56 protein-coding genes (2 of these 56 only partly in view) are annotated in these 56,921 nt (G+C 53.9%); 26 read left to right on the top strand and 30 right to left on the bottom strand.

Features of this window, described 5'->3' with window-relative positions; all coding sequences use genetic code 11:
* The 4 genes from cydD to infA form a co-directional block, all read left to right on the top strand.
* Window positions 1–448 carry the 3' end of a heme ABC transporter permease/ATP-binding protein CydD gene (cydD, locus tag ACPUC7_RS16405; RefSeq protein WP_494923711.1) on the top strand. 1,322 nt of this gene lie to the left of the window's left edge, so the window shows 448 of its 1,770 coding nt (coding positions 1,323–1,770); its start codon lies beyond the left edge, outside the window; the stop codon is at window positions 446–448.
* A complete protein-coding gene (gene cydC / locus ACPUC7_RS16410) occupies window positions 448–2,178 on the top strand; it encodes a heme ABC transporter ATP-binding protein/permease CydC (RefSeq protein ID WP_494923761.1) in 1,731 nt (576 codons plus the stop codon). Before cydD ends, cydC begins: the two co-directional genes overlap by 1 nt.
* Before the next feature lie 33 nt (window positions 2,179–2,211).
* Window positions 2,212–2,904, top strand: coding sequence for a leucyl/phenylalanyl-tRNA--protein transferase (aat, locus tag ACPUC7_RS16415; RefSeq protein ID WP_343554832.1), 693 nt, complete (start codon window positions 2,212–2,214; stop codon window positions 2,902–2,904).
* 346 nt (window positions 2,905–3,250) lie between these two features.
* Window positions 3,251–3,469, top strand: coding sequence for a translation initiation factor IF-1 (gene infA, locus ACPUC7_RS16420; RefSeq protein WP_002211347.1), 219 nt, complete (start codon window positions 3,251–3,253; stop codon window positions 3,467–3,469).
* Between the two features lie 91 nt (window positions 3,470–3,560).
* On the opposite strand, the gene clpA is transcribed toward infA, so the two are convergent.
* Together clpA and clpS are read right to left on the bottom strand one after the other, a co-directional pair.
* On the bottom strand, window positions 3,561–5,840 hold the full coding sequence (gene clpA / locus ACPUC7_RS16425) for an ATP-dependent Clp protease ATP-binding subunit ClpA (RefSeq protein WP_343554879.1): 2,280 nt from the start codon (window positions 5,838–5,840) through the stop codon (window positions 3,561–3,563).
* Window positions 5,841–5,895: 55 nt separating this feature from the next.
* Complete coding sequence (clpS, locus tag ACPUC7_RS16430; RefSeq protein ID WP_007887621.1) at window positions 5,896–6,216, bottom strand: ATP-dependent Clp protease adapter ClpS; 321 nt, start codon at window positions 6,214–6,216, stop codon at window positions 5,896–5,898.
* A gap of 324 nt (window positions 6,217–6,540) precedes the next feature.
* On the opposite strand from clpS, the gene cspD reads away from it, so the two are divergent.
* On the top strand, window positions 6,541–6,762 hold the full coding sequence (cspD, locus tag ACPUC7_RS16435; RefSeq protein WP_343551402.1) for a cold shock-like protein CspD: 222 nt from the start codon (window positions 6,541–6,543) through the stop codon (window positions 6,760–6,762).
* Between the two features lie 92 nt (window positions 6,763–6,854).
* On the opposite strand, the gene ACPUC7_RS16440 is transcribed toward cspD, so the two are convergent.
* Window positions 6,855–8,495 carry a DUF2813 domain-containing protein gene (locus tag ACPUC7_RS16440; protein ID WP_494923762.1) on the bottom strand — a complete coding sequence of 547 codons (1,641 nt, stop codon included), beginning with the start codon at window positions 8,493–8,495 and terminating at the stop codon, window positions 6,855–6,857.
* A gap of 137 nt (window positions 8,496–8,632) precedes the next feature.
* Here ACPUC7_RS16440 and ACPUC7_RS16445 point away from each other — a divergent pair, with 137 nt between their 5' ends.
* The 3 genes from ACPUC7_RS16445 (at window position 8,633) to ltaE (ending at window position 12,424) form a co-directional block, all read left to right on the top strand.
* The gene (locus ACPUC7_RS16445) at window positions 8,633–9,529 is read left to right on the top strand and encodes a LysO family transporter (protein WP_494923712.1); all 897 of its coding nucleotides are present in this window, start codon (window positions 8,633–8,635) and stop codon (window positions 9,527–9,529) included.
* 102 nt (window positions 9,530–9,631) lie between these two features.
* Window positions 9,632–11,353 (top strand): ubiquinone-dependent pyruvate dehydrogenase, encoded by a 1,722-nt coding sequence (gene poxB / locus ACPUC7_RS16450; protein WP_494923713.1) that lies wholly within the window; start codon window positions 9,632–9,634, stop codon window positions 11,351–11,353.
* Window positions 11,354–11,422: 69 nt separating this feature from the next.
* Window positions 11,423–12,424, top strand: a complete 1,002-nt coding sequence (ltaE, locus tag ACPUC7_RS16455; RefSeq protein ID WP_494923714.1) for a low-specificity L-threonine aldolase — start codon at window positions 11,423–11,425, stop codon at window positions 12,422–12,424.
* Between the two features lie 32 nt (window positions 12,425–12,456).
* On the opposite strand, the gene ACPUC7_RS16460 is transcribed toward ltaE, so the two are convergent.
* Window positions 12,457–13,281 (bottom strand): N-acetylmuramoyl-L-alanine amidase, encoded by an 825-nt coding sequence (locus ACPUC7_RS16460; RefSeq protein ID WP_494923715.1) that lies wholly within the window; start codon window positions 13,279–13,281, stop codon window positions 12,457–12,459.
* The gene (locus ACPUC7_RS16465; protein ID WP_494923763.1) at window positions 13,281–13,601 is read right to left on the bottom strand and encodes a heavy metal-binding domain-containing protein; all 321 of its coding nucleotides are present in this window, start codon (window positions 13,599–13,601) and stop codon (window positions 13,281–13,283) included. The genes ACPUC7_RS16460 and ACPUC7_RS16465 overlap by 1 nt, the downstream gene beginning before the upstream one ends.
* 108 nt (window positions 13,602–13,709) lie before the next feature.
* On the opposite strand from ACPUC7_RS16465, the gene ACPUC7_RS16470 reads away from it, so the two are divergent.
* The 6 genes from ACPUC7_RS16470 (at window position 13,710) to artJ (ACPUC7_RS16495) (ending at window position 18,219) form a co-directional block, all read left to right on the top strand.
* Complete coding sequence (locus tag ACPUC7_RS16470; protein ID WP_494923716.1) at window positions 13,710–14,249, top strand: lipoprotein; 540 nt, start codon at window positions 13,710–13,712, stop codon at window positions 14,247–14,249.
* Between the two features lie 239 nt (window positions 14,250–14,488).
* Window positions 14,489–15,217, top strand: a complete 729-nt coding sequence (artP, locus tag ACPUC7_RS16475) for an arginine ABC transporter ATP-binding protein ArtP (protein ID WP_494923717.1) — start codon at window positions 14,489–14,491, stop codon at window positions 15,215–15,217.
* 15 nt (window positions 15,218–15,232) lie between these two features.
* The gene (gene artJ, locus ACPUC7_RS16480; RefSeq protein WP_343551410.1) at window positions 15,233–15,964 is read left to right on the top strand and encodes an arginine ABC transporter substrate-binding protein; all 732 of its coding nucleotides are present in this window, start codon (window positions 15,233–15,235) and stop codon (window positions 15,962–15,964) included.
* Window positions 15,965–15,970: 6 nt separating this feature from the next.
* Window positions 15,971–16,684 carry an arginine ABC transporter permease ArtQ gene (gene artQ, locus ACPUC7_RS16485; RefSeq protein WP_343551411.1) on the top strand — a complete coding sequence of 238 codons (714 nt, stop codon included), beginning with the start codon at window positions 15,971–15,973 and terminating at the stop codon, window positions 16,682–16,684.
* A gap of 3 nt (window positions 16,685–16,687) precedes the next feature.
* Entirely contained in the window at window positions 16,688–17,356 is a 669-nt protein-coding gene (artM, locus tag ACPUC7_RS16490) for an arginine ABC transporter permease ArtM (RefSeq protein ID WP_494923718.1), read from the top strand.
* Between the two features lie 131 nt (window positions 17,357–17,487).
* A complete protein-coding gene (gene artJ / locus ACPUC7_RS16495; RefSeq protein WP_494923719.1) occupies window positions 17,488–18,219 on the top strand; it encodes an arginine ABC transporter substrate-binding protein in 732 nt (243 codons plus the stop codon).
* A 57-nt stretch (window positions 18,220–18,276) separates the two neighbouring features.
* On the opposite strand, the gene rlmC is transcribed toward artJ (ACPUC7_RS16495), so the two are convergent.
* From rlmC to ACPUC7_RS16545, 10 genes are all read right to left on the bottom strand, one after another.
* Window positions 18,277–19,419: a 23S rRNA (uracil(747)-C(5))-methyltransferase RlmC gene (gene rlmC, locus ACPUC7_RS16500; protein WP_494923720.1), complete on the bottom strand. Its 1,143-nt coding sequence runs from the start codon at window positions 19,417–19,419 to the stop codon at window positions 18,277–18,279.
* Window positions 19,420–19,467: 48 nt separating this feature from the next.
* The gene (locus tag ACPUC7_RS16505) at window positions 19,468–19,935 is read right to left on the bottom strand and encodes a YbjO family protein (RefSeq protein WP_494923721.1); all 468 of its coding nucleotides are present in this window, start codon (window positions 19,933–19,935) and stop codon (window positions 19,468–19,470) included.
* Between the two features lie 74 nt (window positions 19,936–20,009).
* Window positions 20,010–20,855: a putrescine ABC transporter permease PotI gene (potI, locus tag ACPUC7_RS16510; protein WP_343551416.1), complete on the bottom strand. Its 846-nt coding sequence runs from the start codon at window positions 20,853–20,855 to the stop codon at window positions 20,010–20,012.
* Entirely contained in the window at window positions 20,852–21,808 is a 957-nt protein-coding gene (gene potH / locus ACPUC7_RS16515; RefSeq protein ID WP_343551417.1) for a putrescine ABC transporter permease PotH, read from the bottom strand. Before potH ends, potI begins: the two co-directional genes overlap by 4 nt.
* 9 nt (window positions 21,809–21,817) lie before the next feature.
* Complete coding sequence (potG, locus tag ACPUC7_RS16520) at window positions 21,818–22,951, bottom strand: putrescine ABC transporter ATP-binding subunit PotG (RefSeq protein WP_343551572.1); 1,134 nt, start codon at window positions 22,949–22,951, stop codon at window positions 21,818–21,820.
* Between the two features lie 109 nt (window positions 22,952–23,060).
* Window positions 23,061–24,170: a spermidine/putrescine ABC transporter substrate-binding protein PotF gene (gene potF, locus ACPUC7_RS16525; RefSeq protein ID WP_343551418.1), complete on the bottom strand. Its 1,110-nt coding sequence runs from the start codon at window positions 24,168–24,170 to the stop codon at window positions 23,061–23,063.
* A gap of 371 nt (window positions 24,171–24,541) precedes the next feature.
* Entirely contained in the window at window positions 24,542–25,021 is a 480-nt protein-coding gene (locus tag ACPUC7_RS16530) for a YbjN domain-containing protein (protein ID WP_494923722.1), read from the bottom strand.
* An 86-nt stretch (window positions 25,022–25,107) separates the two neighbouring features.
* Window positions 25,108–26,010, bottom strand: a complete 903-nt coding sequence (gene rimK, locus ACPUC7_RS16535) for a 30S ribosomal protein S6--L-glutamate ligase (protein ID WP_343551420.1) — start codon at window positions 26,008–26,010, stop codon at window positions 25,108–25,110.
* 17 nt (window positions 26,011–26,027) lie between these two features.
* Window positions 26,028–26,750, bottom strand: a complete 723-nt coding sequence (gene nfsA / locus ACPUC7_RS16540; protein WP_494923723.1) for an oxygen-insensitive NADPH nitroreductase — start codon at window positions 26,748–26,750, stop codon at window positions 26,028–26,030.
* A 15-nt stretch (window positions 26,751–26,765) separates the two neighbouring features.
* Window positions 26,766–27,017, bottom strand: coding sequence for a DUF1418 family protein (locus ACPUC7_RS16545; RefSeq protein WP_494923724.1), 252 nt, complete (start codon window positions 27,015–27,017; stop codon window positions 26,766–26,768).
* A gap of 170 nt (window positions 27,018–27,187) precedes the next feature.
* On the opposite strand from ACPUC7_RS16545, the gene ACPUC7_RS16550 reads away from it, so the two are divergent.
* Entirely contained in the window at window positions 27,188–27,451 is a 264-nt protein-coding gene (locus ACPUC7_RS16550; RefSeq protein WP_494923725.1) for a GrxA family glutaredoxin, read from the top strand.
* A 33-nt stretch (window positions 27,452–27,484) separates the two neighbouring features.
* On the opposite strand, the gene ybjM is transcribed toward ACPUC7_RS16550, so the two are convergent.
* Window positions 27,485–27,856, bottom strand: a complete 372-nt coding sequence (ybjM, locus tag ACPUC7_RS16555; protein ID WP_494923726.1) for an inner membrane protein YbjM — start codon at window positions 27,854–27,856, stop codon at window positions 27,485–27,487.
* Window positions 27,857–28,108: 252 nt separating this feature from the next.
* Between ybjM and ACPUC7_RS16560 the strand changes: the two genes are divergently transcribed.
* Entirely contained in the window at window positions 28,109–29,797 is a 1,689-nt protein-coding gene (locus ACPUC7_RS16560; RefSeq protein ID WP_494923727.1) for an aspartate:alanine antiporter, read from the top strand.
* A gap of 328 nt (window positions 29,798–30,125) precedes the next feature.
* Window positions 30,126–30,731, top strand: coding sequence for an undecaprenyl-diphosphate phosphatase (gene ybjG, locus ACPUC7_RS16565; protein WP_343551428.1), 606 nt, complete (start codon window positions 30,126–30,128; stop codon window positions 30,729–30,731).
* Window positions 30,732–30,764: 33 nt separating this feature from the next.
* Here ybjG and ACPUC7_RS16570 read toward each other — a convergent pair whose 3' ends face one another.
* Window positions 30,765–31,970, bottom strand: coding sequence for a serine hydrolase (locus ACPUC7_RS16570; RefSeq protein WP_494923728.1), 1,206 nt, complete (start codon window positions 31,968–31,970; stop codon window positions 30,765–30,767).
* Between the two features lie 274 nt (window positions 31,971–32,244).
* On the opposite strand from ACPUC7_RS16570, the gene ACPUC7_RS16575 reads away from it, so the two are divergent.
* Window positions 32,245–32,901: an HAD family hydrolase gene (locus ACPUC7_RS16575; RefSeq protein ID WP_343551430.1), complete on the top strand. Its 657-nt coding sequence runs from the start codon at window positions 32,245–32,247 to the stop codon at window positions 32,899–32,901.
* Window position 32,902: 1 nt separating this feature from the next.
* Here the strand turns inward: ACPUC7_RS16575 and ACPUC7_RS16580 are convergent, their stop codons facing one another.
* From ACPUC7_RS16580 to ACPUC7_RS16590, 3 genes are all read right to left on the bottom strand, one after another.
* The gene (locus tag ACPUC7_RS16580) at window positions 32,903–34,036 is read right to left on the bottom strand and encodes a PQQ-dependent sugar dehydrogenase (protein WP_494923729.1); all 1,134 of its coding nucleotides are present in this window, start codon (window positions 34,034–34,036) and stop codon (window positions 32,903–32,905) included.
* Window positions 34,037–34,140: 104 nt separating this feature from the next.
* Window positions 34,141–34,797, bottom strand: a complete 657-nt coding sequence (locus ACPUC7_RS16585) for a DUF3313 domain-containing protein (protein ID WP_494923730.1) — start codon at window positions 34,795–34,797, stop codon at window positions 34,141–34,143.
* 118 nt (window positions 34,798–34,915) lie between these two features.
* Window positions 34,916–35,551 (bottom strand): carbonic anhydrase, encoded by a 636-nt coding sequence (locus tag ACPUC7_RS16590; RefSeq protein ID WP_343551433.1) that lies wholly within the window; start codon window positions 35,549–35,551, stop codon window positions 34,916–34,918.
* 329 nt (window positions 35,552–35,880) lie between these two features.
* Here ACPUC7_RS16590 and rimO point away from each other — a divergent pair, with 329 nt between their 5' ends.
* A complete protein-coding gene (gene rimO, locus ACPUC7_RS16595) occupies window positions 35,881–37,206 on the top strand; it encodes a 30S ribosomal protein S12 methylthiotransferase RimO (protein ID WP_494923731.1) in 1,326 nt (441 codons plus the stop codon).
* Here rimO and ACPUC7_RS16600 read toward each other — a convergent pair.
* Window positions 37,203–37,652: a DUF4385 domain-containing protein gene (locus ACPUC7_RS16600; protein WP_343551435.1), complete on the bottom strand. Its 450-nt coding sequence runs from the start codon at window positions 37,650–37,652 to the stop codon at window positions 37,203–37,205. The genes rimO and ACPUC7_RS16600 overlap by 4 nt on opposite strands.
* Before the next feature lie 114 nt (window positions 37,653–37,766).
* Here ACPUC7_RS16600 and ACPUC7_RS16605 point away from each other — a divergent pair, with 114 nt between their 5' ends.
* A complete protein-coding gene (locus ACPUC7_RS16605; RefSeq protein ID WP_494923732.1) occupies window positions 37,767–39,428 on the top strand; it encodes a methyl-accepting chemotaxis protein in 1,662 nt (553 codons plus the stop codon).
* Between the two features lie 131 nt (window positions 39,429–39,559).
* On the opposite strand, the gene gsiD is transcribed toward ACPUC7_RS16605, so the two are convergent.
* The 5 genes from gsiD to ACPUC7_RS16630 form a co-directional block, all read right to left on the bottom strand.
* A complete protein-coding gene (gsiD, locus tag ACPUC7_RS16610) occupies window positions 39,560–40,465 on the bottom strand; it encodes a glutathione ABC transporter permease GsiD (protein ID WP_343551437.1) in 906 nt (301 codons plus the stop codon).
* 10 nt (window positions 40,466–40,475) lie between these two features.
* A complete protein-coding gene (gene gsiC, locus ACPUC7_RS16615; RefSeq protein WP_343551438.1) occupies window positions 40,476–41,396 on the bottom strand; it encodes a glutathione ABC transporter permease GsiC in 921 nt (306 codons plus the stop codon).
* 49 nt (window positions 41,397–41,445) lie between these two features.
* Window positions 41,446–42,981, bottom strand: a complete 1,536-nt coding sequence (gene gsiB, locus ACPUC7_RS16620; RefSeq protein ID WP_494923733.1) for a glutathione ABC transporter substrate-binding protein GsiB — start codon at window positions 42,979–42,981, stop codon at window positions 41,446–41,448.
* A 63-nt stretch (window positions 42,982–43,044) separates the two neighbouring features.
* Window positions 43,045–44,901 carry a glutathione ABC transporter ATP-binding protein GsiA gene (gene gsiA / locus ACPUC7_RS16625; protein ID WP_494923734.1) on the bottom strand — a complete coding sequence of 619 codons (1,857 nt, stop codon included), beginning with the start codon at window positions 44,899–44,901 and terminating at the stop codon, window positions 43,045–43,047.
* Window positions 44,902–44,910: 9 nt separating this feature from the next.
* Window positions 44,911–45,876 carry an isoaspartyl peptidase/L-asparaginase family protein gene (locus tag ACPUC7_RS16630; protein ID WP_494923735.1) on the bottom strand — a complete coding sequence of 322 codons (966 nt, stop codon included), beginning with the start codon at window positions 45,874–45,876 and terminating at the stop codon, window positions 44,911–44,913.
* A gap of 493 nt (window positions 45,877–46,369) precedes the next feature.
* Here ACPUC7_RS16630 and moeA point away from each other — a divergent pair, with 493 nt between their 5' ends.
* Together moeA and moeB are read left to right on the top strand one after the other, a co-directional pair.
* Window positions 46,370–47,605 (top strand): molybdopterin molybdotransferase MoeA, encoded by a 1,236-nt coding sequence (moeA, locus tag ACPUC7_RS16635; protein WP_494923764.1) that lies wholly within the window; start codon window positions 46,370–46,372, stop codon window positions 47,603–47,605.
* The gene (gene moeB / locus ACPUC7_RS16640; RefSeq protein WP_494923736.1) at window positions 47,605–48,357 is read left to right on the top strand and encodes a molybdopterin-synthase adenylyltransferase MoeB; all 753 of its coding nucleotides are present in this window, start codon (window positions 47,605–47,607) and stop codon (window positions 48,355–48,357) included. The genes moeA and moeB overlap by 1 nt, the downstream gene beginning before the upstream one ends.
* Before the next feature lie 61 nt (window positions 48,358–48,418).
* Here the strand turns inward: moeB and ACPUC7_RS16645 are convergent, their stop codons facing one another.
* Both ACPUC7_RS16645 and ACPUC7_RS16650 read right to left on the bottom strand, forming a co-directional pair.
* On the bottom strand, window positions 48,419–49,870 hold the full coding sequence (locus tag ACPUC7_RS16645; protein ID WP_494923737.1) for an FAD-binding oxidoreductase: 1,452 nt from the start codon (window positions 49,868–49,870) through the stop codon (window positions 48,419–48,421).
* A 28-nt stretch (window positions 49,871–49,898) separates the two neighbouring features.
* On the bottom strand, window positions 49,899–50,684 hold the full coding sequence (locus ACPUC7_RS16650) for an SDR family oxidoreductase (protein WP_343551448.1): 786 nt from the start codon (window positions 50,682–50,684) through the stop codon (window positions 49,899–49,901).
* Between the two features lie 386 nt (window positions 50,685–51,070).
* Between ACPUC7_RS16650 and ACPUC7_RS16655 the strand changes: the two genes are divergently transcribed.
* Window positions 51,071–52,342, top strand: coding sequence for an MFS transporter (locus ACPUC7_RS16655; protein WP_494923738.1), 1,272 nt, complete (start codon window positions 51,071–51,073; stop codon window positions 52,340–52,342).
* Between the two features lies 1 nt (window position 52,343).
* The gene (locus ACPUC7_RS16660) at window positions 52,344–53,798 is read left to right on the top strand and encodes an FGGY-family carbohydrate kinase (protein ID WP_494923739.1); all 1,455 of its coding nucleotides are present in this window, start codon (window positions 52,344–52,346) and stop codon (window positions 53,796–53,798) included.
* Here the strand turns inward: ACPUC7_RS16660 and ACPUC7_RS16665 are convergent.
* Together ACPUC7_RS16665 and ACPUC7_RS16670 are read right to left on the bottom strand one after the other, a co-directional pair.
* Window positions 53,795–54,367: a glycerol-3-phosphate responsive antiterminator gene (locus ACPUC7_RS16665; RefSeq protein WP_494923740.1), complete on the bottom strand. Its 573-nt coding sequence runs from the start codon at window positions 54,365–54,367 to the stop codon at window positions 53,795–53,797. The two genes, ACPUC7_RS16660 and ACPUC7_RS16665, sit on opposite strands and share 4 nt — an antisense overlap.
* Window positions 54,368–54,385: 18 nt before the next feature.
* On the bottom strand, window positions 54,386–55,303 hold the full coding sequence (locus ACPUC7_RS16670; RefSeq protein ID WP_343551453.1) for a LysR substrate-binding domain-containing protein: 918 nt from the start codon (window positions 55,301–55,303) through the stop codon (window positions 54,386–54,388).
* Between the two features lie 224 nt (window positions 55,304–55,527).
* Between ACPUC7_RS16670 and ACPUC7_RS16675 the strand changes: the two genes are divergently transcribed.
* Window positions 55,528–56,898 carry an MFS transporter gene (locus ACPUC7_RS16675; protein ID WP_494923741.1) on the top strand — a complete coding sequence of 457 codons (1,371 nt, stop codon included), beginning with the start codon at window positions 55,528–55,530 and terminating at the stop codon, window positions 56,896–56,898.
* Between the two features lie 12 nt (window positions 56,899–56,910).
* Window positions 56,911–56,921: the 5' portion of a formaldehyde-activating enzyme gene (fae, locus tag ACPUC7_RS16680; RefSeq protein WP_343551455.1), read on the top strand. The gene runs 490 nt beyond the window's last position; only the first 11 of its 501 coding nucleotides appear in the window; it begins with the start codon at window positions 56,911–56,913; the stop codon falls past the right edge of the window.

Genomic DNA, 56,921 nt, shown 5'->3' on the forward strand with positions numbered 1-56,921 from the left:
AGAGAATTTACTGCTCAACAACGAGATTGATGACGCTGCGCTTGCCAGCGTATTGCAACGTGCTGGCGTCGACGAATTCTTAGATCATTTGCCACAAGGTTTGGATACGGTGTTAGGCGATGGCGGCATTGGCCTTTCTGTTGGTCAGGCTCAGCGAGTTGCTGTGGCGCGGGCGCTACTCAAGCCGGCAGATCTTTTACTGCTTGATGAGCCAGGTTCTGGCCTCGACAGTCAAAGCGAGCAGCACGTTACTCATGCTTTGCGACATGCCGCCACGCAACAAACCACCTTGATGATCACTCATCAACTTAATGATTTAGCCAACTGGGACGAAGTGTGGGTCATGCAGTCTGGGCAACTGGTACAGCAAGGTCATTGGCAACAGTTGATTGAGCAAGATGGGCCGCTGCGAGAAATGGCTCAGCACCGCCAGATGGAGATCGCATGATGAACAATTTACTGCCGTTCTTGCGTCTGTTTCGCCGTCATCCCTGGCGTTTGGGGCTTGGCGTCATTCTTGCCATTGTGACCTTACTGGCCAGCATCGGCTTATTAACCTTATCTGGCTGGTTCCTGGCTGCGTCGTCATTAGCGGGTGTTGCAGGATTGTACAGTTTTAACTATATGCTTCCCGCTGCGGGCGTACGCGGTGCGGCAATCACGCGCACCGCCGCACGCTATTTTGAGCGACTAGTGAGCCACGATGCCACTTTCCGCGTTTTGCAGCATTTGCGCGTTTTCACCTTCAGCAAACTCATCGCATTGGCACCTGAACAATTAGCACGATTCCGTCAGGGTGAATTGCTAAACCGTTTTGTCAGCGATGTCGATACGCTTGACCATCTCTATTTACGCGTGATTTCGCCGTTGATCGGTGCTGCGGTGGTGATCCTGTTCGTCACCTGTGGTTTAGCCTGGTTAGATGTGCCGCTGGCGCTGATCCTTGGCGGCATTATGCTGTTAACGCTGCTCATCATGCCGCCACTATTTTGGCGGCTCGGTGCTTCCGCAGGGCAACAGATTGCACAACATCAAGCCAGTTGGCGCTTGCAGTTTACGCAATGGATAATTGGATTATCAGAGCTGAAAATCTATGGCGCCGCGCAATTGTGGCGCAGCCAACTCGATCAAGAAGAAGTGAATTGGCAGCAGGCGCAGCGCCAACAGCATCGTTTACAAGCGCTGGCACAAAGTCTGTTGCTGATAATCAGCGGCGCGACAGTGACGCTATTACTGTGGTTATCGGCAACAGGTGTTGGCGATAACAGTGCGCCGGGTGCGTTTATCGCGCTGTTTGTCTTCTGTGCGTTAGCCGCATTTGAAGCGCTGGCTCCGGTTGCCGGTGCGTTTCTGCCGCTCTCACAAGTCACCAGTGCCGCCCAACGCGTGCAGGAGATTATCGAACAGCCGCCTTCTATACTCTTCCCCAGTGAAAAAGTTGTGAGCCCGTCGGGCATTAAGTTGCAAATCGAAAACGTCAGTTTCAGTTATCCACAACGCCCTGAACCGGTGCTGCGAAATTTCTCGCTAACACTCAACGCTGGCGAACATCTGGCGCTGCTCGGCCCCACCGGTTGTGGTAAATCCAGCTTACTGGCATTGATAACGCGCGGCTGGGAAGCGCAGCAAGGTTCCATCAGCTTGAATGGCATCGCCATTGAAGAGTGGGATGAAGCATCGCTGCGCCAGCGCATCAGTTTCGTTACCCAGCGCGTTCATCTGTTCAGCCAAACGCTGCGCGATAACTTACTGCTGGCGCAACCCGATGCCAATGATGAACAGTTGCAAGACGTGTTGCATCAGGTTGGGCTCTCGCATCTCGTTGAGCAGGATGAAGGATTAAATGCCTGGATGGGCGATGGCGGCCGACCGCTCTCTGGCGGCGAATTGCGTCGTCTGGCGATAGCGCGCGCGCTGTTACATGATGGGGATTTATGGCTGTTGGACGAACCGACTGAAGGTTTGGATGCCACCACGGAACAACAGATTTTAGCGTTGATACAACGCGTCAGTGTTGGAAAAACACTGATTATGGTTACGCATCGTCTGAGTGGTTTAGCGGCCATGGATCGCATCTGTGTGATGGATCAAGGGCAGATTATTGAATCCGGTACTCATGCCGAATTAATCTCAAAAACCGGTCGCTACTGGCGTTTCCATCAACGCTTTACGCTATAGTCTTAGCCAACAGCACTGAGTGTGATTAACGCAATGAGACTGATACAGCTTTCACGCGATTCGTTAAATTTTCCACCACCGGAAATGGCGCTGCGCGAGCCAAATGGATTATTGGCGATGGGCGGCGATCTTTCCCCTGCCCGCCTGATGAATGCTTATCAGCGCGGGATTTTTCCGTGGTTTTCTCCTGGCGATCCGATTTTATGGTGGTCGCCGGATCCGCGCGCCGTGATGCTGCCTGAATCCTTCCATCTCAGCCGCAGCATGGCGCGTTTTCATAAGCGGTCGCCATTCCGTGTCACCATGAATCATGCGTTTCCTCAGGTTTTGGAAGGTTGCGCCAGTGGCCGACAAGAAGGAACCTGGATCACCTTTGAAGTTAAGCGCGCATGGCTGCGTTTGTACGAATTGGGTCATGCGCATTCAATTGAAGTTTGGCGTGAACAGCAGCTAGTCGGTGGCATGTACGGGCTGGCGCTGGGACAAATTTTTTGCGGTGAATCGATGTTTAGTCGCCAGGAAAATGCGTCGAAAACTGCGCTGTGGGTATTCTCGCAGCATTTTCTTGCGCACCAGGGTCGGCTGATTGATTGCCAGGTATTAAACCCGCACACCGCCTCGCTCGGTGCAGTGGAAATTCCCCGCGTTGATTATTTACAGTACGTGCAAACGCTGGCGTGGCAACCGGTTTTAGACAATTGCTGGCAAACACAAACCCTTTTTTGATATTGCTCGCAGATGTTTTGCACACAATTCCCGACAAAAGTGATACAATAAGCGAGTTTGGTATGTCGTCCGCGCTTCGCTGTGGCGAGCCGGAATTGCCAGGTTGGGAATCTCACACATTTCCCGAAGCTGTTTTGATTGTGCAACTGATGCCGATTGCTACAGATTCTTAGCCCGCTAATCCCCCGCAGACGTCAAAAAACACCCTAATTTATCCGTACTGCACGCGCAACGGCGCGACGCACGGCGAAGCGTTGGCAAAATCATCAACGGTTCTTTACATAAATCATGGAATTCGGCATTATCTTGCCGGTTCAACAGTTTGGTAGTACACCCAGAGGATTCGATGGCCAAAGAAGACAATATTGAAATGCAAGGTACCGTATTGGATACGTTACCGAACACCATGTTCCGCGTAGAGCTTGAAAACGGGCACGTGGTTACCGCTCATATCTCCGGTAAAATGCGCAAAAACTACATCCGCATCCTGACGGGCGACAAAGTGACTGTCGAGTTGACCCCGTACGACCTGAGCAAAGGCCGCATTGTCTTCCGTAGTCGCTAAGTAAATATTCACATCTCGCGATGCTTGTATTTACCTAGCGCGAAAAAAAAGGCCGGATTCGCATCCGGCCTTTTTCATATTTGCAACACGCTTAGTGAACCGTGCCTTCCGTTTTACGTTTTTCCGCACTCAGGAAGTGGTAAGTCAGCTGGTTTTTATCTTTATCCAGCGCGACCGATACTGAACCACCATCCACCAATGAACCAAACAGCAGCTCATTCGCCAACGGTTTCTTCAGATTTTCCTGCACGGCACGTGCCATCGGACGCGCACCCATCGCTTTATCGTAGCCTTTGTCGGCCAGCCAATCGCGTGCGTCATCGCTCACTTCCAGTGAAACGCCCTTCGCATCCAGCTGTGCCTGCAACTCAACAATAAATTTGTCCACAACCTGATGAATCACTTCCTGCGACAGGTGGCGGAACCAAATAATGTTGTCGAGACGGTTACGGAATTCTGGCGTAAAGATCTTCTTGATCTCTTCCATGGCGTCGGTGCTGTTGTCCTGATGAATCAGGCCGATCGACTTACGTTCGGTTTCACGCACACCGGCATTGGTGGTCATCACCAATACCACGTTGCGGAAGTCAGCTTTGCGCCCGTTGTTATCGGTCAGCATACCGTTGTCCATTACTTGCAACAGCAAGTTAAAGACATCCGGGTGCGCTTTCTCGATTTCATCCAGCAGCACCACCGCGTGCGGATGCTTGATTACCGCATCGGTCAGCAAACCGCCCTGATCGAAGCCGACGTAGCCCGGAGGTGCACCAATTAAACGGCTGACGGTGTGACGCTCCATGTATTCGGACATATCGAAGCGCAGCAGTTCGATGCCCAACGCTTTCGCCAACTGCACCGTGACTTCGGTTTTACCGACGCCGGTTGGGCCAGCAAACAGGAATGAACCGACCGGTTTACGATCTTGTCCCAGACCCGCGCGGCTCATCTTGATAGCTTCTGTCAAGGCTTCAATCGCATTGTCCTGACCAAACACCAACATTTTCAGGCGGTCGCCAAGGTTCTTCAGCGTATCGCGATCGGTCGCTGAAACGCTCTGCTCTGGAATACGCGCAATGCGCGCCACCACCGTTTCGATATCCGATACGTTGACAGTTTTCTTACGCTTGCTGACCGGCACCAAACGCGCACGCGCACCGGCTTCGTCAATCACGTCAATGGCTTTATCAGGCAAATGACGATCGTTGATGTATTTCACCGCCAGCTCAACCGCTGCACGCACCGCTTTGGCGGTGTAACGCACATCATGGTGCGCTTCGTACTTAGGTTTCAGACCGTTAAGGATCTGCACTGTCTCTTCCACGGAAGGCTCGGTAATATCGATCTTCTGGAAACGGCGCGCCAGCGCACGATCTTTCTCAAAGATATTGCTGAATTCCTGATAGGTGGTGGAACCCATCACGCGGATTTTTCCGCTGGAGAGCAATGGCTTGATCAGGTTTGCCGCATCCACCTGGCCGCCTGATGCTGCACCAGCGCCGATGATGGTATGGATTTCATCAATGAACAGAATACTGTTGCTATCCTGCTCCAGCTGTTTTAGCAGCGCTTTGAAACGTTTTTCGAAATCGCCACGGTATTTGGTACCCGCCAGCAGCGAACCGATATCGAGAGAGTAAATGGTGCACTCTTTCATCACTTCCGGCACGTCGCCCTGCACAATGCGCCAGGCGAGACCTTCCGCAATCGCAGTTTTACCCACGCCGGATTCACCCACCAGCAGCGGGTTATTTTTACGACGACGGCATAATACCTGAACGGCACGCTCCAGCTCTTTATCGCGGCCGATCAGCGGATCGATTCCGCCGACTCGAGCAAGCTGATTAAGATTGGTGGTGAAGTTTTCCATACGATCCTCCCCGCCTGCTTGCTCTTCGTTAACCGGATTTTCCGCGTTGTTTTGCGGCTGGCCGGGTTCGTCTTTACGCGTACCATGGGAGATGAAGTTCACCACATCGAGGCGGCTTACTTCGTGTTTGCGCAGCAGGTAAGCCGCTTGCGACTCCTGCTCGCTGAAGATAGCGACCAGCACGTTCGCGCCCGCAACTTCGCTGCGACCGGAAGACTGGACATGGAATACGGCACGTTGCAGCACGCGCTGGAAGCTGAGCGTCGGTTGGGTATCGCGCTCCTCTTCGCTGGCTGGCAACACCGGCGTGGTTTGTTCGATGAAGGCTTCGAGTTCCTGACGCAGAGCCACGATATCCACCGAACAGGCTTCCAGTGCCTCTCTGGCCGACGGGTTACTGAGCAGTGCTAGCAACAGATGCTCGACGGTCATAAACTCATGACGGTGCTCGCGCGCTCTGGCGAAAGCCATGTTTAAACTGAGTTCCAGTTCTTGATTGAGCATTTGGCACCTCCCCCAATTATCGCTCTGACAACCTATCTCCTATATGGAGACGGCTTCAGGCTTTTTCTAGCGTACACAGCAAAGGATGTTCATTATCTCGAGCATAATTGTTCACTTGGGCTACTTTGGTTTCAGCCACTTCTGCAGTGAATACACCACAGATAGCTTTTCCATGGTAGTGAACTTTCAACATCAACTGCGTTGCACGTTCAATATCATAAGAAAAGAACTTTTGCAGAACGTCAATAACAAATTCCATAGGTGTATAATCGTCATTATTCAAAATGACTTTATACATTGAAGGCGGCTTTAACCCTTCGCGTACTTTATCTTCGGCTAGATGTTCGAAATTAAGCCAGTCGTTTGTGTTTGCCATAATGTTCCGTCGAAATTCTGCGTTACGGTTGTGCACATTTCTGCGCCCATTCCTAAAAGTTTAACATGCCTGTCAAGCGGGTTTTTCGTTGATAAAAACTGGCCCTAAAAGCACATGCGCGACCTGTATCACAAAATTTGCAATAGCGTTAACTGCCTCAAATTTTGATGAATTTCTCCCCGTCCGCCAGGGCCGTTTGCTTGACGATAAGGTCCGTTTCTCTACATTCTACTAACACAAGCTGATTGAGTTTTAAACAAACTCGACTCACAGCTTCAATGACCTCACCTACTTATCAAAATGTCTTGCGAGGGAAGTAAAAGCATGGAGACGGGTACAGTAAAATGGTTCAACAACGCCAAAGGCTTCGGGTTTATCTGTCCGATCAGCGGCGGCGACGATATCTTCGCACACTACTCCACGATTCAGATGGAGGGATACAGAACGCTGAAAGCTGGCCAGCAGGTTCAGTTCGATGTCCATGAAGGACCAAAAGGCAATCATGCGAGCTTGATCGTGCCTTGTGAAGCCACGCAAGTCGCGTGACGCGCCTGCCACTTCACTTATTCTGACCACTCCCGAAAAAAAATGCCAGCCGCAGACGCTGGCATTTTTATTTTGCGAATTTTACCTGCGTTTCAATCCGCCCGGCCCCGCGCCAGCCACATTACCCGCGCAAACAGTTCATCCAGCAATGGCGGAATCGCTTCCGGCCCACGCTCTGCCGCCGCCATCGCGATAGCAATCGCCAATTCAGGTTTCGAGCTGTGATGAATCGCTTGAGTAATAATACGCCGTGCATTCACAGGCGCGTTTAACGGCTGGTGCGCCACCTGATGATAAACCTCGCTAAAACCGTGTTTATAGAGGAAATGTTCGATGTCCGGTGCCGGGAATTGCGTAAGGTGGTCAGCTTCGTGTGCGTGTTCAGGCAATTGGCTACGCGCGGTGGCGGCATATTTGCTGCCCGCTTGATCGCCATCAGTCAGCACATGCCAGGCGATGCCCATGCGGCGAGCAAACTTCAGTAGCGGTTTTAGGCCAGATTGCGCAAACTCGATCACTTTCACGCCTTCCGCGGCAAAATGATAACCACGCTGGCGCGCCAGCTCATTGATAATCCACACCTCGGTTTCGCCTTCCACCAACAGCCAGCAGCGCGCGAACAATGCCGAAGGACGATTCACCCGGATGTGAAAACCGATACGCCGACTCTCTTCAGCACTCAATCCCTCTGGCCCGATGCGCCAGGCCGCCACACGTTCAGGTTCACGCACCAAACGGCAGATGTTTTCCAGCGGCACTTGCGAAAGCAGTTCCCCGGAATTGGTGGTGGCGATTTTTTGCAGCGGCATCAGTTCGAGTAAATTCCACGCCACTGACAACATAATCGGATGCAGGCGCGTTTCGGGATCTTCCACCAGCAGCAGCGGTTGCGCGCCCGCAGGCAACGGTTCATTGCCATGTGCCTGAATCAGTAATGAGAACATCCGTAGCAAGATTACCTGGCGACTACGCGATTCGGTGCCAGCAATCAAATGGTTGAGCTTATCCAGCGAACGCCAGCCCTCGCTGCTATCGCGCACTTGTGGCGCAACGCGCGCCGCACTACTGCCAGATTGCTGTACCAGAAAATAGTGTTCCAGCAATTGCTGCATGGTATGCAATCCCTGACGCAGCAAATCGTCACTCAAGGTTTGCGGTCGCACCACCAAATCGCGCGTCAACTTTTCCACTTCCTGCGCTAACGCGGTCAAGGTAGAGGCGCGACGATCGGCATCCTCTTCCGCATGGCGAGCACGTCGACCAAAACGCGCATCGCGCAATCGCAGCACCGGATAATAAGCACGCAAGTGCGCCAATGCCGCTTCAGTGCCCTCCATTGGCAGCACATCGCCTTGTGCATCAATAAAGCGCCAGCTGGTTTTAACGCCACGATCCTGACGTTTGGCACGCGTACTGAAACGGATGAAACGGCCATTCTCATCGTGCTGCCAGAACGGTTGAAACAACGCATGTTGCTCATCATTCTGTGCACGAAAGCAGAAGATGATTTGCAAATGGCGCATGCGTGCATCGACATCGCCGGGCGGGAAATGAAAGTCGTGTTCGGTAAATTGATAAGGTTCAGCGGCAGGCGCCAATAACAGCGTTAAGGCATCCAGCAAGCTTGATTTACCCCACGCATTTTCACCAATCAACAGATTAGTGGCGGTTAACGGCAATGACAGCCGATTGATGCCGCGGAAACCATGAATATCGATATGTTCCAGAATCATCATACAATCCATCCAGTGCTTTGCCTGAGCATGGTTCGCCGCGTTGCGTTGGTCAAGTCAGCAACAGGGGAAAAGGTTTACACTTCAACTGTTTTTCGCTAGCGTGGCTGCCCTTTTGCCACGGATGGAATGCCGCCATGTACGGATTGATCATCATCTTATTGCCGTTAATTCTGGGTTATCTGTTGCCATTACGCAGCGCGGGCCTGCTACGGCTGGTTGCACGCACACTCAGCGCGCTGGTGTATATCATTCTGTTCTTTATGGGCACCAGCCTGGCGTTTCTCGATAATCTCAGTAGCAATTTGCTCGCCATCTTCCATATCGCGCTGGTCAGCATGCTGTGCATTCTCGCCTGCTCGCTGCTGGCGTTTTGGCTGCTGGAGAAGCGCATGCCGTGGCACCACGCGCACAAAGCGCAAGCGTTGCCGTCGCGTCTGCACATGGCGCTGGAATCGCTCAAGCTGTGCGGTTCAGTGTTAGCGGGCTTTTTGCTGGGATTAAGCCAATGGGCGCCGCTGCGTCACGCTTCTACTATCAGCGAATACGCTTTGATGCTGATGCTGTTACTGGTCGGTATTCAGTTACGCAGCAGCGGCATGACGTTGCGTCAAATCACCATTAATCGCCGCGGCATGTTGGTGGCGCTGGTGTCGCTATGCAGCGCATTAATCGGCGGCGTATTAGCGGCGCTGTGGCTTGATCTGCCGATCAAAACCGGATTAGCCCTCGCCAGCGGTTTCGGCTGGTATTCGCTTTCGGGCATTTTAATGAGTGAATCGTTCGGCCCGGTGATTGGCAGCGCGGCATTCTTTAACGATCTGCTGCGTGAACTGATTACCATCATGCTGATCCCGCTGCTGATTACTCGCCAGCGCAGCATGACATTGGGCCTAAGCGGCGCAACGTCGATGGATTTCACCTTGCCGATTTTGCAGCGCACCGGCGGCATGGAGATCGTCCCGGCGGCGATTGTGCACGGTTTTATTATGAGCCTCTTGGCACCGATTCTTATCGCCCTGTTCTCGGCCTAGCGCATTTTTTCACGGCTGCCCGCCAGCGCTATCGTCTACGCTTTCTGACTGACACGTTTCCGCCATCGGCATGGATGGCTCGACACCAGAAAGGAGCAAACGATGAAGCAAACTGTGGCAGCGATGCTGGCTAAAACCCTTGAAAACGCCGGTGTAAAACGCATTTGGGGCGTCACCGGCGATTCTCTTAACGGATTGAGCGACAGCCTGAATCGCATGGGCACCATTGAATGGATGCCGACTCGACATGAAGAAGTGGCGGCCTTTGCGGCGGGCGCAGAAGCGCAAATCAGCGGTGAACTGGCGGTGTGCGCCGGTTCCTGCGGTCCGGGCAACCTGCATTTAATCAATGGCTTGTTTGATTGCCATCGCAACCACGTTCCGGTGCTGGCGATTGCCGCGCACATCCCTTCCAGTGAAATTGGCAGCGGCTACTTCCAGGAAACCCATCCGCAAGAGTTATTCCGCGAATGCAGCCACTATTGCGAGCTGGTCTCCAATCCCGAACAGCTGCCACAGGTGCTAGGCATTGCGATGCGCAAAGCGATTCTCAATCGCGGCGTGTCGGTGATTGTGATTCCTGGCGATGTGGCGCTGCAACCGGCACCGGAAACGGCACGCAGCGAGTGGTATCCGCCGCAATTGCCGCATGTGGTGCCTGCCGCGAATGAAGTGGCGCGATTAGCCGAAACGCTGAATGCAGCCGAAAACATTACGTTGCTGTGCGGCAGCGGTTGTGCCGGAGCGCACGCCGAAGTGGTCAAACTGGCGGAAACATTAAAAGCGCCAGTGGTGCATGCGATGCGCGGTAAAGAGCACATTGAATACGATAATCCTTATGACGTCGGCATGACGGGATTGATTGGCTTCTCATCCGGTTTCCACGCCATGATGAATGCCGACACCTTAGTGCTGCTCGGCACGCAATTTCCTTATCGCGCCTTTTATCCGGCCGATGCCAAAATCATTCAGATCGATATCAATCCGGGCAGTTTAGGTGCGCACAGCCACGTGGACATGGCGCTGGTGGGTGATATCAAAACGACTTTGCATGCGCTACAGCCACAGCTCACCAGCAAAACCGATCGTCAGCATCTGGACAAAGCGCTGGAACATTATGTTGATGCGCGCAAAGGGCTGGATGACTTAGCCACCGCCAACGATAAGCTGCCGATTCACCCGCAATATCTGGCGCAACAAATCAGCGCCTACGCCGCAGAAGATGCCATTTTCACCTGCGACGTCGGCACACCCACCGTGTGGGCGGCACGTTACCTGAAAATGAATGGCAAACGCCGTCTGATCGGTTCGTTTAATCACGGCTCGATGGCCAACGCCATGCCACAAGCATTGGGCGCGCAAGCGCTGGATAAGCAGCGTCAGGTGGTCGCGTTATGCGGCGATGGCGGCTTTAGCATGTTAATGGGTGATTTCATCTCAGTGGCGCAGCTGAAGCTGCCGGTGAAACTGGTGATTTTCAACAACAGCGTGCTGGGCTTTGTGGCGATGGAGATGAAAGCTGGCGGTTATCTGACGGACGGCACCGATCTGGAAAACCCGGATTTCGCCGCCATCGCCGCGGCCTGCGGTATCAAAGGCATTCGCGTAGAGAAAGCCTCTGAACTTAATGGCGCGTTACAGGAAGCCTTTGCCCACGATGGGCCGGTGCTGCTGGATGTGATCACCGCCAAAGAAGAGTTGTCGATGCCACCGCAAATCAAAGCCGAGCAGGCCAAAGGTTTCAGCCTGTACATGATGCGCGCGATTCTGAATGGTCGTGGTGACGAGATCGTAGAACTGGCGAAAACTAACTGGCTGAGGTAAAACAATTCTCAGGCCAAACATCATGATAACGCGGGCGCTTTGCCCGCTTTTTTATTTCAGGAGAGCGACGTGATCGATTTACGCAGTGATACCGTAACCCGCCCAAGTGCTGCCATGTTGGATGCCATGATGGCGGCGGAAACCGGCGATGATGTCTACCGCGATGACCCCACCGTCCACGCACTGGAAGTCGAAGCTGCCCGTTTAAGTGGCAAAGCCGCTGCCCTGTTCTTCCCTACTGGCACGCAAGCCAACCTGGTGGCGCTGCTGTGCCACTGCCAGCGCGGCGATGAATATATCGTTGGTCAGCAGGCGCACAACTACAAATACGAAGCCGGCGGCGCGGCGGTACTAGGCAGCATCCAGCCCCAACCGATTTTGCATGCCGAAGATGGTTCGCTGCCGCTGGCTGATATCGTCGCAGCGATTAAACCCGATGATTTCCACTTTGCGCGCACGCGATTGTTAAGTCTGGAAAATACCCATCACGGCAAAGTATTGCCGCTTAGTTATCTCGAACAAGCGTGGAAATTAACACGCGAGCGCAAGCTGGCACTGCACATTGATGGCGCACGCATCTTCAACGCGGTGGTGGCGCAGAATGTTGAGCTGGAAGCCATTGCGCGCTATTGCGATACCTTGACGATTTGTTTGTCAAAAGGTCTGGGTACGCCGATTGGTTCGCTGCTGTGTGGCGATGAAGCCTACATTGAACAGGCGCGTCGCTGGCGCAAAATGACCGGCGGCGGCATGCGCCAGTCGGGGATTCTCGCGGCAGCAGGTTTGTATGCCCTGAAGCACAACGTGGCGCGCCTGAAAGAAGATCATGACAACGCTGCGTGGTTGGGCGAACAGCTCAGCGCGATTGGCGTTGAAGTGCTTAATCAGCACACCAACATGCTGTTTGTGAAAGTACCTGAACAGCAAGTTGAAGCGCTGAAAAGCTGGATGCAATCCGGAGATGTGCTGATCAGCGTCGGCGCGGTAACGCGTATTGTCACGCATCTGGATGTGACGCGTCAGGATTTGCAACGTTTAGTGGCGCACTGGCAGGCATTTCTTCAGCAATAAGCCGTAGGTCACCATTTATGGTGACCTACGGCTTATTGCGCCGCACCGTATTTCGCTAACAACGCGCGCGCAATCGCCAGCGTTTCCGCATCGGCAATACCGCGATAATCGCGCGCACGGAAATGCATCTGAAACGCCGCGATCAGCTTACGCTGCATCTGCGGCGTGGTTGCCGCAGCCACGTCATAGCCATAGCGTTGCAGCGCATCCAGCAATTCCGTCTGATCCACCGCTTCATTCCGCGATCGCCCGGCAAGATAACGCTGTACCGTTGCTGCGTCTGGCCACGCACCTAAACCTTGTTCCGCCAATTGCTGCCATGGAAACAGCGGACCGGGATCCTGTTTGCGCTGCGGCGCAATATCGCTATGCCCTACCACATTTTCTGGCGTGATGGCGTAACGCTGAGTGATGTCTTTAACCAGCGCCACTAAGCTACTGATTTGCGCCGGGGTAAACGGCTGCCACTGCAATCCGGTTAAGGTACGGCGATAACCGCTATTGACGATTTCGATGCCAATTGACGTGTCATTGATGCGCGTGGCACCGCGCCAAAAACTCGGCCCCGCATGCCAGGCAAGCTGCTGTTCCGGCACCAGTTGCCAAATCACGCCCTGGCCGTTTTTCTGTGGCGGCTGCTGCGGAATTAAATAATGCGCACTGACTTCACGATCGGTGAGCGTGGCCAGTGAACTTGAAAAATCTTCGGCGGTGTAATGGATCACCACCACTTTAATGCGTGGCCGCGCACCTTGTGCCGGATGCGCGGTATCAACCCAATAACCGTGACGCGCTTCGATGGATGATTGGCAAGCGCTGAGCAGCAATGCCAGCGCCAGCATAACAATGACGCGCATTAACGAATGATCACCGCAGTGCCGGTGACGCTAACCATCAACATGCTGCTGTCCTTGCCCACGGTTTCGTAGTCGATATCAATACCAACTACCGCATTGGCACCCAGCGCTTTGGCCTGCTCTTCCAGCTCTTTAAAGGCGATTTGCCGTGCTTTACGCAGCTCTTTTTCATAGGCACCGGAACGACCACCGACGATATCGCGAATGCCAGCAAAGAAGTCACGAAAGATATTGGCACCGAGAATCGCTTCACCGGCAACCACGCCGCAATATTCACTGATGCTGTGTCCTTCCAGCGTTGGGGTAGTGGAAAATCTCATCATTGTCTCCTTTTCTGAATCAGCGCGTTATAGCTCTTACCGCGTAAAAGCAAGGCTATACTCTATGCTAAAAATGGCGCTTTGCCAGTGAACAATAAGGAAATCGAGATGAGAAACAATGCCTTTGCGCTGCTAATTCCCGCTGCGTTACTGCTAAGTGCTTGTACTACCGTTGAGCCAGTGATTAAGGATAATGGCCCGCGCACCGCTGCCTGTGTAGATGGCGGCCCGGATAGCGTGGCGCAGCAGTTCTACGATTTACGCGTCAGCCAACCGACACAAGGTTTGCCCGATAGCAGCACGTTGGCGAAATATCGCCCGTACCTCAGCGATCACCTGTATCAGAAACTGTTGAGCGCCAGCAGCCAGAATCCAAAACCGGCAGCATGGAGCCAGGGCGATCTGTTCTCCAGCAATGCGCAAGGCGCAACGTCGGCGGATGTCGCTAGCGCCTCGACCATTCCTAACCGCGATGCGCGCAACATTCCGCTGCGCGTCGAATTAAGCCGCGACAACAAAAGCTGGCATGACGAAGTCCTGATGATCCACGAAGGCACCTGCTGGGTGGTGGATGATGTGCGTTACGTCGGTGATGTTCCCCATGCGGGCGGCGGTTCGCTGACCCAGTTGCTGGAAGCGAAGAAATAACCGTTCACTTTTCCAGCACTCAATCTGATTGATAAGCGCGCCGCATCTTTGCGGCGCTTTTTGTTAATTTGTCGTGAATTAATTGCGCCTCTTCAGCCCTTCCCTGCCTTGAGTTGCGCGATATTGTGCTACGCTTTAGACGTTTCACTGCTCTTTAATAAATATTAACCCACCACAATTGCATAACTATTCTGGTGACGTTAAAATCCGCGACACTAATTACTATTCATTTTTTGCGCATGAGTATTCAACTAAACGCCATAAACTGTTTTTACGGTGCCCATCAGGCACTGTTCGATATCAACCTGGCTTGTCCGCAGGGTGAAACGCTGGTGTTGCTCGGCCCAAGTGGCGCGGGTAAAAGTTCGCTCCTGCGCGTCCTGAATCTGCTGGAGCAGCCGCGTTCCGGCAGCCTGCAAATTGCCGGTAACCAATTCGATTTCACTAAAGCGCCTTCCGACAGTGCGATTCGCGAGTTACGCCAAAACGTCGGCATGGTATTCCAGCAATATAATCTGTGGCCGCACCTTTCCGTGGTGCAAAACCTGATTGAAGCGCCGTGCCGCGTGTTAGGTCTCAGCAAAGATGCCGCGCGTGCGCGAGCCGAAAAGCTGTTGGAGCGCCTGCGTCTGACGCCATACGCCGATCGTTTCCCGCTGCATCTGTCCGGCGGTCAACAGCAGCGCGTGGCGATTGCCCGAGCGCTGATGATGGAGCCGCAGGTGCTGCTGTTTGATGAGCCGACCGCCGCGCTGGATCCGGAAATCACCGCGCAAATCGTCAGCATTATTCGTGAACTGGCACAGACCAACATCACGCAAGTGATCGTGACACACGAAGTGGAAGTGGCGCGTAAAACTGCCAGCCGCGTGGTGTACATGGAAAACGGTCATATTGTTGAGCAAGGCGATGCCAGCCACTTTACACAGCCGCAAACCCAAGCGTTTGCTAATTATCTTTCGCATTAAGTCAGGATGCTTCTAATGAAAAAAGTTGTAATTGCTGCATTACTTGCTGGTCTGAGCCTGAGCGCCTCCGCTGCGCAAACCCTGCGTTTTGCTACCGAGGCGTCTTATCCTCCGTTTGAATTTGTCGATTCCGACAACAAAATTCAGGGCTTTGATGTCGACCTCGCCAACGCGCTGTGTAAAGAGATGGATGCAACTTGCACCTTCACCAATCAGGCGTTTGACAGCCTGATCCCAAGCCTGAAATTCCGTCGCTTTGACGCGGTGATGGCCGGCATGGACATCACGCCAGATCGTGAGAAGCAAGTGCTGTTCTCCAAGCCGTACTACGACAACTCCGCCATCTTCATTGCACAGAAAGGCAAACTGGCTGACGTCGCGGCGCTGAAAGGCAAACGTGTTGGCGTGCAGAACGGCACCACGCACCAGAAATACCTGTCCGACAAACACAGCGACATCACCGTTGTGCCTTACGACAGCTATCAAAATGCGGTACTGGATCTGAAAAATGGCCGTATCGATGCGGTATTTGGTGACACCGCGGTGGTAAACGAGTGGTTGAAGCAGAACACCAACCTCGCGCCGCTGGGTGAAAAAGTCACTGATAAAGATTACTTCGGCACCGGCTTAGGCATCGCGGTTCGCCAGGGCAACACCGATCTGCAAGGCAAGTTCAACGCTGCACTTGAGAAGATCAAAGCCGATGGCACCTACAAAACCATCTACAGCAAATGGTTCCAGCAGTAATTTCTGATGAATGAAATGATTCCACTCGCAAGCGCCGCCGGGATGACCGTCGGCCTTGCCGTTTGTGCTTTGATCGCCGGCCTTGTGCTGGCGATGATTTTTGCTGGCTGGGAATCGCTGCGCTGGAAGCCGCTGGCGTGGCTCGGCACCGCTTTGGTGACCTTGATTCGTGGCCTGCCGGAAATTTTGGTGGTGCTGTTTATCTATTTCGGCGCCTCACAACTGTTGTTGACGCTCTCCGACGGTTTCCACATCAATCTCGGCTTGTTCAATATTCCGGTGCAGGTGCAGATTGAGAACTTTGATGTCAGTCCTTTCCTGTGCGGCGTGATTGCGCTGGCGATGCTCTATTCCGCCTATGCATCGCAAACGCTGCGCGGCGCGCTGAAAGCGGTGCCGGTGGGACAGTGGGAATCAGGTCAGGCGCTCGGCATGAAGAAATCGGCGATTTTCTTGCGCCTGATTATGCCGCAGATGTGGCGTCACGCCTTGCCAGGCTTGGGCAACCAATGGCTGGTGCTGCTAAAAGACACCGCGCTGGTTTCGCTGATCAGCGTGAATGATCTGATGCTGCAAACCAAAAGCATTGCCACGCGCACGCAAGAACCGTTTACCTGGTATCTGGTGGCGGCGGCGATCTACCTGATTATTACGCTGTTCAGTCAGGCAGTGCTGCGCCGCATTGAATTGCGCACCACGCGTTTTGAGCGAGGAGCCTAACGCATGCTTGATTACTTACCCGAGCTGCTTAAAGGCTTGCACACCAGCCTGACGCTGACTGTCGCCTCGTTGATTGCGGCGCTGATTTTGTCGGTGCTGTGCACTATCGTGCTAGCGCTGAAATTGCCAGTGCTGAATTGGCTGGTAAAAGGCTACATCACGCTGTTTACCGGCACGCCGCTGCTGGTGCAAATCTTTCTGATTTATTACGGTCCCGGCCAGTTCCCGAGCATCCAGAGCATTCCGTGGCTGTGGCATTTGCTGTCACAACCGTGGTTATGCGCATTGCTAGCGCTGTCCCTGAACAGCGCTGCTTACACCACGCAATTGTTCTACGGTGCGGTGCGCGCCATTCCTTCCGGTCAGTGGCAATCCTGTGCCGCACTGGGGATGAATCGCCAAGATACGCTGCGCATTCTGCTGCCGTATGCCTTTAAACGCGCCCTGTCGTCGTATTCCAACGAAGTGGTGCTGGTGTTCAAAAGTACTTCGCTGGCCTACACCATTACGCTGATGGAAGTGATGGGCCACGGGCAGTTGCTGTATGGGCGTACTTACGATATTTCAGTCTACGCGGCAGCTGGCTTAATCTATCTGGTGGTCAACGGCTTGCTGACGTTGATGATGCGTTTGGTTGAGAAGCGTGCCCTGGCGTTTGAGCGCCGTAACTGATTCCCTTCACGGGCGATGATCGTATCGCCCGTTTCATGTTTAATTTTTTAAGCAATTTTATTGCATATAAATTCATTAACTGGCATCTTGTAACCCGTTCCATCTCTGGCATGGTTTACAGGAGTGATATAATGAAAAAATGGATTGTTGCCGCTACATTGGCAACTCTGGCAATGAATGCTTATGCGGCTGAAAAAATCCGCTTCGCCTCTTCCGCAACTTACCCGCCGTTTGAATCACTCGATCACGACAATCAAATTGTCGGCTTTGATATCGACCTGGCCAAAGCGCTGTGCCAGCAGATGAAAGCGGATTGCACCTTCACTAATAACGCTTTCGATAGCCTGATCCCTTCGCTGAAATTCCGTCGCTACGACGCGGTGATTTCCGGCATGGATATCACCGCCGATCGCAGCAAGCAGGTGGATTTCACCCAGCCTTATTACGCTAACTCGGCGATTGTGATTGCACATAAAGGGAACTACAGCGACTTTAGCCAGCTCAAGGGCAAGCGCGTTGGCGTCGAGAACGGCACCACGCACCAGAAGTACCTGCTGGAGAAGCATCCAGAAGTGATCGCCGTGGCGTATGACAGCTACCAGAATGCGATTCTCGATCTGAAAAATGGTCGCCTGAACGGCGTCTTTGGTGACAGCGCGGTGGTGAATCAGTGGCTGAAGGCCAACGATGATCTCAGTGCGGTTGGCGAGCACATCACCGACACCGAATACTTCGGCACCGGATTAGGGATTGCGGTGCGTAAAGGCAATGAGCCACTGCTGAAAGAGCTCAACAGCGCATTAGAGGCGCTGAAAGCCAATGGCAGCTGGCAGCAAATCAATCAGAAGTGGTTCCCGGAATAAGCATTATGGAATGGCGTGGCGTCATGCCTGCCAGGTTCTGCACGTCCTCCGTGCAGGTTAGCGCTTCGCCGTTCCGCCCTTCCGGGTTAATAAAGTTAACACTTCAAAATGCGCGGTATGCGGGAACATGTCGAAAAGCTGCACGCGGCTGACGTCATAATCCGCCAAACGCGCAATATCCTGCGCCATGCTCGCCGGATTACAGCTTGAATAGAGAATGTAATTTGGCGCCATCTGACTGAGATAGTTACAGAGTTCAGCGCCAATCCCGCGACGCGGCGGATTTACCAGCACCAGTTGCGGCACCTGTTCACGCGAGGTGGCGAACTGGGTTGAATCCAGCGCGGCAAAACTCACTTTCTCCAGACCCAACTGCTGCGCCGACTGCTGCGCACAAGTAATCGCTTCGGCGCTGATTTCAATGCCGGTGAGCTGCATGTCTGGCGTAGCGCAGTGCAAGCCAAAACCGCCCACGCCACAAAACAGATCCCACATGCTACTGACCGGCAACTGCGCCACCCAATCACGCGCAGTGGCATAAAGGTTGGTTGCCACCTGAGGATTGGTCTGGAAGAAGCTTTGCGGACGAATATACAGCGGCACCTGATTAAAGTTCTCTGCCAGCGCTTGATCCGGCGTCAACGCGATCTCTTCATCGCCTTCTAAAATCGCCATGTGCACCGGCTGAATATTGGCGGAAATCACTTTCAACTGTGGCAACTGCTGTTGCAGCCACGGCAGTGCTGCGCGCAGTTGCTGCAACTTGGTGGTGGAACGCAATACAAAGCGCAGCATCATGCCGCCCTGCGTGCTCTCCGTCAGCAACAGAAATTTCAATTCACCGCGTTTGCGCGCCACGTTATACGGCGTTAATCCCGCGCGAGCGATAAAGGGTTTGAGCACCGCAAATACCGCGCTGAAGCTGTCGGGATACAGCGGGCACGCACACAAATCCACCGGGTCACCATCTCGCGCCACCATGCCAAAAATCGGCCGTTCCACGCTGCCACTCACCACCATCTTGGCTTTATTCCGCATGCCTTGCTGCGCAGATTCCACTGGCGGCAGCCATTGCGCGACCGGCTTTTCAGCCAGCAACTGTTCGAGCAACGATTGCTTGTCGTTGAGCTGCTGCGAATAAGGTTTTTCCAGCCACTGGCATGAGCGACAGCGACCGGCATCATAAAGCGCGCAATGCATGGAAAGGCCTGTAATCAGAATCGGGAGAAAAAATGGGGGGCGATTGTATCACCGGCGACGGAAAAAAGCGCGGCTGCTGGCGGGCACAAACAGCAGCAGCAACACCAGCACATCCGGCAATTTTTGCATCAGGGTGTGATGGATGATCTGTGCGTTACTTTCACCGGGAATGCTGAAGATTTCCGGGTAGATCCAGCCAACCGACGCCATCAGCATATAGATCAGCACAATGATTTGTGTCGCCACATAGCCCCAGCGTCCATGATTGCTGCCGCGCATCAAGGTAAAGGCGCAACGTAGTTCAAACAGGAAGATCAATTGGCTGGCGATAAATATCAGAGTGGAATCCCAGGCTTGCGCACTGCGATGGACAAAATTGGCAATTTCGTCGTAACCCAGTTCGTTCGCCAGCATCAACACGCTAAGGCAGCGCGTCACAATAATGGCGCTGCCCGCCACCATCACAGGAACGGGCGCGGCATTAAGTAATGAACTGTTTTTCAAGGTTTCCGACATGGTTTAACTCCGTAACCATAATAAAACGGGCTGATAAAACCAGCCCGTTCTTATATTGGCAAATGCTACGGCGTTTATCCACGTTGCGCTTTCTGAATATCGCGCAAACGCTGCTTCTCTTCGTGTGCCATAAACCGCCAGGCGATAAAGCCGACCAATCCCACCACAAAAAGAATCAGCGAGGCTAAGGCGTTGATCTCTGGGTTTACACCACGACGCACGGTAGCAAAAATCGCCATTGGCAAGGTGGTCGCGCCCGGACCGGTGACAAAGCTGGCAATCACCAAATCGTCGAGCGACAAGGTAAACGCCAACAGCCAGCCGGTAACAATCGCTGGCGCAATCATTGGCACGGTGATGACGAAGAACACTTTTACCGGCGTTGCGCCCAAATCCATCGCCGCCTCTTCAATCGAACGATCTAATTCACGCAAGCGCGAATTGATCACCACGGCGACATAGGCGGTACAGAACGTCACGTGCGCCAGCCAGATGGTGAGCATACCGCGATCGCTGGGCCAGCCGAGCGTGTTGCCCATCGCGACAAACAGCAGCAGCAACGACAGGCCGGTGATCACATCAGGCATTACCAGTGGCGCGGTCAGCATAAAAGCAAAGCCGTTGTGCCCACGGAAGCGGCCAAAACGCACGATCACCACCGCTGCCATAGTGCCGAGCACCACCGCCATAGTCGCCGACAGCGCCGCAATGGTCAGGCTCAGCCCAACCGCATCCAGCATCGCACTGTCCTGGAACAGTACTTTATACCAATGGAACGAGAAGCTCTCCCACACCGTCACCAGCTGAGAACTGTTGAAGGAGTAAACCACCAGCAGCAGCATTGGCGCGTAAAGGAACATAAAGCACAGCACCAAAATCGCGGTGCGCCACGGAGAGCGAATGGTCGGTAACTGGCTCATTCCTTCTCCCCCAATTCACGGTTTTGATGTTTGTGGAACCAGATAATCGGCAGAATCAGAATCAGCAAAATGATCACCGCCAGCGCGGATGCCACCGGCCAATCGCGGTTATTAAAGAACTCTTGCCACAAAATACGCCCAATCATAATGCTGTCTGGGCCGCCCAGTAGTTCCGGGATGACGTATTCGCCCACCGCCGGGATAAATACCAGCATCGAACCGGCGATAATGCCGCCTTTAGTCAACGGCACGATTACGCTGAAGAAGGTCTTCAATGGACGCGCGCCAAGATCTAGCGACGCTTCAACCAGCGAATAATCAATACGCGTCAACGCGGTATAAATCGGTAGCACCATAAACGGCAGATAGCAGTAAACGATGCCGATATATACCGCCGTGTTGGTGTAGAGAATTACCAGCGGATGATCGATCACGCCCAACCACATGAGGAAACGGTTGAGAATACCGTTGTTATTGAGCAATCCCATCCACGCGTAAACACGCACCAGAAACGAGGTCCACGACGGCAAAATCACCAGCAGCAGTAAAATGGTGCGCATCGATGGCTTGCTATGTGCCACTGCCCACGCCAGCGGATAACCGATCAGCAAGCAGATGATGGTGGAAATAGCCGCCACTTTCAGCGACGTCAGATACGCATCAACGTAGAGCGGATCGTCGGTCAACGTCAGATAGTTACCAAGATTGAGCACCAAATTGAGCTGATCGTCGGCCCAGGTCACTAAATCGGTATACGGCGGAATCGCACGCGCAATATCAGCAAAACTGATCTTCAGTACAATCAGGAACGGCAGCAGGAACAGCAGGATCAGCCACAAATAGGGCAAGGCGATCACTAACTTGCGCCCGTGCTGCATTTTGATGCGCGTGCCCCAGCGTTGCAGCGGCGTGCCAACTAATTCCGGCTCGCTGCGTTGAGAAATCTGGCTCATATCGCCCCCTTAAACCGTCAGAACCACACAGCTGTCGGCATCCCAACACAGACGCACTTCGTCGCCCCAGGTTGGCGCGCCTTTGCGGTAGCGATGGGCATTTTGCAACTGCGCACTGATCATCTGCCCGCTGCGCAGGCGCACGTGGTAGATCGACAGGTCGCCAAGATAGGCAATGTGCACCACTTCCCCGACGGCGAAGTTGCAGCCATCTTCCGGCACTTCTTCGCACAGCATCACTTTTTCTGGACGCAGCGCCACGTGCACCGGCACGTTATCCACCACCGAGACATCGGTTTGTACTTTCAGTGGATGCACCAAGCCCGGCGCATCGATAATCAACGCATCTTCGCCACGCTCACGCAGCAAACCTTCAAACACATTGACGGAGCCGATAAACTCAGCGCTGTAGCGGCTGGTTGGGTGCTCATAAATCTCTTCTGGTTCACCAATCTGCACGAATTTTCCGCGGTTCATGATGGCGATACGCCCCGCCATGGTCATCGCTTCTTCCTGATCGTGCGTTACCATCACACAGGTGGCGCCAACGCGCTCCAGAATATCAACCACTTCATGTTGCATGCGATCGCGCAGCTTTTTGTCCAGCGCGCCCATCGGTTCGTCCAGTAACAACAGCTTGGGCCGTTTTGCCAGGCTACGCGCCAGCGCCACACGCTGACGTTGACCGCCAGAGAGTTGATGCGGCTTACGCTTGGCAAACTCCTGCATATGCACCAGCGACAGCATCTCTTCGACGCGGCTGCTGATTTCGCCTTTCGGCAGTTTGTCCTGCTTCAAGCCAAACGCGATATTTTGCTCCACCGTCATGTGCGGGAACAGCGCGTAAGACTGGAACATCATGTTGATGGGACGTTGGTACGGCGGCACGTGCGAGAGATCCTGACCATCCAGCACAATCTGGCCGCTGGTTGGCGGTTCAAAGCCCGCTAACATGCGCAACAACGTAGATTTGCCACAGCCAGATGCGCCAAGTAGCGCAAAAATCTCGCCTTTGTAAATAGTCAGACTGACATCGTCCACGGCGTGTTGACCATCAAAAGATTTGGTCAGATTGCGAATTTCCAGCAGCGGCGTCATCGCCTTAGCCGTTTTATTTGGGGGGCGGGGAATCGCGTCGTTCACTAACATTTCTCCGGCGCTAATCGCGCGGCACAGCCGCTAAAAATGGCACAACAGAGGCCATCACCGCGCCTCTGTTGTCTTCTTCAGGGTGTAATTCGTTCAGAACGAGTTACTTACCACTTTTTACTTTAGTCCATGCACGCGTGCGCACACGATCCAGTTTCGGATCCTGGACCTTGAGCACAAACAGTTTGGCCATCACATCCGCCGGCGGGAAGATGTTTGGATTGTTGCGCACATCGGCATTGATCAGCGGCAGTGACGCTTTGTTGCCGTTGGCGTAGTTCATGTTGTTAGAGACATCGGCGATCACTTTTGGATCCATGATGTAGTTCAGCCACTGATAAGCGCCTTCGACGTTTTTAGCATCATGTGGGATTGCCATCATGTCGAAGAACGCCAGTGCGCCTTGCTTCGGCACGGTGTAACCCAAGTGCACGCCGTTATTGGCTTTCTCTGCACGATCTTTCGCTTGCAGGATATCGCCCGACCAGCCAATCGCCACGCAGATGTTGCCGTTCGCCAGGTCGTTAATGTACTGCGACGAGTGGAAGTAACGGATGTTTGGACGCAGTTTCAGCAGTAAATCGGTGGCCGCGCCAGAGTAATCTTTCGCATCGGAGCTGTTCGGATCTTTGCCGAGGTAGTTCAGCACGGTGGCGAAGATCTCTTCCGGCGCATCAAGGAAGGAAACACCGCAGCTTTTCAGTTTTTCCAGGTTCTCTGGTTTCAGCACCAGATCCCAGCTATCCAGCGGCGCATCTTTGCCTAAAACCGCTTTCACTTTATCAACGTTGTAACCAATGCCGGTGGTGCCCCACAGGTAAGGAATCGCGTATTTGTTACCCGGATCGTGTTGCGCCACTTTCGCCATCAGATCGGGGTCGAGGTTTTTGTAGTTCGGCAGCTTGCTCTTATCGAGCTCCTGGAACACGCCTGATTGCAGCTGGCGCGCAAGGAAGCTGGACGACGGCACAACCACGTCGTAGCCAGTGCTGCCCGCCATCAATTTGCCTTCCAACACTTCGTTGGAATCAAAGACGTCATAAACCACTTTATCGCCGGTCTGCTTTTCGAAGTTCGGCACGGTATCAGCCGCGATATAATCGGACCAGTTATACACATGCACGGTACTACCTTCGGCTTGCGCACCACCGGCCGCAGCCATCAGTGCACCAGCAACCACACCTGACAACCATTTTTTACGTTGGTTGAACATGTTTTACTTCCTCCTGAGCGGGTCATCACAACGCTGCATACACGGCGATCCGAACGTTGCGTTTTCTGTTAAATCACAGGCACACAATGAATCAATATTCAGCGGGAGTTTAATAGCAAAAACCTATACCTGCGCTGAGGTTGCACGTCTCAAGCAGCCCCGCAAGAATAGCCCCCCTGCTCCACCTGCACCAGATCCCAGCTTAAAAAACGCCTTTTCGCGATAAGTTATGCATGTTTCTGCTATGGGGTTTGGCATTAGTGGCATAAAGCACGACTAATATCTGGCAATAAAGGGCAAAATGCAGAATAAAAAATGGCGGGGCTAAAATGAAAACTGCCGCAAAAAGCGGCAGTTAGCGAGGCGGGAACTCAGTGCAGCATCGCATGGCTGCTGGAGCTGGGCTGTCGCTCCTCTTCTTCTTCCACCATCAACAAATGATTGGCGAAGGCTTCCATAATCACCATCGAAACGCCCTCTTCACTTTGCTTCATAAAGTGAGAGAACTGACCAAAGGTTAATCCGGCGGTGGTACTGATCGACTGGCAAACAATCAGCTTCGGCAGATTGTCGTCCTGAATATCAATAAAGGCTTTCACCGTCAGCGAACTGGCATTGATTTGTGACAAATCGCCGACTAACGGGATCAGCGCCGTAGGTTTTACTTCAGCCAGCGCGGAGAAGAGGATGACGTTATCCACCAGGTCAATTTTTGCATCAAACACCCCGTCAAAATTCTGCATATGCGGCAGGTGCAACGCCTGACAGGCATCGCATTCAAACCAGGTGATATTTTGTTGATCCAGCCAACGACGCAGCACGTCAATGTCCGGAACGACCAGTGAATCCATCGTAATATCCTGTGGGGTGAAGAAATGAGCGCCTTAGCTTACGGAAAAACCGCATTGGATGCCACGAAAACCGCTGAAAAGCGCGCTTAGCCGCCGGTTTTCGGACGATAGCCGGGGCAGGCGTGCTGCTCAATCCATTCGATCATCATGGTGGCGATATCCAAACCGGTTTCGCGCTCAATGCCTTCCAGGCCGGGCGAGGCATTCACTTCCATCACCAACGGCCCGCGATGCGCACGGAGAATATCCACGCCGGCGACTTCAAGACCCAAGGTGCTGGCGGCTTTCACCGCGATTTCACGCTCTTTTTCCGTGATTTCCACCGCGCGCGCTTTGCCACCCCGATGCAGGTTTGAACGGAAATCGCCCTCTTTGGCTTCACGCTCAATCGCCGCCACCACTTTGTCGCCAATCACCAGGCAACGAATATCGCGGCCTTGCGCTTCCTTGATAAATTCCTGCACCAGAATATGTGCATTAAGACCGCGGAACGCATCGATCACGCTCTCGGCTGCCTGGCGCGTTTCCGCCAGCACCACGCCAATCCCCTGCGTACCTTCCACCAGCTTCACCACCAGCGGCGCGCCGCCAACCATGGCAATCAAATCATCGGTATCATCCGGCGAAGAGGCGAAACCGGTGATCGGCATATCGATGCCTTCTCGCGCTAAAAGCTGCAACGAACGCAGCTTGTCACGCGCACGGGTGATCGCCACCGATTCATTGAGTGGATAACTGCCACGCACCTCAAACTGACGCAGAACCGCGGTGCCGTAAAAAGTGGTGGCGGTGCCGATGCGCGGAATCACCGCATCAAAATGGCCAAGCGCCTCGCCGCGATAATGCACCGCTGGCGAGTCAGAATTGATGTTCATGTAGCAGGAGAGCGGATCGATGATTTGCACCTGATGACCACGCTCTTCCGCGGCGTCGCGCAGACGTTTACACGAAAAAATCGATCCGTCGCGGGTGAGAATGGCCATTTTCATTGCAAAGTTCCTTGTGCTTAGCGCGTGGCCCAACCTTGCTGATGCAGGTAATCCAAAATAAAGGGACGCGTTTCTTTAATGATCAGACGCTGAATCAACTGGCTCCAGGTTTCGGAACGCTGGTTGCTATCACGTTGCTGATAATAGGCAGTAATTTGCTCATCGTACTGCGCCAGCACGCTTTTATCGATGGGTTGATAGCAATTTTCATGCACCAACATCGCCTGCGGCATGCGCGGTTTGACGTCCGGGTTATCCGCCGGGTGACCGATGCAGAAACCAAACAGCGGTAGCACAAATTTCGGCAGCTCCAACAGTTCGGTGACTTGCGCGATGCTGTTACGAATCCCGCCAATAAACACGCCGCCAAGCCCCAACGATTCGGCTGCCACCATGGCATTTTGCGCCATCAAGGCGGTATCAACACAGCCGAGCAACAGTTGCTCCGCACGACCTAACTGCGCATCTGGGCAAATTTGCTGATGACGATTGAAATCCGCGCAAAACACCCAAAATTCTGCCGCCGCGCTGACCCAAGGTTGTCCGCCGGTCAGCTGCACCAGTTGCTCACGTTTTTCCCGATCGGTGATGCGAATAATAGAAGAGCACTGCAAAAAACTGGAGGTGGAAGCCGCTTGTGCCGCTGCAATAATGGCGCTGCGTTGCGCCTCATCAATGCCTTGTTCAGTAAAGGCGCGAATGGAACGGTGGCTGCACAGTAAATCAATAGTCGGCGTCATAATCCTCTCCGGTGGTTACTTCTTTTTATTGGATTGATTGAACAATTGTGGGGCCATCGCCTTGGCGGTTCGCCACATCATCATCCACGCGGCTGGCAGCATCAGCGCAATACCGAGAAAAAACAGCAGCGTGGCCAGCGGTTTTTTGCTGATGAAATCGGGCGCGCTCATCCAGTCATTGACCAGTAATAACGCGCCAATCACGGCAAGCACGCCGAGTGCCTCGAGTAGCAACACTGGTTTGGGCAATGTGGCGAGATTACGCATGCGATGTTTCCTTGAGCATTCAATCAGTTTTAGCGTCTGCATAGACAGCGCGTATCAGAATAACAGTTAACTTCTTCTTTCTTTAAGCAGGATGGGCGGGCAATATGTGACGCATTATTCACGCTGTGATGTGAGTTTAGTCACAAAACAGCAGCGGAAGGAGAGAAGCAATGATTGCAGTGATTTTTGGCCGTTCAAGCTGCCCTTACTGCGTACGTGCAAAAGAGTTGGCTACCAAGTTGACCAGCGAGCGCGACGATTTTAATTATCAGTACGTGGATATTCAGGCCACCGGCATTACCAAAGCCGATCTGGAAGCGCGTGCCGGCAAGCCGGTCAGCACCGTACCGCAGATTTTCCTCGACGATCAGCATATCGGTGGCTATACCGAATTCGCTGCCTGGACGAAAGAAAATCTCGGTATTCAAGCGTAAAAAAACGGGCCTGCGGGCCCGTTTTTGTTGCGGCTAATCGGCTCGCATCGCCAGCATTATTCGTAACAAGCGCACCAGCAACGCGCCACATCCCGCCCAGAACAACGCGCTCAAACTCCAGGCCACAATCAGCAAACCGCTATGCGTCACTGGCACCGCTAACATTAACCACAGCATACCCAGCAACGTGCCCGCTAAAGCCACCCACAACGTCCCGACTAACGGACTTTCCGGCTGCATCAACGCCATTAATATTCCTGGCAATACAAACAGCAGTAATTCAGGTTGCCCGCGAACGGTTTGTTCGCTGGCGGCGGCCCAGAAATGATGTGCATAAATAAACACCAGCGTATAAAGCATCACGCCCAAAATCGATGCTGCCCAGCGGTTATTGCGCTGCAACATAATTATCCTCATCTTGGATTTTAACAATTATGAAACTTTTACTGCCCTGATGCGCACGACTGGAAATAAAAAGAAACAGCTGGATGCGGAAGGAATGAGAACTGCCGATAGCTGGGGATATTAATTATGATTAGAATGATGCCGCTTTAATCTTTACGCTGCTCATCGCGGAAATGAGCCGTTTCTGCTGGCACAAGATAGCGAAAAAAGCGCCTTTCATCAACCCATTACAAGTTAAGAAGAAGTGAAACCGTGAACATTAACGTCGCAGAATTGTTAAGCGGAAATGACGTTCTGTTATTATTTGTCGTTTTAGCCCTTGGGCTGTGCTTAGGTAAATTACGCTTAGGTTCTGTCCAACTCGGTAATTCCATTGGTGTATTAGTTGTTTCCTTGATTTTAGGTCAGCAGCATTTTGCGATTAACACGGACGCGTTAAGTTTGGGCTTTATGTTGTTTATTTTTTGTGTCGGTGTTGAAGCCGGGCCAAACTTTTTCTCGATATTTTTCCGCGACGGCAAAAACTATTTCTTTTTAGCCATTGTCATGGTGGTTAGTGCGCTATTAATCGCCCTGACGCTGGGCAAAGTGTTCGGCTGGGATATTGGTTTAACCGCCGGCATGTTGGCGGGTTCCATGACCTCGACGCCGGTACTGGTGGGTGCCGGAGATACGCTACGGCAAAGCATCAGCGACAGCCATCAACTCACCTTAATGCAGGACAATCTCAGCCTCGGTTATGCCCTGACTTATCTGGTGGGTTTGGTGAGCCTGATTTTTGGCGCGCGTTATTTGCCGCGCCTGCAACATCAGGATCTGCCTACCTGTGCGCAGCAAATCGCGCGTGAACGCGGTTTGGATGCTGATAGCCAACGCAAAGTGTTTCTGCCGGTGATTCGTGCTTATCGCGTTGGCCCGGAATTGGTGGAATGGAGTGGCGGTAAAAACCTGCGTGAACTGGGCATCCATCGTCAAACCGGCTGCTACATTGAGCGCCTGCGCCGCAATGGCATTCTCGCCAGCCCGGATGGCGACGCCATGCTGCAACTGGGTGATGACATCTCGCTGGTGGGCTATCCCGACGCGCACGCACGCCTCGATCCCAGCTTCCGCAACGGCAAAGAAGTGTTCGATCGCGACTTGCTGGATATGCGCATTGTCACCGAAGAGATTGTGGTGAAGAACCACAATGCGGTGAATAAGCGCCTGAGCCATCTCAAACTCACCGATCACGGTTGCTTCCTCAACCGCGTGATTCGCAGTCAGATTGAAATGCCGATCGATGACAGCATCATGCTGAATAAAGGTGACATTTTGCAGGTCAGCGGCGAGGCGCGTCGGGTAAAAAGTCTGGCCGACCGCATTGGCTTCATCGCCATTCACAGCCAAATCACCGATCTACTGGCCTTCTGCGCCTTCTTTATTAGCGGCTTGATGATCGGGATGATCACCTTCCAGTTCAGCAACTTCAGTTTCGGCATCGGAAATGCCGCCGGATTGCTGTTCGCCGGCATCATGCTCGGCTTTATGCGTGCCAACCATCCAACCTTTGGTTACATCCCGCAAGGTGCGTTGACCATGGTGAAGGAATTCGGCCTGATGGTATTTATGGCCGGTGTTGGCTTGAGTGCCGGTAGCGGTTTGCAGCACGGCTTTGGCAGCGCGGGCGCCTTGATGCTGTTGAGCGGCCTATTGGTGAGCTTATTGCCGGTGGTGATTTGCTATTTGTTTGGTGCTTACGTGTTACGTATGAACCGCGCGTTGCTGTTTGGCGCGATTATGGGTGCGCGCACCTGTGCGCCGGCGATGGAGATCATCAGCGATACCGCGCGCAGTAGCATTCCGGCATTAGGTTATGCAGGAACTTATGCGATTGCTAACGTTTTGCTGACGCTGGCGGGCACCCTGATCGTGATAATCTGGCCGCTTTTGCCTTTATAAAAATATTTTCACGCTGTCCAGAACTTTCTTTGGGGGGCGCAGTCTGAATAAGTGCCACTGCTTTTCTTTGAAATCCCCAAATTGTGGAGCCCGCCGGTCACTGACTTGCGGGTTTTTTTATGGCTGCGATTCCGGCTATTTCATGATTGCCTCCATTTTCAAAGTTTCATGCAACTTTCATCAAACCTAAACACTCCAACAACCCACGATAAGTTTAAGAGCGCGACTATGTACTGAACACTGGTCCTCTTTTAGGCTATCCAGCTTATTTTGCAGGCAATTTTGCCCTGCTGCTTTTTGGGTAAACAAGACGAGGACACCAAAGGTGATGGAAGCACTCAACCACCAATTGTTTTTATGGATCAACGCCAACGCGGATTCGCCGCAGTGGCTGATTAGCCTGGCGACCTTTATCGCCAAAGATGTAATTGCCATTGTGCCACTGTTGATTGTGGCGCTGTGGCTGTGGGGACCGCGTGAACAAGTGCAATCACAGCGCGCACTGGTGTTGAAAACCGGCATGGCGCTGATTTATGCATTGAGCATTTCCTGGTGCGTCGGACAATTACTGCCACATCCGCGCCCCTTCGCGATCGGTTTCGGCCATCAGTTCTTATCTCATGCCGCAGATGACTCTTATCCTAGCGATCACGGCACCACGATTTTCACCTTCGCGCTGGCGTTCATCTTCTGGCATCGTTTATGGTCGGGCGTGATGTTGTTGGTGGTGGGAAGCGCCATTGCCTGGTCACGCGTCTATCTTGGCGTGCATTGGCCACTGGATATGTTGGGCGGATTTTTGGTCGGCTTGCTGGCGTGCCTGGCATCGCACATGGCGTGGCAGTTGTACGGCGAACGCATGTTGGCGTTTACCCATCAGATGTATCGCGCGCTGTTTGCTATGCCGATTAAGAAGGGATGGATTCGCGAGTAAAGTGTATCGGCGCACCAAGGTGCGCCGATAAAATTAACTAAACCACTTCCCGAACCAGCCGTTGAATTTCATCATAATGAAATCCCAAATCCGGCCAATAAAGCCGCCTTCCGGCACGGCTTCCATCGCCACCAGCGGACGCTGCTCGATAGTTTTGCCATCCAGTTGGAAATCGATGGTGCCGACCACCTGATTTTTCTCCAGCGGCGCTTCTAACTGCGGTGAATTAAGCATGAAGCTCGCCTTGAGGTTTTTCATCTGCCCTTTCGGCACGGTAATCGCCGCATCCTTTGCCACGCCGAGATTCACCTGGCTGTGATCGCCAAACCACACGCGCTGCTGGGCAAACGGCTTGTCGGCCTTAATCGGTGTCACGGTTTCATAGAAGCGGAATCCCCACGTCAGCAATTTTTCACTTTCGCGGAAACGCGTGGCATCGGTTGCCGCGCCCAGTACCACGGAAATCAAGCGCATATCGCCTTCGGTGGCTGACGCCACCAGGTTATTCCCCGCGCCCGAGGTATGACCGGTTTTAATGCCGTCAACCTTCAGGTTGGTGCTCCATAACAAACGATTGCGGTTCATCTGTTTGATTTTATTAAAGGTGAACTCTTTCTCACTGTTGATGGCGTACTCTTCGGGCACATCGCTGATCAAGCGTTGACCGATGATCGCCATGTCGCGCGCGGTGCTGTATTGCCCTTCGGCATCCAATCCGTGCACCGTCATAAAGTGGGTGTTTTGCAGGCCAAAGGCTTTGACATAGTTGTTCATCAAACCGATGAACGAATCCTGGCTGCCGGCCACGTAATCAGCCAGCGCGATGCAGGCATCGTTGCCGGACTGAATCACCACCCCTTTATTCAGCTCGGAAACCGGAATGCGATCGCCTGGCTTAAGAAACATCAGCGAGGAACCACGCAGTTTGGGATTGCCGGTGGCCCAGGCATCCTGGCCAATAGTCACCATGTCATCGTTGGTGATTTTGCCGGATTTCAGCGCCTGGCCGACCACGTAGCTGGTCATCATTTTGGTCAGACTGGCGGGATCGAGACGCTGGTCGGCATTGGATTCCGCCAGTACTTTGCCACTGTTGTAATCCATCAAAATCCAGGCTTTGGCGTCTATCTGCGGAGCGGCGGGTGCTTGTTCTGCCAGCGTTGAAATAGGAATAAAAAGTAATAACAGTGATGATGCAGCCAGAGGCCGCCAGGCAGTCGCGAAGGTGTTTTTTCTCATGAGGATGACCAGATTGTCCTTGTTAAATCATGGTTTTTTGCAGATAAGACATTTCTCATCCCACGCTAACGTTTCACGCCAGCGAAAAAAACCGTCCGATCGTAAAGTTATATAGAGTTTATTAGAGTAACCCTGGCACCAACCGCGGCGCGCTGCCACTTTTACCCATTCAGGTGACGATAAAAAATGCGTGTAATTCCGATTTTTCGCAGAACGGTTAAGCCAGTCACAATTTTCCGCTAACCTGAGTTCAGTCAGCCTGAGGAGAGCCACGATGGACTTAGCCATTTTCGATCTGGACGAAACCCTGATTTGTGAAGACAGCACCAGCCTGTGGCTGCGCTGGCTGGTTTCACAGGGATTTGCCCCCGAAGAGATCATCCGTCAGGAGCAAATCCTGATGGAAAAATATCACACCGGTACGCTATCAATTGAAGAGTATATGAACACCACGCTGGCCCCATTGGCTGGCATGGCAACCTTAACCGTTGAAGGCTGGGTGCGACGCTTTATCCATCGCGACATCATGCCGCGCGTTTTCCCTGCTGCGCGCGCACGCATTGAGTGGCATCAACAACGGGGTGATACGGTCATGATTATCACCGCCAGCGGCGATCATCTGGCGGTGCCGATTGCTGAACGCCTCGGCGTGCACGGCGCGTTAGCGATTGGCGTGGAAGTGGTCGATGAGCGCTACAGCGGTCAAACCTACGGCACCATGACCTATCGCGAAGGCAAAGTCACACGCTTAAGCGACTGGAAAGCGTTGCAGCAAGATCAACGCTTTGATCGCACCTGGGCGTACAGCGATTCGATGAACGATCTGCCGCTGCTGAGTCACGCCGATCACGCCTGGGTGGTGAACCCCAATCCGCTGCTGTTGCAGGAAGCGCAACAACGCGGTTGGGAAGTGTGTAACTGGGTACGTTAAATCAGCCACGCGGGGTGCTGGCGTCATCCGTCAGCCCCACTTTTAACAGCTTGCCATTAGCTTCGTCGGTCAACACATACAGATAACCATCCGGCCCTTGCCGCACATCGCGAATCCGCTCGCCGCGATCGTCGAGCAATCGCTGCTCTTCAACCACCTTCTCGCCATTCACTTGTAATCGAATCAGGCTTTTTTCCTTCAACGCGCCAATGAACATTGAGTTTTTCCACTGCGGGAAGCGCGCGCTGTTATAAAACGCCATGCCGCTGATGGCAGGCGACACTTTCCAGTAATGCAGCGGTTGTTCGGTGCCGTCGACATGCGTGCCCTGCGCTTCCGGCACTTTTTGCCCGCTGTAATCAATGCCGTAAGTCGCCAGCGGCCAGCCGTAGTTTTTGCCCTTCTCTGGGATGTTCACCTCATCGCCACCGCGCGGGCCGTGCTCGCTTTCCCAGATTTGCTGCGTCCACGGATTGAGCGCCAAACCTTGTGGATTGCGCATCCCATACGACCAAATTTCGCCGCGCGCACCCTGACGGTTCACAAACGGATTATCAGGTGGAATCGCACCCTCTTTAGTCAGGCGCACAATCTTGCCAGATAGCTTGTCCAACTGTTGCGCGCTGCTGCTGGCAAAGTTGTCACCAAAAGCAACGTAGAGATAGCTTTGATGATCAAACGCTAAGCGCGTTCCCATGTTGGCTCCGCTGGAGAGCTTCGGCGTCTGCTCCAGCACCACTTTGAAATCACGCAGCTGACGATTATCGTCGCTGAGTTGGCCGTAACCCACCACGCCGCCCGCGCGCGCGCTGTCATCCGCGGTGGTATAGCTGAGCCACACGCGGCGGCTTTGCGCAAAATCGGGTGCCAGCACCACATCCAACAAGCCCCCTTGTCGATTGGCCCACACTCGCGGTACGCCAGATATCGGTTGCGACAAACCTTTGCCGGGTTGCCAACTGCGCAACTGACCGGAACGTTCAGTGATTAACAGCGTTTGATTATCGGGCAGAAAAGCCACCGACCACGGGTGGTCGAGCTTGTCCTGCAAAACCTGCACCTGCACATCGGCAGCAAGCGTTGAAAAGGCATAACTTAAAGCGCTAACCAACAGCGCGGCGGGCAGCAAACGCATGGCATCCTCCTTCAGCACGGTGAGTGATTAAGGATAGTCAGCGTAATCAGCGGGATGGGCAGGATTTACAAAACATTAAGCCCGGCACGCGGCCGGGCCATCATTTACTGAGCGGGAAACGCTAAAACGTCGCGCACCATTTCGTCGATACCCGGACGCAGGTCGGCCAGCGTGATTGGCGTGCTGTTATTTGGCAGATTTTTGCCAAACGCTTTGCGTACGACTTTGATCAGCGGCTTGCCAGTTTGGGCATCCACCGCTTCGACCTCCAGGAACAGCGCACTGTTTTGCGTACGATGTCCGGTGGCCGCCATGGTGCTCGCCACTACCGCGGCCATCGGCACCACTTCGTAGAACTGCATGCCTTCGTTTTCAGCCGTCACAGAAGTGATGGCGGTTTTCACCAGCAAGGTATGCGGGCCTTTTTGCGTCACCAACGGTTTACGTTGTGAAATCGCCTGTTTTAGCTGCGTATCGGTATAGCTGCGAATGCCATCCAGCGTTTGCTGATCAATACGCGCGGTAGGATGCGCGGCAGGATAATAAACCACTGGCGTATACACCACGCTTTTGTAATCCGCATCGTGATAATCAGGAGAAATCCAACGCAGCGTCGGTTTACCACTCGGCGACTCGGTGGACTTCAACTCGCTGTAATCACCGAGAAAACCGGAATATTGCTCTTTGCTGGTGACATGAGAGGTACAGCCCGCCGCAAGCATTGCCAGCGTCAGAACAGAAGCATAGAGGGGAAATCGCATGAGAAAGCCCTTATCAGAGGTAATTGCTTCTCAAGTGTAGAGGCTGGCAAGCGAAACGTTAGGAAATATGAATGAATTGAGAGAAAAAACCACCCGCATAGCAGGTGGTTACAGGAAATTACTCGAAGCAGGTTTCCGGATTTTCAGACAACGAAATAAACGAGTCGCCGCCTTTGGTTAGCGCAATAATGCCGCCGCTTTCAATATCGTAAACCCACCCGTGCAGACGCAGCTTTTTCTTACGCAGCGCCACCGAAACAGAAGGATGTGTTTTGATATTGTTGAGCTGGGCAATCACGTTTTCTTTCACCATCTCGTTGAGACGTTTCTCAACCGAATCGTAGTTACGCTCTTCCACCACCGCTTTCGCCGCGTTGGCGTAGTGTAACCAGTGATCAACCGCTGGCATGCTTTCCAGATCGGCATTCGACGCAATCGCGTTCATGGCACCGCAGTTGGAGTGACCACAAATGATTATTTCCGTCACGCCCAACGCCACCACGGCATATTCGATAGTCGCCGACACACCACCAGGCTCAGGACCGAACGGTGGCACGATATTGCCAGCGTTACGGATCACGAACAGTTGGCCTGGCTCTGATTGCGTTACCAACTCAGGCACCAGACGGCTGTCTGAGCAAGAGATAAACAGGGCTTTGGGATTTTGGTTGGATGCCAAACTTTTGAAAAGATCCTTCCTTTCAGGGAACACATTCTGTTGAAAATTCAGAAAACCTTTGACGATCTCTTGCATATGTCTGCTCTCACATTATCCGCTTCGGCCCTGACAGTGAGGATTCACCGACAGCGCGATTAGAAATTTTCAGTGAAGATAATAACTTACATTCACCGACCCAATATTTAAGCAAAACACTCCCACTTACACAACTCGGATCTCAGAGCAGCAGCAGGTTACTTTTACTCAATGCAGCCGCAATTTCGCGCGCCGCCAGCAGAGTTAAGCATATTCACAGCACAATAGTTGCTCGATGAGGAGATTCTTACACAGCCTATACATTTTCCCCTGCAACCTCTGTACAATCGCCCCCCTATCCACACTAATTATGATGAATTTTTAACCTTATGAGCCAAGTCAAAAATCCACCGCGCGTGGGGTTCGTCTCCCTCGGCTGTCCGAAAAACCTCGTTGACTCTGAACGCATCCTGACGGAACTGCGTACTGAGGGTTATGACGTGGTCCCTCGCTACGATGATGCGGAGATCGTCATCGTTAACACCTGTGGATTTATTGATAGCGCCGTACAGGAATCACTGGAAGCGATTGGCGAAGCGCTGAACGAGAACGGCAAAGTGATCGTCACTGGCTGCCTGGGTGCCAAAGTGGATCAAATCCGCGAAGTGCATCCAAAGGTGCTGGAAATTACCGGCCCGCACAGCTACGAACAAGTGCTGTCACACGTGCATACCTATGTGCCGAAGCCAGAACACAACCCGTTCCTGAGTCTGGTGCCAGAGCAAGGTGTGAAACTGACGCCGCGCCATTACGCCTACTTGAAAATATCCGAAGGCTGTAACCATCGCTGCACCTTCTGCATCATTCCATCAATGCGTGGCGATCTCGATAGCCGCCCAATCGGTTCGGTGCTAGATGAAGCGAAGCGTTTAGTCGAAGCTGGCGTGAAAGAGCTGCTGGTAATCTCGCAAGATACCTCCGCGTACGGCGTTGATGTAAAACATCGCACCGGTTTCTGGAACGGATCGCCAGTGAAAACCAGCATGGTAAGCCTGTGCGAGCAGTTGGCGAAACTCGGCGTGTGGGTGCGTCTGCACTACGTTTACCCGTATCCGCATGTGGATGACGTGATTCCGCTGATGGCTGAAGGCAAAATTCTGCCGTACCTCGATATCCCCTTGCAGCACGCCAGCCCGCGCATCCTGAAGTTGATGAAGCGTCCTGGCGCGGTGGAGCGCACGCTGGAGCGCATCAAACGCTGGCGTGAGATCTGCCCAGAGTTGACGCTGCGTTCAACCTTCATTGTCGGCTTCCCAGGCGAAACCGAAGAAGATTTCCAGATGCTGCTCGATTTCCTGAAAGAAGCCCGCCTGGATCGTGTCGGCTGCTTCCAGTACAGCCCGGTTGAAGGTGCGACTGCTAATCAGCTTCCGGATCAGGTGCCGGAAGAGATTAAACAGGAACGTTTTGACCGCTTCATGCAGTTGCAGCAGAAAATCTCCAGCGAACGTCTGCAAGAGAAAATTGGCCGCGAAGTGCTGGTGATCATTGATGAAGTGGATGAAGAAGGCGCAGTAGGCCGCAGCATGGCCGATGCCCCGGAAATCGACGGCGCGGTGTATCTGAATGGCGATCGTCAGGTGAAAGTCGGCGATGTGGTGCGTGTCAAAGTGGAACACGCCGATGAGTACGATCTCTGGGGTACGCGCGTTTAACCATACTTCTGCTGGTGCGCTCGTTTGCGCGCCAGATAGTCGGTATCGGTTCTTATGCGATCCCAACACGCTTTAAAAATGGCCGCCGCAGCGGCCTTTTCTTTTTCTGTGGTGCGTGGCAATTCTTTACCTTCAGCATCGTATTTGCGTCCACCCTGATGATTGCTGTAGCGCCGCGCCCGCGTGTATCCCATCTGAATATATTTGCGCGCCATATCCATGCCGACAAAATCATCCTGCGCGCGATAGGCCTCAAACATCTGCATAATCTGTTGCGAAGATTCCTGCGCCAGTTCCACCGTGCGAAAACGCCAGTGCGGCAAAATTTCGCTCTTATACGGTTCGACCATTAATACGCCCTGTTCACCGCGTCCCACCTGATAACGCTCTGGTTGCTGTCGAAAATCAATGTGCTTGAAATCTTGATCATAATTGAATGCTTTCATCTATTTCTTCGCCTTCTCATCATCCCGTAACGGAATTATTTCCTGCTGGCACTTAAGCGATGGGTTTTTTCACCGATAACCTAACTATCAGCCTACTTCCTCAGAGATGCCCCTATGTTTAAACGAATGAAAATTGTGACCGCCATCATGATGATACTGGTGGTGTTCAGCGCGATGCAGGCGATTTCCGGATCGTTATTTTTGTCTTCATTGATTTCCGGGCAGCATAATTTCACCACCAGCGACCAGTTATCACGCCAACAGCGTGAATTGGGAGACGGTTGGCAAACGCTGATAAAAACCCGCGTGATCATTAACCGTGTTGCGATTCGCATCCTGAAAAATCAGACCGATGAAGCCTCAGTTGCCGCCATCAATAAACTGCTGATCAGCGCAGGAGCTTCTTTGGAGGTGGCGCAACAGCATTACGACCAGTATAAAAGTTTGCCGCGTATTGCCGGACAAAGTGAAGCTTCCGCCAACGTGGTCGATGCCAAATTCACTGCTTTCGCTGAACTGCTGAAACAGTCGGCCGTATTCCTCAAGGCCAATAATTATGCTGCATACGGCAACCTGGATGCACAACAAGCGCAGGACGATCTGGAAGCCGCTTACAAGCAGTGGCGTGAGCAGAGTGCGCAGCTGCTGGCTGAACGCAGCATGCAAAACGACACAACCTATCAGCATATGCTTGAGATGATGGCCGCGATGGCGATTATTGTCATGGCGCTGCTCGTCGCCGTATGGATGCTGGTGCGCCGCATCTTACTGGCACCAATGAAACAGGTGCAGCAGCAGATGGAACGCTTTGCCGAGGGCGACCTTTCGGTGCCTTTGCAGATTGAGGGCCGCAGCGAAATGGCGTCGATTGCCGCCAGTCTCAGCCACATGCAACAAGCGTTGCTCAGCACCATCAACAATGTGCGTGACAGCGCCGATGCGATTTTTGGTAGCGCCAGCGAAATTGCTTCTGGCAATAACGACCTTTCGTCGCGTACCGAACAGCAAGCTGCGTCACTGGAAGAAACCGCCGCCAGCATGGAAGAGTTAACTGCGACGGTGAAACAAAACGCCGATAACGCACGCCAGGCGACGCAGTTAGCCAAAACCGCCTCCGAAACCGCCGACAAAGGTGGCAACGTGGTGGATGGCGTGGTGAAAACCATGCGCGATATTGCCGATAGCTCGAAGAAGATCGCCGACATCACCAGCGTGATTGATGGCATTGCCTTCCAGACCAACATCCTTGCGCTGAATGCGGCGGTTGAAGCAGCGCGTGCCGGTGAGCAAGGACGCGGTTTTGCTGTGGTGGCCGGTGAAGTGCGTAATCTGGCGCAGCGCAGTGCGCAGGCGGCGAAAGAGATCAAATTGCTGATTGAAGATTCAGCGCAGCGCGTCAATCTTGGCTCGCAGCAGGTGAGCAGCGCTGGAGACACCATGCAAGAAATTGTCAGCGCGGTAACGCGTGTAACGGACATCATGGGCGAGATCGCTTCAGCGTCTGATGAGCAGAGCCGCGGCATTGATCAAATTGGTCAGGCAGTAAACGAGATGGATCGCGTGACGCAGCAGAACGCAACGCTGGTGCAGGAATCAGCCAATGCCTCGGCGTCGCTGGAACAGCAGGCCAGCAGCCTCTCCTCTGCGGTCGCACGCTTTAATACCGGTAAACGTCAGGCGGTTGCGCCGGTAGCAAAAGTCATGAAACCGGCGCTAGCACCGACTCGTGCACAACCGGCTGTCGCGCACAGCAATGACAATTGGGAAACGTTTTAAGGCCGGTATCCTGCGCGGGTTGAAAAGGTCGCCATGAATGGCGACCCTACGGGCGAACGATGCGGGTATCGCGCGGCAAATAAAATAGGCGCGTTTTGTAGGGTCGCCATTTATGGTGACCGCATTTTTTATTACGTCTTCAGTTTCGGATCCAGCGCATCACGCAAACCATCGCCGAGCAGATTAAACGCCAGCACGGTAAGGAAAATCGCCAGGCTGGGGAAAATCGCCACATGCGGCGCAATCACCATATCGGCGCGGGCTTCATTGAGCATCGCGCCCCACTCCGGCGTTGGCGGCTGTGCGCCCAGGCCGAGAAATGACAAACTCGCAGCGGTAATAATCGAGGTGCCGATGCGCATGGTGAAATAGACCACAATCGACGACACCGTGCCGGGCAGGATATGGCGCATGATGATGGTCCAATCCGATGCGCCGATGCTGCGTGCCGACTCAATATAGGTTTGATGTTTCAGCACTAAGGTGTTGCCGCGCACTAAACGGGCGAACGCCGGAATACTGAATATCGCCACCGCAACAATCACGTTGCTCATGCCGCTCCCCATGATCGCCACCACAGCAATCGCCAGCAAAATGCCGGGAAAGGCAAACAGCACATCGCAGATTCGCATGGTGATGCGATCCCACCAGCCTTCGTAGTAGCCCGCCAGCAAGCCCAGTACCGTGCCGATCAATGCCCCAATCGCCACTGAGAAGAAGCCAGCAATCAATGAAATACGCGTGCCGACCAGAACGCGGCTGAAGATATCGCGCCCCAGCGAATCAACACCAAACCAGTGCATCAGCGACGGACCTTCATTCAGCCGGTCGTAATCGAAATAGTTTTCCGCATCAAACGGCGCAATCATCGGCGCGATAAACGCCACCACAATCAGCAACAGCACAAACAATCCCGCCAGCAGCGCTACATGCTGACGGCGAAAACGCCGCCAGAATTCGCGCCACGGCGTACGTACCCGGTCTTCCGTTATCATCGGCATGGTTTTCAATGCCGCCGCACGTCGCCAGTTTTTCAATTGCGACTCCTTACTTGTAGCGAATTGCCGGGTTGATTGCCGCGTACAGCACATCGACAATCAGGTTAATCAGGATGAACTCCAGCGAGAACAGCAACACTTCGGCTTGAATCACCGGGTAATCGCGCATCTCCACCGAATCCACTAACAAACGGCCTAAACCGGGCCAGTTGAACACCACTTCCACCACAATCGAGCCGCCAAGCAGGAAACCGAATTGCAAGCCCATCATGGTGACCACCGGAATCATCGCGTTGCGCAAGCCGTGTTTTACCACCACCAGCGATTCACGCACTCCTTTGGCGCGCGCGGTGCGCATGTAATCTTCCTGCATCACTTCCACGAACGAGGCGCGGGTAAAGCGCGCCATCACCGCCGCGACTGCGGCACCTAAAGTGATCGATGGCAGAATGTAGTGTTTCCAGCTATCCGCGCCGACGGTCGGTAACCAACCCAGTTCGACCGAAAACACCTGCATCAGCAGCATGCCGAGCGCAAATGCCGGGAACGAAATGCCGGACACCGCCAAGGTCATGCCGATGCGATCGGGCCAACGATTGCGCCATACCGCCGAGGTGATGCCAATCGCCATGCCGAAAATCACCGCCCACACCATGCTGCTCAGCGTCAGCCACAGCGTAGGGAAGAAGCGCGCCGCGATTTCGTCGATCACCGGACGCTTCGATACCAGCGAATGGCCGAAATCGCCCTGCACCGCATTAATCATGAAGTGCCAAAATTGCTTGATCAGCGGCTGATCGAGCCCCAAATCCTGGCGCACCAACGCCACCACCGAGGCATCCGCTTCCGGGCCCGCGATCAAGCGCGCCGGATCGCCTGGCAGCAGATGGACAAACATAAACACCAACACTGCAACAATCAGCAGCGTGGGAATCAAACCGAGTAATCGTTTGAGAAAATAGTTAAGCATGCGAAGTCCTGCGCAGCATCGGCCAGCCCCGCAAGGCTGGCCGCGTCTGTTACTTCAGATCGGCCTCATCGAAATTGAATGAGGTATCGGGCATGACATAAAAACCGCTGAGGTTTTTATTGTTGGCAGACAGCAGTTGCTCCACCACCAGCGGGATCCACGGATGGTCGTTCCAGATGCGATCCTGCGCGTCTTTGTACAGTTTGGCTTTCTGATCGCGATCGGTGGTTTTCAGTGCATCAGCGAGATCTTTATCCACCTGCGGATTGCTGTAGAACGCAGTGTTAAAGATCACTGGTGGCCATGAAGCCGTGGCGAACAACGGTGTCAGCGCCCAATCCGCTTCGCCGGTTGAAGCCGACCAGCCGGTGTAGAACATGCGCACACCGCTCTCTTTCTGTCCTTTGCTCTCCACTTCCGCAGCACGTTGACCGGCATCCATCGCCGTGACTTTCACTTTCACGCCAACCTGCGCCAGTTGTTGCTGAGTGAACTGCAACACTTTCTGCGCGGTGCTGTGGTTATGCGACGACCACAAGGTGGTTTCGAAACCGTTCGGATAGCCCGCTTCTTTCAGCAATTCGCGTGCTTTCGCCGGATCGTATTTGACCTCCGGATATTTCTGTGCGAAGTCGATAGCCGGCGGCACGATGCCGTTAGCTGGCGTGGCGTAACCGGCAAACGCCACTTTCGCCAACGCCTGGCGGTTGATGGCATACTCCAGCGCTTCACGCACTTTCGGGTTATCAAACGGCTTTTGCGTTACGTTCAGACTGATATAGCGCTGCATGATCGACGGCGTGGTCACCACATCCAGCTTGCTGTTGCCTTCCAGCAGTTTGGCCTGCTCGAACGGCACCGGGAAGGCAAACGTAGCTTCGCCGGTTTGCAACATCGCCGCACGGGTGTTGTTATCCACCACCGGACGCCAGGTAATGCTGTCCAGCTTCGGATAGCCCTTCTTCCAGTAACCATCCCACTTCTTCACTTTGACAAAGTCGGTTTGATTCCAGGTTTCAAAGATAAATGGCCCGGTTCCCACCGGATGGAAGCCGATGTCTTTGCCGTATTTCTTCAGCGCGGTCGGCGAAATCATCACCGCCGCGGGATGTGCCAGGTTGTTGATGAACGCAGAGAACGGCTGCTTCAGCGTGATTTTTACCGTCAGCGCATCCACCGCTTCAGTGCTGGCGACATATTTGAACAGGTTGTAGCGTTTGAGATGATTGTCCGGATTGCTGGCGCGATCGATGTTGGCTTTCACCGCTTCGGCGTTGAAATCGGTGCCATCCTGGAATTTCACCCCCGGGCGCAGTTTGATGGTGTAGGTCAAACCGTCACTGCTGGCCTGATAACTTTCCGCCAGCACGTTAGTCAGCTTCATGTCTTTATCGAAGCCAAACAGGCCTTGATAGAATGACTTCGCCACCGCTTGCGACAGCGTATCGTTAGCATCGTAAGGATCGAGGGTGGTGAAGGTTGAAGCCACCGCAATCACCGCATCTTTCGCCGCCCACGCGGGCAGAGCCAGCGCCGAACTCAACAAACCGGCAGTGATAACCCCTTTTCGTATAATGTGCTGCATTGTTATCGATCTCCTGTAATCCCTGTCATGCGCGACATCCAAAGATGTGCGGTTGCTTGCTGCTCAGGCGCCGCTAATTGCGTGGCGGGCGACAAAATGGCCCGGTGCCACTTCCAGTAACGGTGCCACTTCCGGCTCATCACCCAACGGGCGAATCGGGCTGGGGATCTCATCCACCATTAGCGCCCGCTCACGATGCCGATGGGCCGGATCGGCCACTGGCACCGCGGCCATCAGTTTTTTGGTGTAAGGATGGCGCGGCTGTTCGAACACCGATTGGCGCGGCCCCATCTCTACAATCTGTCCGAGATACATCACTGCCACGCGATGGCTGATACGTTCCACCACCGCCATATCGTGCGAGATAAATAAGAAGGCGATGCCAAATTCGCGCTGCAAATCGAGCATCAGATTGATGATCTGTGCCTGAATCGACACATCCAGCGCTGACACCGATTCATCGGCGATCACCACTTTAGGATTGAGCGCCAGCGCGCGCGCAATACAGATGCGCTGGCGCTGACCGCCAGAAAACTCGTGCGGATAGCGCTGCGCATGTTCCGGCAGCAAGCCTACGCGCTCTAGTAGCCACGCCACGCGCTTTTCCGCCTGGCGACGATCCATGGTTTTATGCACCAGCAGCGGTTCCATAATGGAAAAACCGACGGTTAAGCGTGGATCGAGCGAGGCATACGGATCCTGAAAAATAAACTGGATATCGCGACGTAGCGACGCCAGCGCATTGCCTTGCAAGGCATCAATGCGCTGACCGTCAAAGGTGATGGTGCCGCCTTGGCTGGCGACCAGCCGCAGCAGCGAACGCCCGGTCGTGGATTTGCCGCAGCCCGATTCGCCGACCAACGCCAGCGTTTCACCGGCGTAAAGATCGAAGCTGACCTTTTCCACCGCATGGACGCGACGTTTAACGCGATTGAGCAAGCCGCCGCGAATATCGAAACGGGTCACAAGATCGCGTACTTGCAATATCGGCGGGCGATCATGGCGGACTGTATCTTGCGGTTGCACCGCCTCTTCGCGGCCGTTGTTGTGCAACAGCGGAAACTTGGCTGGCAACGCCTGGCCGTGCATCGCGCCCAGCTTCGGCACCGCAGCCAACAGCGCGCGGGTATAAGGTTGTTGCGGCTCGGCAAACAGTTGCTGCACCGGCGCGCGTTCCACCACGTCACCGCGATACATCACCTGCACGCGATCCGCCATCTCCGCCACCACGCCCATGTCGTGAGTGATAAAGATCACCCCCATCTGCATCTCTTTCTGCAGCACACGGATCAGTTGCAGAATCTGCGCCTGGATGGTGACGTCGAGTGCGGTGGTCGGTTCATCGGCAATCAGCAAAGCGGGTTTGCACGACAACGCCATGGCGATCATCACGCGCTGGCGCATGCCGCCGGAGAGTTGATGGGGATAACGTGACAGCACATTGTTTGCTTCGGGAATACGGACCAGATCCAGCATCCGTCGCGCTTCCGCTAACGCCTGCTGATGACTTTTGCCCTGATGCAAACGAATGGATTCGGCAATCTGCTCGCCCACCGTGAATACCGGATTGAGCGAAGTCATCGGCTCCTGGAAAATCATCGCCATGTCCGCGCCGCGTACCTTGCGCATCTGGCCGCCAGAAGCGCGCATCACGTCCAGCACTTCACCGTTGCGGCGCCGCAGCTGAATTTCACCGCTAACCTCGCCGCCCGCTTGCTGAATCAAGCGCATTAACGCTAACGAGGTGACGGATTTACCCGATCCCGATTCGCCGACCAGCGCCAGCGTTTCACCGCGATGCAGGTCGAGCGACAAATTCCTCACCGCCTCGGTAATACGGCCTTCATGCTCAAAACGTACATTGAGATCGCGCACCGCTAACACTTGTTCAGGCGCAAACTGCCACTGTTGATCCGTCATGCCTGCTCCTTAGCTGTCGCGGTAAATTGCTACCTCAACATCACCATCCACATAGGCGAAACCGCGATACATACCTTCGCTGTTAAATGGCAGCGCCACGTTGCCTGCGGCATCCACCGCAATCAATCCGCCACTGCCTTCCAGCTCTTGCACTTTGTCATGGATGACATTGGCCGTGGCCTGTTGCAGCGAGCGTCCGGCGTAATGCATCTGTGCCGCCACGTCATAAGCCGCCAGCGTGCGGATAAACACTTCGCCGGTACCGGTGCAGGAAACTGCCACGCTGTCGTTGCTGGCGTAGCAGCCCGCGCCGACTAACGGTGAATCGCCGACGCGTCCGGCTTGTTTGTTGGTCATACCGCCAGTTGAAGTGGCGGCAGCCAGATTACCCTGAAGATCCAGCGCCACCGCACCGACCGTGCCGAATTTGCGATCCGGGTCCAGCGGATCATCGCTGTGGCTTTGTGCTTCGCCATCATGATCGAGCACCATCTGCTGGCTGTGTAGTGCGCGCTGTAACTGTTCCCAACGTTCTGGCGTGGAGAAATAATCGGCATCGACCGGCGCTAAGCCTTGCTCAACGGCAAAAGCCTCTGCGCCTGCGCCAATAAACAGTACGTGCGGGCTGTTCTCCAGCACTTTACGCGCGGCAAGAATCGGATTGCGAATATGGCTAACACCGGCGACAGCGCCGACATCCAGCGTGCGGCCATCCATAATGCTGGCATCCAACTCGTGGGTGCCTTGATGGGTGAACACCGCGCCCTTGCCCGCATTAAACAGCGGGCACTCTTCCAGCAGGCGCACCGCTTCGGTCACCGCATCCAGCGCACTGCCACCGGCGGCCAGAATTTGCTGGCCAGCGGTAACGATTGCGTTGAGTTGCTGAAGATAATGCTGCTCTTTTTCGGCGCTCATTGCCGCACGCGTAATCGCGCCCGCACCGCCGTGAATTGCGATAACTGCTTTAGCCATAACCGATACCCTGTCAAGGAATTAGAACCAAAAACACTGATTTAGAATGGTTTTCATCTTTTTTTGGCAATTTTCGACTATAGAAAGGCCCCACCCGCTTGTAAAGCAGAAACTGCCTGCGCGGTCATAACCTTTTAATGTGGTTTATGCTTTTTAGTTTCGTGCGGTTTGCCAGGTCACCATAAATGGCGACCCTACAAAAACGCGCACAATCTTGTAGGGTCGCCATTTATGGTGACCAGCAATTTAGCGCCACAGCATCATTGGATTACCGCGAATAACCCACCATCACTCGCTTAACCGGCGCGCATTACCCATAATAGACGGCATCTGAAACTTACCAGGCAGAGATGGACATGGAACCNTTTATGGTGACCAGCAATTTAGCGCCACAGCATCATTGGATTACCGCGAATAACCCACCATCACTCGCTTAACCGGCGCGCATTACCCATAATAGACGGCATCTGAAACTTACCAGGCAGAGATGGACATGGAACCTTTCACCGCAGGATTAATCTCCCTTGAAGACGCGCAGCAAAAAATGCTGCAACAACTCACGCCAATCAGTGATTCGCTCAGCGTTTCGCTGTTTGAAGCCGCTGGACGCATCACCGCCAAGCCAGTCAATTCGCCGTTGGATGTGCCCTCTTTCGATAACTCGGCGATGGATGGTTACGCTGTGCGCCTTGCCGACATCGCCGCCGATCGCGTGTTGCCGGTGGCCGGTAAAGCCTTCGCCGGTGCACCTTTTAATGGCGAATGGCCGGCGGGCAGCACCATTCGCATTATGACCGGCGCGCCGATTCCCGCCGGTTGTGAAGCGGTGGTGATGCAGGAGCAAACCGAACAGCGCGACGGTGGCATTGTGATTACTGCGCCGGTGCAAAATGGGCAAAACATCCGCCGCATTGGTGAAGATATTCAGGCCGGTAAACAGGTTCTGGATGCCGGTGTGCGGCTTGGGGCGGCAGAGTTGCCGTTGCTGGCTTCACTGGGCATCGCCGAAGTGAGCGTGCTGCGTAAACTGCGCGTGGCGATTTTCTCCACCGGCGATGAGTTGCAGGCGGTCGGTCAGCCACTGGCGGCAGGCCAGATTTATGACACCAACCGTTTTACCGTGTCGCTGATGCTTAACAAACTGGGTTGTGAAGTGATCGATCTTGGCGTGATTGCCGACGATCAGGATGCGCTGCGCAAAGCCTTCAGCGAAGCCGATCGTCAAGCCGATGTGGTGATCAGCACTGGCGGCGTGTCCGTCGGGGAAGCCGATTTCACCCGTTCGATGCTGGAGGAGCTCGGCGCCATTACTTTCTGGAAATTGGCGATTAAACCCGGCAAACCCTTTGCCTTTGGCCGTCTGGCAAACAGCTGGTTCTGCGGCTTGCCGGGCAATCCGGTTTCTGCGGCGGTGACCTTCTATCAATTAGTGCAGCCGTTATTAGCGACATTAACCGGCCAAACCACGCGCATCATGCCGTTACGTCAGCGTGCGCGCGCCAGCGAACCGTTGAAGAAATCGCCGGGTCGCCTCGATTTCCAGCGTGCGATTGTTAGCCGCGGCGACGACGGTGAACTGGAAGTACGCAGCACCGGCGCGCAAGGTTCGCACGTGTTCAGCTCGTTTGCGCTGGCGAACTGCTTTGTGGTGCTGGAGCGCGATCGTGGCAATGTTGCCGCCGGTGAATGGGTGGAAATCGAAGCCTTCAATACGTTGCTGGAGGGCTGATGAGCATTGAGTTAAGCGATGAGGAGATGCTGCGCTACAACCGTCAAATCGTGTTGCGTGGCTTTGATTTTGACGGCCAGGAAAAACTCAAAGCGTCGCGCGTGTTGATTGTCGGCCTCGGTGGACTTGGCTGCGCCGCCGCGCCCTATCTGGCGTCGGCAGGCGTTGGACATCTCACCTTGCTTGATTTCGATAGCGTTAGCCTGAGCAATTTGCAGCGCCAGATCCTGCACAGCGATGCGAAAATTGGCATGGCGAAAGTGGCCTCGGCGCAGCAGCAGTTGGCGGCGATTAACCCGCACTGCCACATCGAACCGATTGATGCGCAACTGGATGAAGCGCAACTCAGCGCATTGATCGCGCGCCATGATGCGGTAGTCGATTGCACCGATAACGTGGCAACGCGTGAGCTGATTAACCGCCAATGTTTTCAACATAAAGTGCCGCTGATTTCCGGCGCGGCGATTCGCATGGAAGGCCAGCTCAGCGTGTTCACCTGGCAATCCGGTGAACCGTGCTATCGCTGCATCAGCCGGCTGTTTGGCGATCAGGTATTGAGCTGTGTCGAAGCGGGCGTGATGGCGCCGCTGGTGGGCGTGGTCGGTGCAATGCAGGCGATGGAAACCTTAAAAGTGCTGACCGCGTTTGGTACGCCAGCCAGCTCGCGGCTGCTGATGTATGACGCGATGAGTGCCGAGTTCCGCAGCATGAAAGTGGCGCAGGATGTGGATTGCGAGGTGTGCAGTAAATAAAGCGCGCCTCCCTGCGCGCCTTGTAAGGTCGCCATTTATGGTGACCTGGCTAATCCCAGCGTTACTCCTGCGGGAAAATGGTGCCTTTATTCATAATCCCATTTGGATCAAAGGCGGTTTTCAGCGCCTGCAAAATCGGCCAGGCGCTGCCATGTTCCTGCTTCGCCCACTGCACACGATGCTTACCAATGCCGTGGTGATGCACCATCGAACCGCCGAGTTTCAGCGTCTCTTCCACAATCATGCCATTCAGCGGCACGTGATATTTCGCCATCTCCTCTTCCGGGCGGCAATCCACCACGTTGTAGTCATAGACGAAATACATATTGGTGCCGTTGATGTAGCTGTGCGATGAGTGGCCGCCCAGCATGGTGATATCTTTGGCGTGTGGAAACTCGGTGCGAATGCGCTTCAGCACGTTTTCGTAGATGGCGTTGATGGTTGACCAATCGCCGGATACTTCGGTGGTGAAGCCCATGTTGCCAGTGCGCTTGATGTGCTCACGTTCAGCCGCCACTTTGTCCGGTCCCCAGTTGAGGTTTTCGAACCAGGTTTGGATCAGTTTGCTGTCCACCGCTTGGCATTCACGATGCTGCGCCACGATCTCTTCAATCCCTTTGCCGGTAGCTTCGCTGATGCCGCGCGTTCCTTCAGCCATAAAGATCAGCACACATTTTCCTTTCGAGAAGTGGCTGAAGTGCTGATTGGCATCTTCTGGATCGTACAAGCGGGCAATCGAGGGGCGATAACCATCGACCATCACTTCACGCAGAATGGCGAAACCGGTTTGCATCGAATCAAGCAGGAAACCATAGAAACGGTTGTTTTCTGGCTGATATTTAAAGATCTTCACCGTTACTTCAGTGATGTAGCACAGCGCGCCTTCGTTACCGATGATCACATGGCGAATATCCGGACCTGCCGCACGACGTGGCACGTTTTTAATGCGAGTGATTTCACCATTCGGGAATACCGCTTCCAAACCGACCACCATGTCTTCAATCGCACCGTACAGCGTTGAGAATTGGCCGATGCTGCGCGTCGCCACTAAACCGCCCATCTGCGCCAGTGGCTTAGACTGCGGTGAATGCCCGGTGGTATAACCTTGCGCACGCAGTTGATTTTCCAGCACTTCCAGCGTGACACCGCACTGCGCCGTTACCTGCATGTTCTCGATATCAATCTTGATGACCTGCTTCATCTCTGAGCCATCCAGCACCACTGAATCACGTGCGGCGGTTTCCAGCCCGCCTTCAGTTGCCGATGCACCGGTGCGCGGCACACCATTGATCTGGTGCTTATTCATAAAGGCCAGCACATCAGAAACTTGTTGGGTACTTTGTAATTTCACCACAGCCGCGGGAATCGGCAGCGTATAAACACCGTGAATGTCGGCATATTTACGGAAACGATCGTGGCTGCTGCGTTTTAATTCCGCTTCGTCAGTGATGACATGCTGCGGACCAACGATCTCTTTTAACTGTTCGACAATGGCTTCACGTGAAAGCGTCATATTCTATTCCTCTATATTAAATTAAATACTAGCGGACTCGATATCCACCATCGACAACGAGCAAATGGCCGTTGACATAATCAGAAGCGCGACTGGCTAAATAAACCATCGCCCCCATTAAATCCTGGGTATTTCCCCAACGATTGGCGGGAATATGATCCAATACGCGTTGATTGGTTTCGGGATTGCTACGGGTGTTTAAGGTGATAGGCGTGGCGTAATATCCCGGCGCAATACCGTTGACCTGAATATTGTGTTGGCCTAACTCATCGCAATACGCTTTGGTTAAACCGGCAATCGCATGTTTAGTGGCGGCATAAGCCGGCGATCCTTGTCCACCGAGCCATGAAAACAGTGAGCAAATATTAATAATCTTGCCGTGTTTCTGCGGCACCATTATTTTCGCTGCCTGATGGCTCATCTCAAAGGCGGCGGTGAGGTTCACCTGGATCATTGGGTCCCAATCCTGGCGATCAAACTCCAGCACAGAATTTAGCTTACAGATCCCGGCGTTATTCACCAGAATATCCAGTTGGCCAAAGCGCTCCAGACACTCGGCAACAATGCGCGCCGGTTCGCCGGGTTGAGTGATGTCGGCCTGCATGAATTCAGCACGAACACCGCAACTTTCAATCAGTTGGCGCGTTTCTGGATTGGCTGGTGCCAGATCCGGAATAAACACATTGGCTCCCGCTTTGGCTAAGGCCACGGCAAAAGCCTGGCCGAGACCACTGTTGCCGCCGGTAACAATCGCGCTTTTACCGTGCAGTCCAAAGAAGTCGAGAGAAAAACTCTCTAGCGCTTCCGTCGTCATAATTGCACCTCCTGGCTGAATAACGGGCAATAAAAAAGGAGAAAAGCAAGCTCCTTCGCAGTGAAGCGAAGAAGTTACTTTTCTCCTAATCTCGAGTAACTGTTAATTACGCTAACATGCGTGTTTTAAAATAAAAAGCCAATAAAAAGCGATCACAGTCACAAATACACACCTTGAAAAACCGTTCTGAATTTTGCCGATAAATAAATAGGAAAATACCGAGTGAATATATAAAACTCATTTTGTGAGTATCTTCACAGCGTCTGCACTTTACGCCGTGATAGAAATGTCGTCCGTTACTGTCTGAGACGAAGAGAAAAGTAACTTTCCGCCAACGCGGAGAGGACACTTTTCTCTTTTTTTTGTTTCTAATTTGGGGTTCTGAGATGCAAACCAATAATATCACCCGCTGGTTAACGCTTGCGGTAATTAGCATCAGCGGAGGCATTAGTTTCGACCTGGCCTATTTACGCTATATCTATCAGATTCCGATGGCGAAATTTATGGGTTTTTCCAATACTGAAATCGGCTTAATTATGAGCACCTTCGGTATTACGGCGATTTTACTTTATGCGCCTGGCGGCATTATTTCCGATAAATTTTCGCACCGCAAAGTGATGTCAGGCGCGATGATCGCTACCGGATTATTGGGGTTGATTATGGCAACCTATCCCCCGCTGTGGGCGATGCTGCTCATTCAGGTGGCGTTCGCCATTACCACCATTTTGCTGCTGTGGGCGGTGTCGATCAAAGCCGCTTCGCTGCTCGGCACGCGTGAAGAGCAAGGCAAAATCATGGGCTGGATGGAAGGTTTGCGCGGCGTCGGCGTAATGGGTTTGGCGCTGTTCACCGTGTGGGTGTTTGCGCAGTTCCATCCTGACGATCCTAACAGCCTGAAAGCGGTGATTCTCATCTATAGCGGTACCTACATTGCTTTGGGCATCGCCTGCTGGTTTTTAGTCAGTGATGGCTTCGCACAACATCATGACGACGAGCCTTCCGCTTTTAGCCTGCAACACGCCATTCGCGTACTGAAAATGCCGACCACCTGGTATTGCAGCATGATCATTTTCGGTGTCTATACGCTGTATGCCATTCTGAGTTATTCCACTAACTACCTCTCAGAGATTTATGGCATGTCGCTGGTCGCGGCCAGCTACATGGGCATTATCATCAATAAAGTGTTCCGCGCCATTTGTGGCCCGATGGGCGGCATGCTGACCAGCTACAGCCGCTGGCGTTCGCCAACTCGCGTGATTCAGGTGTTTGCGTTAGTCAGTTTCACTACGCTGATTTTGTTGTGGTTGGTGACACGCCAGCCGGTGAGTTTAGTGCTGGCGATTGGCTTGATTCTACTGATGGCGTTCACCTGTTACGCCTCACGCGGCCTCTATTTTGCCTGCATCGGCGAAGTGAATACGCCGAAACAAATTCTTGGCACCACCATCGGCATTTGCTCAGTGATTGGCTTCTTGCCGGATGTGTTTGTCTATCCGGTGATTGGCTACTGGCAGGATACGCTGCCGCCCGCCCTCGCCTATCGCAATATGTGGATGATGGGCGCGACGGCCAGCGTGTTGGTGCTGGTGTTTACCGCCTTGTTAATGGGACAAATCAAGCGCGTCGCTGCCACGACCGCGCTCGCAAAAGGAGTCTGAAATGTCTGCACGTTATTTGATGGGCATTGATGTCGGCACGCAAAGCGCCAAAGTGGTGATCTTTCAGACCGATGGAGAAGTATTGTGCAGCGCGCAACAGCCGCTGCGACCGCTCGCCATTCCGCAGCCGAATCGGGCGGAACATCCCGACGATGATCTCTGGACTTCGGTGCAGCAGGCGTGTCGCGCGGCAATGGCACGCTTTTATCAGCTCGGCGGTCAACAGCATCAATTACTGGCGGCGGGACTGTGTGTGATCCGCTGCTGTCGCGTATTGATGCGCGCCGACGGCGAGCTGGCATGGCCAGTGATTAACTGGATGGATGCGCGCCTGAATCAGGCTTATCAACATGAAGTCGCTTACGGCGAGGTACGTTGGATCACCACCACCTCGGGTTATATCACTCACCGTTTAACCGGTCAGACGCGCGATACCAGCGCCAACTATATCGGTTGCTGGCCGATGGATGATACGCGCCAGGATTGGGATGAGGCACAGATGTCCGCCTGCAATTTACGTCGCGAACTACTGTTTGATGTGGTGCGTCCCGGTGAAGCGCTCGGCAATGTCACGCCAGCCGCGGCACAAGCCTGCGGTTTACCGGATGGCTTGCCGATCATCGCGACCGCGCATGATAAAGCCGTTGAAGCCTTGGGAGCAGGTGCGCTACAGAGTGATGAAGCGCTGATCTCGCTTGGCACTTATATCGGCGCGATGGTGCATGGCGATGAAACGCCGCGCAGCAGCGATCACTTCTGGCCGTTCCAGGCCGCGCTGCCAAAACGATTCCTCTATGAATGCATGGGCGTGCGCCGCGGCATGTGGACCATTAGCTGGTTCCGCGATCAGTTTGGTGCGGCGGCGGTTAAGGATGCACAGGATCACGGCATCGATATCGAGAGTTTGTTGAGTGATGAAGCCAGCCGTGTGCCAGCGGGCAGTGATGGATTGATCACCTTGCATGATTGGGCCGCGCCCGCACAGGCACCGTGGCGCAAAGGGGCTATCATCGGTTTTGATGGCCGCCACACGCGCGCGCATCTATTTCGCTCGCTGCTGGAAGGTATTGTCTTCACCATGAAGAACCACATGGATCCGATGATGGCGGCGCTGGATCGTCCACTGGCGCAGTTGGTGATTTCCGGCGGTGGCGCTAACAGCGATCTGTTTATGCAGCTGTTTGCCGACATCTTTGGTGTGCCCGCTCGACGCAATGCGATGCGCAGTTCAGCGGCGATCGGTTGCGCCATCAGCGCCGGTATGGCGATAGGTGTGTGGCAGGATTATCGCGCGGCGGTAGCGGCGTTGGTCAAAACCGGCGAAACCTTTATGCCCAACGCCGTACATCATGCGCATTATCAACAACTCAATCAGCAGGTTTATCAGCAGTTGCATGCGGCGCTGGATCCGCTGCTGCAGCGTTTAAGCCCGCTGGCTGAATTGCCTCTCCGTTAACTTCGCTGCGCTAACGGCCAGACGCCCGCGTTGGTGGTGGACACTGCCAACGCGCCAGCCGCCAGCGCCAGGCGCGCATCTTCTTCATCACACACTAATCCGCCAGCAATGATTGGATGGCTGATACGTTCGGTGATCCATCCCAGCACTTTTGGCATGCAGCCGGGCAGGATTTCCACGATATCCGGCGCGGATTGCGCCACTTGTTTTTCGATGTTGTTGAAGGAGATGGAATCAAGCACAAACAAGCGATGAATGGCCCAGAAACCGTGCTGGCGTGCTGCTTTCAGCATCGCCGGTTTGGTGCTGATGATGCCATCGGCTTGCGTGACAATTTTCAGAAATTGAATCACCACTTCCTGGCGCGAACTGCCTTCCAGCAAATCAACATGGATGAAGGCGATTTTCCCGGCCTGTTTTATCTGTCCGACGATGCGTCCGATGTTGCAAATGTTGCCGTACAACACCGAAACCACCTGACAGGGTGAATCGATCGCCTGTTGCAGGCTCTGCGCATCTTTCACCGCAGCCACCACCGGCGAGCTCTTTAACAAATCAACTAAATCCACGACAAACCATCCTTTCCATTACAACGTAAGACTGGCGAGCGGTGCGGCGGCATTGAAGCGCTGCATTTCCGTCATCAGCCAGTCGCGAAAAACCGTCACGCGCGGCAGTGTTTGCTTGCCGCCCGGCACTTCCAGCCAATAACCATTGGCGCTGGCGAGCATCTGCGGTGCTATCTGCATCAACACACCGTTGTTGAGTTCATTGCGCACCATCGCACGATCCAGCACTGCATAGCCAGCGCCGGTGACGCAGGCGTTGATCACCTGATCCTGGGTGCTAAACGCCAACCCATTGTCCTCCAACGATGGCGCTTCACCACAGGCTTGATACCAGCGTGTCCAGTTATCCAGCCGGCTGTCGCCATTGAGGATGTGCAGCTGCGGCATCAGATTGATGTCCGGCCAGACGCCATCCAGCATCAATAATGGACTGCCCACCAGCACCAACGTTTCATGGCACAACCATTCCCCTTCCGCGCCTGCTAACTGCGCTTCTTCCTGCGATCCAAAGCGAATGGCGCAATCGAAATCGCTGTATTTCTGCCGCGCTTCACTGATCAACATGATTTGCAGTTGGCGATGCTGCTGACGCAGCGTGACGAGGCGAGGTGCCAGCCAGCGGGTGGCGAAGGTGGGGGCAACTTGTAAACGCAGGTGCTGGCGCGGGTTGTGCTGCTGCACGCCGCGCACGCCCTCTTCCAGCAGATCCAGCGATTGACGTACCACCGGCAGCAGTTGAATCGCTTCCGGTGTGAGCAGTAAACCGCTGTGGCTGCGCACGAACAGATCTTTGCCGAGGAAAGTTTCCAACTGACGCATCTGGCGACTGGCGGCGCTTTGCGTCATGAACAACGCATCGGCGGCTTTGCTGAAACTCAAGGTGCGGCAAGTCTCTTCGAACAGCCGCAACATATTGAGAGAAGGCAATTTTCTCATCCCTGCCTCCGGCAGACATGGCATTAAATCAAGTCGCCAATCTAACCTCAGCCGATTCACACAAGGAGAAGCAAACATCAAATTTATGAGAGCAATCACAGGAAATTGCGGAATAGGGGTATGACTTTTTCGCACTCGCCTATGCCGCAGTCAAATGTCACAGTAATTTCTCATCCAGATAACAATAAAATAACAATCATCTCTCCAACCCAGAAGGAAGGAACATGAATCAAACAACGCTGATGGATGATGTACCCTTAAATCGCTTTCACCTCAAAATCACCGGTTTGACCTTCGGCGCGCATCTTACCGACGGCTACATCCTCGGTTCGGTTGGCTTCGCGCTGACGCAAATGACACCACAAATGGCGTTATCACCGTTCTGGCAAGGCATGATTGGCAGCTCAGCGCTGATCGGCTTGTTCCTCGGCAGTTTGGTGCTGGGCTGGATCGCCGATACCGTCGGCCGCCAGAAAATCTTCTGCTTCAGCTTCATCCTGATCACCCTCGCCTCTGGCATGCAGTTCTTCGCGCAATCTGCGGAGCAACTGTTCCTGTTGCGGGTGTTGATCGGCTTTGGACTCGGCGGCGACTTCGCGGTCGGCCATACCATTCTGGCGGAGTTCGCACCGCGCAAGCATCGCGGAGTGTTACTCGGCGCATTCAGCGTGCTGTGGACCGTCGGCTACGTGGCAGCGAGCTTTGCCGGACATCTGGCGCTTAACGCGCATGAAGATGGCTGGCGCTGGTTACTGGCTTCTTCCGCACTGCCCGCACTGGCGATTTTGCTGCTGCGCATTGGTACGCCGGAATCACCGCGCTGGCTGCTGCGCAAAGGACGTCGTGAGGAAGCGCTGGCGATCGTTACACGCCTGTTTGGCCCGAACGTAACGTTGCCGGAAGAGCGCGCACAAGCGCCCGATGGCGGCTTAGGTGCACTTTTCCGCCCACGCTATCGCCGCCGCACCGCATTCAACTGCTTGTTCTTTGTCTGTCTGGTGATCCCGTATTTCGCCATCTACACCTTCCTGCCCGCGATTCTGAAACAGATGGGGTTGGATCAGGGCTTCGCCACCGACTTGCTGTTGAGTGGCCTGTTATTGGTCGGCGCGGTTTTGGGCATTGTGTTGACCGCCATGTGTTCACGTCGCGGCTTCCTGATTGGTTCGTTTATCTTCCTCGCCGCCTGCTTAATTCTGCTCAGCGTGCTGCACAACAGCGCGGGCATCTGGCTGATTTTGCTGTTCGCCGCTTTCACGCTGGTGATGTCGGCAGTCAGCAATCTGGTGGGTGTGTTCCCGGCGGAAAGCTTCCCGACAGATGTGCGCTCACGCGGCGTCGGTTTCGCCACCTCAATGAGCCGTCTCGGTTCGGCGGTCGGCACTTTATTGCTGCCGCTGGCGATCGTCAATTACGGCGTCGGCGGCACCATGGCTTTACTGGCAGCCATTCTGGTACTCGGCGCGCTGGTCTCTATCGCCTGGGCACCGGAAACCAAAGGATTGACGCTGACCGATGCGTCACAAGACACACCGCAGGCTGATAAAACCCTCAGCCCGCACGCTTCAACTTCAACTTCAACGCAACAGCTGTAACTGGAGGCAATGATGGAAATGTA

The sequence above is a fragment of the Pantoea sp. CFCC18179 genome, from assembly GCF_059412405.1.

Excerpts from the sequence above, each read along its gene's own strand:
- potF (WP_343551418.1), bottom strand. The coding sequence starts at position 24,170 with ATGTTCAACCAACGTAAAAAATGGTTGTCAGGTGTGGTTGCTGGTGCA.
- artM (WP_494923718.1), top strand. The coding sequence starts at position 16,688 with ATGCTTGATTACTTACCCGAGCTGCTTAAAGGCTTGCACACCAGCCTG.
- rimK (WP_343551420.1), bottom strand. The coding sequence starts at position 26,010 with ATGAAAATGGCCATTCTCACCCGCGACGGATCGATTTTTTCGTGTAAA.
- ACPUC7_RS16545 (WP_494923724.1), bottom strand. The coding sequence starts at position 27,017 with ATGCGTAATCTCGCCACATTGCCCAAACCAGTGTTGCTACTCGAGGCA.
- ACPUC7_RS16460 (WP_494923715.1), bottom strand. The coding sequence starts at position 13,281 with ATGCGCGTCATTGTTATGCTGGCGCTGGCATTGCTGCTCAGCGCTTGC.
- artQ (WP_343551411.1), top strand. The coding sequence starts at position 15,971 with ATGAATGAAATGATTCCACTCGCAAGCGCCGCCGGGATGACCGTCGGC.
- infA (WP_002211347.1), top strand. The coding sequence starts at position 3,251 with ATGGCCAAAGAAGACAATATTGAAATGCAAGGTACCGTATTGGATACG.
- ACPUC7_RS16645 (WP_494923737.1), bottom strand. The coding sequence starts at position 49,870 with ATGACGCTTTCACGTGAAGCCATTGTCGAACAGTTAAAAGAGATCGTT.
- ACPUC7_RS16585 (WP_494923730.1), bottom strand. The coding sequence starts at position 34,797 with ATGCGATTTCCCCTCTATGCTTCTGTTCTGACGCTGGCAATGCTTGCG.
- rimO (WP_494923731.1), top strand. The coding sequence starts at position 35,881 with ATGAGCCAAGTCAAAAATCCACCGCGCGTGGGGTTCGTCTCCCTCGGC.
- ACPUC7_RS16580 (WP_494923729.1), bottom strand. The coding sequence starts at position 34,036 with ATGCGTTTGCTGCCCGCCGCGCTGTTGGTTAGCGCTTTAAGTTATGCC.
- aat (WP_343554832.1), top strand. The coding sequence starts at position 2,212 with ATGAGACTGATACAGCTTTCACGCGATTCGTTAAATTTTCCACCACCG.
- ACPUC7_RS16670 (WP_343551453.1), bottom strand. The coding sequence starts at position 55,303 with ATGAGAAAATTGCCTTCTCTCAATATGTTGCGGCTGTTCGAAGAGACT.
- gsiC (WP_343551438.1), bottom strand. The coding sequence starts at position 41,396 with ATGCTTAACTATTTTCTCAAACGATTACTCGGTTTGATTCCCACGCTG.
- ACPUC7_RS16575 (WP_343551430.1), top strand. The coding sequence starts at position 32,245 with ATGGACTTAGCCATTTTCGATCTGGACGAAACCCTGATTTGTGAAGAC.
- ACPUC7_RS16675 (WP_494923741.1), top strand. The coding sequence starts at position 55,528 with ATGAATCAAACAACGCTGATGGATGATGTACCCTTAAATCGCTTTCAC.
- moeA (WP_494923764.1), top strand. The coding sequence starts at position 46,370 with ATGGAACCTTTCACCGCAGGATTAATCTCCCTTGAAGACGCGCAGCAA.
- potH (WP_343551417.1), bottom strand. The coding sequence starts at position 21,808 with ATGAGCCAGATTTCTCAACGCAGCGAGCCGGAATTAGTTGGCACGCCG.
- ACPUC7_RS16530 (WP_494923722.1), bottom strand. The coding sequence starts at position 25,021 with ATGGATTCACTGGTCGTTCCGGACATTGACGTGCTGCGTCGTTGGCTG.
- ACPUC7_RS16465 (WP_494923763.1), bottom strand. The coding sequence starts at position 13,601 with ATGAGATTTTCCACTACCCCAACGCTGGAAGGACACAGCATCAGTGAA.
- ACPUC7_RS16550 (WP_494923725.1), top strand. The coding sequence starts at position 27,188 with ATGATTGCAGTGATTTTTGGCCGTTCAAGCTGCCCTTACTGCGTACGT.
- ACPUC7_RS16505 (WP_494923721.1), bottom strand. The coding sequence starts at position 19,935 with ATGTCGGAAACCTTGAAAAACAGTTCATTACTTAATGCCGCGCCCGTT.
- ACPUC7_RS16570 (WP_494923728.1), bottom strand. The coding sequence starts at position 31,970 with ATGAGAAAAAACACCTTCGCGACTGCCTGGCGGCCTCTGGCTGCATCA.
- ACPUC7_RS16630 (WP_494923735.1), bottom strand. The coding sequence starts at position 45,876 with ATGGCTAAAGCAGTTATCGCAATTCACGGCGGTGCGGGCGCGATTACG.
- ybjG (WP_343551428.1), top strand. The coding sequence starts at position 30,126 with ATGGAAGCACTCAACCACCAATTGTTTTTATGGATCAACGCCAACGCG.
- ACPUC7_RS16440 (WP_494923762.1), bottom strand. The coding sequence starts at position 8,495 with ATGATTCTGGAACATATCGATATTCATGGTTTCCGCGGCATCAATCGG.
- ybjM (WP_494923726.1), bottom strand. The coding sequence starts at position 27,856 with ATGTTGCAGCGCAATAACCGCTGGGCAGCATCGATTTTGGGCGTGATG.
- ACPUC7_RS16650 (WP_343551448.1), bottom strand. The coding sequence starts at position 50,684 with ATGACGACGGAAGCGCTAGAGAGTTTTTCTCTCGACTTCTTTGGACTG.
- ACPUC7_RS16600 (WP_343551435.1), bottom strand. The coding sequence starts at position 37,652 with ATGAAAGCATTCAATTATGATCAAGATTTCAAGCACATTGATTTTCGA.
- potI (WP_343551416.1), bottom strand. The coding sequence starts at position 20,855 with ATGAGCCAGTTACCGACCATTCGCTCTCCGTGGCGCACCGCGATTTTG.
- clpS (WP_007887621.1), bottom strand. The coding sequence starts at position 6,216 with ATGGCAAACACAAACGACTGGCTTAATTTCGAACATCTAGCCGAAGAT.
- ACPUC7_RS16445 (WP_494923712.1), top strand. The coding sequence starts at position 8,633 with ATGTACGGATTGATCATCATCTTATTGCCGTTAATTCTGGGTTATCTG.
- clpA (WP_343554879.1), bottom strand. The coding sequence starts at position 5,840 with ATGCTCAATCAAGAACTGGAACTCAGTTTAAACATGGCTTTCGCCAGA.
- artP (WP_494923717.1), top strand. The coding sequence starts at position 14,489 with ATGAGTATTCAACTAAACGCCATAAACTGTTTTTACGGTGCCCATCAG.
- ACPUC7_RS16655 (WP_494923738.1), top strand. The coding sequence starts at position 51,071 with ATGCAAACCAATAATATCACCCGCTGGTTAACGCTTGCGGTAATTAGC.
- artJ (WP_343551410.1), top strand. The coding sequence starts at position 15,233 with ATGAAAAAAGTTGTAATTGCTGCATTACTTGCTGGTCTGAGCCTGAGC.
- nfsA (WP_494923723.1), bottom strand. The coding sequence starts at position 26,750 with ATGACGCCGACTATTGATTTACTGTGCAGCCACCGTTCCATTCGCGCC.
- gsiA (WP_494923734.1), bottom strand. The coding sequence starts at position 44,901 with ATGACGGATCAACAGTGGCAGTTTGCGCCTGAACAAGTGTTAGCGGTG.
- cydC (WP_494923761.1), top strand. The coding sequence starts at position 448 with ATGAACAATTTACTGCCGTTCTTGCGTCTGTTTCGCCGTCATCCCTGG.
- ACPUC7_RS16660 (WP_494923739.1), top strand. The coding sequence starts at position 52,344 with ATGTCTGCACGTTATTTGATGGGCATTGATGTCGGCACGCAAAGCGCC.
- gsiB (WP_494923733.1), bottom strand. The coding sequence starts at position 42,981 with ATGCAGCACATTATACGAAAAGGGGTTATCACTGCCGGTTTGTTGAGT.
- ACPUC7_RS16590 (WP_343551433.1), bottom strand. The coding sequence starts at position 35,551 with ATGCAAGAGATCGTCAAAGGTTTTCTGAATTTTCAACAGAATGTGTTC.
- cspD (WP_343551402.1), top strand. The coding sequence starts at position 6,541 with ATGGAGACGGGTACAGTAAAATGGTTCAACAACGCCAAAGGCTTCGGG.
- rlmC (WP_494923720.1), bottom strand. The coding sequence starts at position 19,419 with ATGCATTGCGCGCTTTATGATGCCGGTCGCTGTCGCTCATGCCAGTGG.
- moeB (WP_494923736.1), top strand. The coding sequence starts at position 47,605 with ATGAGCATTGAGTTAAGCGATGAGGAGATGCTGCGCTACAACCGTCAA.
- ACPUC7_RS16470 (WP_494923716.1), top strand. The coding sequence starts at position 13,710 with ATGAGAAACAATGCCTTTGCGCTGCTAATTCCCGCTGCGTTACTGCTA.
- ACPUC7_RS16605 (WP_494923732.1), top strand. The coding sequence starts at position 37,767 with ATGTTTAAACGAATGAAAATTGTGACCGCCATCATGATGATACTGGTG.
- artJ (WP_494923719.1), top strand. The coding sequence starts at position 17,488 with ATGAAAAAATGGATTGTTGCCGCTACATTGGCAACTCTGGCAATGAAT.
- poxB (WP_494923713.1), top strand. The coding sequence starts at position 9,632 with ATGAAGCAAACTGTGGCAGCGATGCTGGCTAAAACCCTTGAAAACGCC.